The sequence below is a fragment of the Gordonia aurantiaca genome (assembly GCF_039939235.1).
In the GTDB taxonomy this organism is placed as follows: domain Bacteria; phylum Actinomycetota; class Actinomycetes; order Mycobacteriales; family Mycobacteriaceae; genus Gordonia.
Window position 1 is genome coordinate 1 of record NZ_JBDUUF010000004.1, and the last position, 57,671, is coordinate 57,671.

46 protein-coding genes, 1 tRNA gene and 1 pseudogene (1 of these 48 running past the window's edge) are annotated in these 57,671 nt (G+C 69.0%); 12 read left to right on the forward strand and 36 right to left on the reverse strand.

The features are described from left to right. Positions 1–220, reverse strand: a 220-nt coding sequence (locus tag ABFT43_RS09505; RefSeq protein WP_347960110.1) for a hypothetical protein, incomplete at its 3' end; no start/stop codon positions are given. 548 nt (positions 221–768) lie between these two features. Here ABFT43_RS09505 and mftM point away from each other — a divergent pair. Beyond that, positions 769–1,653: a mycofactocin oligosaccharide methyltransferase MftM gene (gene mftM / locus ABFT43_RS09510; RefSeq protein WP_347960111.1), complete on the forward strand. Its 885-nt coding sequence runs from the start codon at positions 769–771 to the stop codon at positions 1,651–1,653. Between the two features lie 3 nt (positions 1,654–1,656). Here the strand turns inward: mftM and ABFT43_RS09515 are convergent, their stop codons facing one another. The 7 genes from ABFT43_RS09515 to murA all read right to left on the reverse strand — a co-directional run bounded on the left by ABFT43_RS09515 (position 1,657) and on the right by murA (position 10,496). Continuing rightward, a complete protein-coding gene (locus ABFT43_RS09515) occupies positions 1,657–2,343 on the reverse strand; it encodes a MadR family response regulator transcription factor (protein ID WP_347960112.1) in 687 nt (228 codons plus the stop codon). Next, positions 2,340–3,689 (reverse strand): MadS family sensor histidine kinase, encoded by a 1,350-nt coding sequence (locus tag ABFT43_RS09520; protein WP_347960439.1) that lies wholly within the window; start codon positions 3,687–3,689, stop codon positions 2,340–2,342. The genes ABFT43_RS09515 and ABFT43_RS09520 overlap by 4 nt, the downstream gene beginning before the upstream one ends. Continuing rightward, a complete protein-coding gene (locus tag ABFT43_RS09525) occupies positions 3,689–4,864 on the reverse strand; it encodes an iron-containing alcohol dehydrogenase (RefSeq protein WP_347960113.1) in 1,176 nt (391 codons plus the stop codon). The genes ABFT43_RS09520 and ABFT43_RS09525 overlap by 1 nt, the downstream gene beginning before the upstream one ends. A 93-nt stretch (positions 4,865–4,957) precedes the next feature. Continuing rightward, positions 4,958–6,541, reverse strand: coding sequence for a MadC family VWA domain-containing protein (madC, locus tag ABFT43_RS09530; protein ID WP_347960114.1), 1,584 nt, complete (start codon positions 6,539–6,541; stop codon positions 4,958–4,960). Next, entirely contained in the window at positions 6,538–7,653 is a 1,116-nt protein-coding gene (locus tag ABFT43_RS09535; protein WP_347960115.1) for a MadB family AAA-type ATPase, read from the reverse strand. The genes madC and ABFT43_RS09535 overlap by 4 nt, the downstream gene beginning before the upstream one ends. Positions 7,654–7,792: 139 nt before the next feature. Next, positions 7,793–9,064: an NDMA-dependent methanol dehydrogenase gene (mdo, locus tag ABFT43_RS09540; protein ID WP_109238902.1), complete on the reverse strand. Its 1,272-nt coding sequence runs from the start codon at positions 9,062–9,064 to the stop codon at positions 7,793–7,795. 175 nt (positions 9,065–9,239) lie between these two features. Beyond that, positions 9,240–10,496 carry a UDP-N-acetylglucosamine 1-carboxyvinyltransferase gene (murA, locus tag ABFT43_RS09545; protein WP_347960116.1) on the reverse strand — a complete coding sequence of 419 codons (1,257 nt, stop codon included), beginning with the start codon at positions 10,494–10,496 and terminating at the stop codon, positions 9,240–9,242. A gap of 56 nt (positions 10,497–10,552) precedes the next feature. Between murA and ABFT43_RS09550 the strand changes: the two genes are divergently transcribed. Then, positions 10,553–11,161: a cob(I)yrinic acid a,c-diamide adenosyltransferase gene (locus tag ABFT43_RS09550; protein WP_347960117.1), complete on the forward strand. Its 609-nt coding sequence runs from the start codon at positions 10,553–10,555 to the stop codon at positions 11,159–11,161. An 81-nt stretch (positions 11,162–11,242) separates the two neighbouring features. Here the strand turns inward: ABFT43_RS09550 and ABFT43_RS09555 are convergent, their stop codons facing one another. The 16 genes from ABFT43_RS09555 to rpmE form a co-directional block, all read right to left on the reverse strand. Then, on the reverse strand, positions 11,243–11,683 hold the full coding sequence (locus ABFT43_RS09555; protein WP_347960118.1) for a DUF2550 domain-containing protein: 441 nt from the start codon (positions 11,681–11,683) through the stop codon (positions 11,243–11,245). 237 nt (positions 11,684–11,920) lie between these two features. Then, positions 11,921–12,301, reverse strand: a complete 381-nt coding sequence (locus ABFT43_RS09560) for a F0F1 ATP synthase subunit epsilon (RefSeq protein WP_347960119.1) — start codon at positions 12,299–12,301, stop codon at positions 11,921–11,923. A gap of 9 nt (positions 12,302–12,310) precedes the next feature. Continuing rightward, positions 12,311–13,759 (reverse strand): F0F1 ATP synthase subunit beta, encoded by a 1,449-nt coding sequence (gene atpD / locus ABFT43_RS09565; RefSeq protein ID WP_347960120.1) that lies wholly within the window; start codon positions 13,757–13,759, stop codon positions 12,311–12,313. Positions 13,760–13,822: 63 nt separating this feature from the next. Next, complete coding sequence (locus tag ABFT43_RS09570; RefSeq protein WP_347960121.1) at positions 13,823–14,743, reverse strand: F0F1 ATP synthase subunit gamma; 921 nt, start codon at positions 14,741–14,743, stop codon at positions 13,823–13,825. A 45-nt stretch (positions 14,744–14,788) separates the two neighbouring features. Continuing rightward, a complete protein-coding gene (gene atpA / locus ABFT43_RS09575; RefSeq protein ID WP_347960122.1) occupies positions 14,789–16,417 on the reverse strand; it encodes a F0F1 ATP synthase subunit alpha in 1,629 nt (542 codons plus the stop codon). A 66-nt stretch (positions 16,418–16,483) separates the two neighbouring features. Beyond that, on the reverse strand, positions 16,484–17,833 hold the full coding sequence (locus tag ABFT43_RS09580) for a F0F1 ATP synthase subunit B/delta (RefSeq protein WP_347960123.1): 1,350 nt from the start codon (positions 17,831–17,833) through the stop codon (positions 16,484–16,486). Continuing rightward, on the reverse strand, positions 17,834–18,325 hold the full coding sequence (locus ABFT43_RS09585) for a F0F1 ATP synthase subunit B (protein ID WP_347960124.1): 492 nt from the start codon (positions 18,323–18,325) through the stop codon (positions 17,834–17,836). A gap of 45 nt (positions 18,326–18,370) precedes the next feature. Beyond that, positions 18,371–18,628: a F0F1 ATP synthase subunit C gene (locus ABFT43_RS09590; RefSeq protein ID WP_161059527.1), complete on the reverse strand. Its 258-nt coding sequence runs from the start codon at positions 18,626–18,628 to the stop codon at positions 18,371–18,373. 81 nt (positions 18,629–18,709) lie between these two features. Then, positions 18,710–19,486 (reverse strand): F0F1 ATP synthase subunit A, encoded by a 777-nt coding sequence (gene atpB / locus ABFT43_RS09595; RefSeq protein WP_347960125.1) that lies wholly within the window; start codon positions 19,484–19,486, stop codon positions 18,710–18,712. Next, positions 19,483–19,896 carry a hypothetical protein gene (locus ABFT43_RS09600; protein ID WP_347960126.1) on the reverse strand — a complete coding sequence of 138 codons (414 nt, stop codon included), beginning with the start codon at positions 19,894–19,896 and terminating at the stop codon, positions 19,483–19,485. Before ABFT43_RS09600 ends, atpB begins: the two co-directional genes overlap by 4 nt. A gap of 330 nt (positions 19,897–20,226) precedes the next feature. Further along, positions 20,227–21,429, reverse strand: coding sequence for an MraY family glycosyltransferase (locus ABFT43_RS09605; RefSeq protein ID WP_347960127.1), 1,203 nt, complete (start codon positions 21,427–21,429; stop codon positions 20,227–20,229). A 60-nt stretch (positions 21,430–21,489) separates the two neighbouring features. Then, on the reverse strand, positions 21,490–22,722 hold the full coding sequence (locus tag ABFT43_RS09610; RefSeq protein ID WP_347960128.1) for a serine hydroxymethyltransferase: 1,233 nt from the start codon (positions 22,720–22,722) through the stop codon (positions 21,490–21,492). Next, a complete protein-coding gene (locus ABFT43_RS09615) occupies positions 22,719–23,378 on the reverse strand; it encodes an L-threonylcarbamoyladenylate synthase (RefSeq protein ID WP_347960129.1) in 660 nt (219 codons plus the stop codon). Before ABFT43_RS09615 ends, ABFT43_RS09610 begins: the two co-directional genes overlap by 4 nt. Positions 23,379–23,424: 46 nt before the next feature. After that, on the reverse strand, positions 23,425–24,303 hold the full coding sequence (gene prmC, locus ABFT43_RS09620; RefSeq protein WP_347960130.1) for a peptide chain release factor N(5)-glutamine methyltransferase: 879 nt from the start codon (positions 24,301–24,303) through the stop codon (positions 23,425–23,427). Positions 24,304–24,308: 5 nt separating this feature from the next. After that, positions 24,309–25,385, reverse strand: coding sequence for a peptide chain release factor 1 (gene prfA, locus ABFT43_RS09625; protein ID WP_347960131.1), 1,077 nt, complete (start codon positions 25,383–25,385; stop codon positions 24,309–24,311). A 138-nt stretch (positions 25,386–25,523) separates the two neighbouring features. Then, positions 25,524–25,736 (reverse strand): 50S ribosomal protein L31, encoded by a 213-nt coding sequence (gene rpmE / locus ABFT43_RS09630; protein ID WP_347960132.1) that lies wholly within the window; start codon positions 25,734–25,736, stop codon positions 25,524–25,526. A gap of 301 nt (positions 25,737–26,037) precedes the next feature. On the opposite strand from rpmE, the gene ABFT43_RS09635 reads away from it, so the two are divergent. Continuing rightward, positions 26,038–27,267, forward strand: coding sequence for a sulfite reductase subunit alpha (locus tag ABFT43_RS09635; RefSeq protein ID WP_347960133.1), 1,230 nt, complete (start codon positions 26,038–26,040; stop codon positions 27,265–27,267). A 22-nt stretch (positions 27,268–27,289) separates the two neighbouring features. Then, positions 27,290–28,273 (forward strand): ChuX/HutX family heme-like substrate-binding protein, encoded by a 984-nt coding sequence (locus ABFT43_RS09640; RefSeq protein ID WP_347960134.1) that lies wholly within the window; start codon positions 27,290–27,292, stop codon positions 28,271–28,273. A gap of 172 nt (positions 28,274–28,445) precedes the next feature. On the opposite strand, the gene rho is transcribed toward ABFT43_RS09640, so the two are convergent. The 6 genes from rho to argS all read right to left on the reverse strand — a co-directional run bounded on the left by rho (position 28,446) and on the right by argS (position 37,396). Next, positions 28,446–30,368 carry a transcription termination factor Rho gene (rho, locus tag ABFT43_RS09645; RefSeq protein WP_347960135.1) on the reverse strand — a complete coding sequence of 641 codons (1,923 nt, stop codon included), beginning with the start codon at positions 30,366–30,368 and terminating at the stop codon, positions 28,446–28,448. Between the two features lie 506 nt (positions 30,369–30,874). Further along, on the reverse strand, positions 30,875–31,840 hold the full coding sequence (gene thrB / locus ABFT43_RS09650; protein ID WP_347960136.1) for a homoserine kinase: 966 nt from the start codon (positions 31,838–31,840) through the stop codon (positions 30,875–30,877). 67 nt (positions 31,841–31,907) lie between these two features. Further along, on the reverse strand, positions 31,908–32,993 hold the full coding sequence (thrC, locus tag ABFT43_RS09655) for a threonine synthase (protein ID WP_347960137.1): 1,086 nt from the start codon (positions 32,991–32,993) through the stop codon (positions 31,908–31,910). Continuing rightward, entirely contained in the window at positions 32,986–34,329 is a 1,344-nt protein-coding gene (locus tag ABFT43_RS09660; protein ID WP_347960138.1) for a homoserine dehydrogenase, read from the reverse strand. The genes thrC and ABFT43_RS09660 overlap by 8 nt, the downstream gene beginning before the upstream one ends. Then, complete coding sequence (gene lysA, locus ABFT43_RS09665; protein ID WP_347960139.1) at positions 34,326–35,747, reverse strand: diaminopimelate decarboxylase; 1,422 nt, start codon at positions 35,745–35,747, stop codon at positions 34,326–34,328. The genes ABFT43_RS09660 and lysA overlap by 4 nt, the downstream gene beginning before the upstream one ends. Next, a complete protein-coding gene (gene argS / locus ABFT43_RS09670) occupies positions 35,744–37,396 on the reverse strand; it encodes an arginine--tRNA ligase (RefSeq protein ID WP_347960140.1) in 1,653 nt (550 codons plus the stop codon). The genes lysA and argS overlap by 4 nt, the downstream gene beginning before the upstream one ends. 188 nt (positions 37,397–37,584) lie before the next feature. Between argS and ABFT43_RS09675 the strand changes: the two genes are divergently transcribed. Together ABFT43_RS09675 and ABFT43_RS09680 are read left to right on the forward strand one after the other, a co-directional pair. After that, a complete protein-coding gene (locus tag ABFT43_RS09675) occupies positions 37,585–38,406 on the forward strand; it encodes a DUF3105 domain-containing protein (RefSeq protein WP_347960141.1) in 822 nt (273 codons plus the stop codon). A 20-nt stretch (positions 38,407–38,426) separates the two neighbouring features. Beyond that, positions 38,427–39,236 carry a DUF305 domain-containing protein gene (locus ABFT43_RS09680; protein WP_347960142.1) on the forward strand — a complete coding sequence of 270 codons (810 nt, stop codon included), beginning with the start codon at positions 38,427–38,429 and terminating at the stop codon, positions 39,234–39,236. A gap of 200 nt (positions 39,237–39,436) precedes the next feature. Here ABFT43_RS09680 and ABFT43_RS09685 read toward each other — a convergent pair. The 5 genes and pseudogenes from ABFT43_RS09685 to ABFT43_RS09705 all read right to left on the reverse strand — a co-directional run. Next, positions 39,437–39,509: transfer RNA gene (locus ABFT43_RS09685), tRNA-Arg, on the reverse strand. A gap of 56 nt (positions 39,510–39,565) precedes the next feature. Then, entirely contained in the window at positions 39,566–42,535 is a 2,970-nt protein-coding gene (locus ABFT43_RS09690; RefSeq protein WP_347960143.1) for an SMC family ATPase, read from the reverse strand. Further along, positions 42,532–43,731: an exonuclease SbcCD subunit D gene (locus ABFT43_RS09695; protein ID WP_347960144.1), complete on the reverse strand. Its 1,200-nt coding sequence runs from the start codon at positions 43,729–43,731 to the stop codon at positions 42,532–42,534. Before ABFT43_RS09695 ends, ABFT43_RS09690 begins: the two co-directional genes overlap by 4 nt. Positions 43,732–43,778: 47 nt before the next feature. After that, complete coding sequence (locus tag ABFT43_RS09700) at positions 43,779–45,326, reverse strand: MFS transporter (protein WP_347960145.1); 1,548 nt, start codon at positions 45,324–45,326, stop codon at positions 43,779–43,781. A 206-nt stretch (positions 45,327–45,532) separates the two neighbouring features. Beyond that, positions 45,533–46,126, reverse strand: a pseudogene (locus ABFT43_RS09705) (PadR family transcriptional regulator); the annotation flags it as partial. A gap of 287 nt (positions 46,127–46,413) precedes the next feature. On the opposite strand from ABFT43_RS09705, the gene ABFT43_RS09710 reads away from it, so the two are divergent. From ABFT43_RS09710 to ABFT43_RS09730, 5 genes are all read left to right on the forward strand, one after another. Next, positions 46,414–47,472: a glutathione S-transferase family protein gene (locus ABFT43_RS09710; RefSeq protein WP_347960146.1), complete on the forward strand. Its 1,059-nt coding sequence runs from the start codon at positions 46,414–46,416 to the stop codon at positions 47,470–47,472. Further along, complete coding sequence (locus tag ABFT43_RS09715; protein ID WP_347960147.1) at positions 47,469–48,197, forward strand: hypothetical protein; 729 nt, start codon at positions 47,469–47,471, stop codon at positions 48,195–48,197. The genes ABFT43_RS09710 and ABFT43_RS09715 overlap by 4 nt, the downstream gene beginning before the upstream one ends. Further along, the gene (locus ABFT43_RS09720; protein WP_347960148.1) at positions 48,194–52,162 is read left to right on the forward strand and encodes an ABC transporter ATP-binding protein; all 3,969 of its coding nucleotides are present in this window, start codon (positions 48,194–48,196) and stop codon (positions 52,160–52,162) included. Before ABFT43_RS09715 ends, ABFT43_RS09720 begins: the two co-directional genes overlap by 4 nt. Before the next feature lie 214 nt (positions 52,163–52,376). Beyond that, positions 52,377–56,186 carry a multifunctional oxoglutarate decarboxylase/oxoglutarate dehydrogenase thiamine pyrophosphate-binding subunit/dihydrolipoyllysine-residue succinyltransferase subunit gene (locus ABFT43_RS09725; protein ID WP_347960149.1) on the forward strand — a complete coding sequence of 1,270 codons (3,810 nt, stop codon included), beginning with the start codon at positions 52,377–52,379 and terminating at the stop codon, positions 56,184–56,186. A 191-nt stretch (positions 56,187–56,377) separates the two neighbouring features. Then, the gene (locus ABFT43_RS09730) at positions 56,378–56,857 is read left to right on the forward strand and encodes a DUF4383 domain-containing protein (protein ID WP_347960150.1); all 480 of its coding nucleotides are present in this window, start codon (positions 56,378–56,380) and stop codon (positions 56,855–56,857) included. A gap of 34 nt (positions 56,858–56,891) precedes the next feature. Here the strand turns inward: ABFT43_RS09730 and ABFT43_RS09735 are convergent, their stop codons facing one another. Continuing rightward, positions 56,892–57,545 carry a TetR/AcrR family transcriptional regulator gene (locus ABFT43_RS09735; RefSeq protein ID WP_347960151.1) on the reverse strand — a complete coding sequence of 218 codons (654 nt, stop codon included), beginning with the start codon at positions 57,543–57,545 and terminating at the stop codon, positions 56,892–56,894. 75 nt (positions 57,546–57,620) lie between these two features. Between ABFT43_RS09735 and ABFT43_RS09740 the strand changes: the two genes are divergently transcribed. After that, on the forward strand, positions 57,621–57,671 hold the beginning of the coding sequence (locus ABFT43_RS09740; RefSeq protein ID WP_347960152.1) for a flavin-containing monooxygenase. The gene runs 1,503 nt beyond the window's last position; only the first 51 of its 1,554 coding nucleotides appear in the window; its start codon is at positions 57,621–57,623; its stop codon lies off the right edge, out of view.

Below are 57,671 nucleotides of genomic sequence, written 5' to 3' on the forward strand. Positions count from 1 at the left end.
CCAGCGTTCGTCCTGAGCCAGGATCAAACTCTCCATGAAAACCTAGCAAAACAACCAACCCACAACACAGGGCCAGCGTTTCAACACTAGAAGACCAGGAAAGAAAACCTGACCAATCCAAAAACCAGTCCATGACACCCAGACAGGGCCGAGCGCCACAAACCAAAAAAACATCCAAACATTCACAAGAATGCTCGACGCCAAAAATGGCATCAGACAATTCATCATCACACTATCGAGTTCTCAAAGAACACACACCCACCAGATACTCACCCACACAAGAGCTTTCACCAGCAAGCCGGCTCACACCTTCCAAGCCACCCCGTCTCCGGGGCAACTCTTCCAGCCTACCAGACCCTCACCACGCCCGCAAAACCGAAGAACCACGGCCGCGAAAGAATCTGGAACCCCAACCACCCTACCCGAGACACAAACAATCCCGAGCAGAAAGATCAGGGGCGGTCAGCTCGAACCCGGTCTCCACTCCCCTACCCCGAACCCCTCAGGCCCGGCAGGGCGGCGCCGTGGCGCGCTGACTCCGAATAAGTTACGCAGATCGACTGCAGGGGTCAAGTCCGCAGGTCGGCTCTCGACGCCTCGGTCATCGTTGCAGGTCACGGGCTCGAATCGACGTCCGAATTACGCTGCCGGACGCGGTTTCCCGGCGAATCGACCGATGTGACGTGCGACGCAAACCGTCCCTTCGGACAGGTCCGCATCCCCGCTCGGACAGTTATGCACAGGTCAGCGCGTTCCTACGGTCGAGGAATGACCGCCACCGACCTGTCCTCACCGGCTTCGCAGACGCCGGCCACATCAGTCCCCGCCGTATCTACGGCCCGTGACCGCAGGCGCACGCGGAATCCGGTGGTGCTCCGATTCCCCTTTGTGCCTGCGGGTTTCACACGATGCGGGCTCCTGTCGTGGCGCCGGGTGTCCGGCACGGCCCAGATCGTGCATCCCTTCGATGAGGACACCATCTCCGACGCGGTCGTCGTCGACGGTCTGGTCGCACTGGTCGAGGCCGGTGTGCTCAGCGGCCAGGAACAGTTCGAGTCGGCGGCGGTGGACATCATCCGCAGCTCGGCGGGCACCTCGGCGGATGCGTGGGCCGCCTTCTATGACAACTCGTTGCGCGAACTGTCGACCGGCGCTTCGGCTTTCGCTCCGGTCCACCTCCGTGCCCGGTCGCTGGTGCGCGGTGCGAGCGTGCTCGAGGTGGGATCGTGTTTCGGCTTCTTCGCGATCGCGTGCGCACGTGACGGCCTCGACGTGTCGGCATGCGACATCTCCGACGGCGCGATCTCGCTCCTCTCGCGCGCATCCCGCCGGCTGGGCCTGGCGGTGGACGCGAAGGTCGGTGATGCCACCGCTCTCCCCTACGACGACGACTCCGTGGACACCGTCTCGCTGATCCACCTCCTCGAGCACCTCGACGAGAAGGGCGCGACGACCGCGCTCGCCGAGGCCCTGCGGGTGGCGCGACAGCGCGTGATCGTGGCGGTTCCGTTCGAGGAGCACCCGAGCCCGCATTTCGGTCATCGACTCCGCCTGACCGAACTCGATCTGTATCGCTGGGCGGAGAGCGTCGAGCACCGCGGGGCGGAGGTGTTCGACCATCACGGCGGGTGGCTGGTGCTCACCCCTGCGTGATCGTCAGATCAGCCCGCGCTTGCTCGCGATGTACACCGCATCGGTGCGCTTGGAGACGCCCAGCTTCCGGATGATGTTGCGGATGTGGAACTTCACGGTCGACTCGGAGATGTAGAGCGTCTCCCCGATCCGCTTGTTCGACATCCCGTCGGCGAGCAATCGCAGCACCTCACGTTCCCGGTCGCTGAGGGTCTCCGTGGGCTCGCTCTCCCCCGACACCGTGCGGAGCACGACCGCCGCACTACGCGGATCGAACGCGCTGCCGCCGGTCGACACCGCCTGGATCGCCCGCACGAGCTCGGTGGTGTCCACGTCCTTGACCACATACCCGCGCGCCCCGGCGCGCACCGCTCGCACCACCAGGTCGTCGTCGAGGAAGGTGGTCAGCACCAGCGCGGCGACATCGGGGTGCCTGCGGGAGATCTCGCTGATCAGCCGCAGGCCCTCGTACTCGGTGCCGGCGGACAGCTTGAGGTCGACCACCACCACGTCGGGACGGCACGCGTTCACCTCGGCGAGCGCGGCGTCGTGCGACCCGGCCTCGCCGACCACCTCGACGACGTCCTCGCGTTCGAGCAGCGAACGCATGCCCTCGCGCAGCAGGGCGTGGTCGTCGACGAGCAGCGTGCGGATGGGCCTGCCCACCTGTGGCTCGCGGACCCGGCGCGGCGTCGTTGCTTCTGGACTCACGAGAACTCCCTCGTCGGTATCGGCAGGGTTGCGGCCACGCGGATGCCACCCGCGCGGGACCTCCGGATGCGCAGTTCTCCGCCGAGTTCGGCGGCGCGCGAGGCCATGTTGGCCAGGCCCCGGTGCCGGCCGGCGGCGAGGTCCCCCAGCATGGCCGTGCGCATGACGCGGCGCAGGTGTTCGGGATCGCCGACGCCGTCGTCGTCGACGGCCAACGACACCCGGTCCGACGCATAGGTGAGCGTCACGACGACCTGGGAGGCCCGGGCATGGATGGCCGCGTTGAACAGCGCCTCACCGGCGATCCGCAGCAGCGCATGCTGCACGTCATCGGCGAGTTCGCGGGATCGGCCACGGATGTGTACCTGTGCGGACAGGTCGGGCGGCATGTGCAGGGAACACAGCTCGGTGAGGACCTCGCGGACGCTCGGCGAGGGTGCCCTCGACGCGTTGTTGAGTGCGTAGATGAACGTCCGCAGCTGCTCGACCGCCTCCTTGGTCAGGCGTCCCGCCATCTCCAGACGGTCGAGCGCAGGGCCCTCGACGAGGTCGCGGCAGAGTTCGATCTGCACTCCGGCCGACAGCACCGACTGGGTCACCGAGTCGTGCAGTTCGCGGGCGATGCGCGAGCGCTCCTCGTTGAGGAGCGTGGCCCGCATGGCCGCGGACAGTTCACGCTGGGTGCGTTCGAGTTCCTCGTTGCGCGCGGCGAGTTCGGCGGCGTGGCGATGTGTCTCGGAGAACAGCTCGGCGTTGAGCAGCGCGACGATGGCCTGGCTCGCCAGGATGCGCAGGACCACGACATCGGTGGGATCGACCTCGCGGTCCGACGGTGTCCACGCGGACAGTCCGCCGACGACCCGGCCGTCGAGTTCGACGGGAACGTGCACGTGGTCCTCGGACAGGATCGGCCGGTGCAGCAACGGTTCGTGGTCGCGCAGGATGTCGTTGAGCCGGTTGAGCACCGCGTCGGGCAGTCCGATCGGCGGTTCGGCGGTGGACGCACCCTCGAAGGCGTACAACCGGCCCCTCCCCGAGCTGATGAGATGCCGGGGCGCGGACCGTTCGAGCTGTCCGTCGGCGAGTGCGAAGACCACCCACTCGGCGCCGAGGTGATCCCGCGCGGCCCGGACGACCGAGACGACCAGCGCCTCGGGTCCTTCGGCGGTGCGCACCAGCGCGCGCGAGATCCGTTCGAGTGCGCCGACGACGCGTCCGAGGCGGGCCTCGACGCCGCGATACTGGGCGTAGTGGCGTCCCTTGACGCTGCGCAGGCCGACCAGGCTGTCGAGCTCCGCCCGGTCGGGCCGGTCACCGGGCGTGGGCCGGGGCAGGGGCCCGGTCATCATAGTGCCACCGCGTAGAGATCGCGGATCGCGGCGGCCTCGGGCCGGCGCGGGTTGGTCGTCATGCACGAGTCGGCCAGGGCGTGGGTCGTCAACCGGTCGAGATCGTCGGCACGCACCCCCAGGGGACGCAACGACTCCGGCATGCCCACCCGCGCGCCGAGTCCGGCGACGGCGTCCGCGAGCCGATCGGCGACCGAGCGCGCGTCGCCGTCGGTGGGCAACCCGATTGCCTCGGCGAGGTCGACGAAGCCGTCGGCGCAGACCACCGCGTTGTAGCGGATGACGTGCGGGAGCAGTACCGCGTTGATCGCCCCGTGCGGGGCGTCGCAGTGGCCGCCCACGGGGTGGCTCATGGCGTGTGTCGCGCCGAGGATCGCGTTGGTGAACGCCATACCGGCACGCAGGGAGGCCAACGACATCTCCCCGGCGGCGACCTCGTCGGCCGGGTCGTCGACCAGCCGCTCGAGGTGGGTCCAGACGCCGCGGATCGATTCCAGCGCAAGCGAATCGGTCATCCGACCGTGGGCCAGCGACACATACGCCTCGACACAGTGCGTCAGCACGTCCATGCCGACCTGCGCGGTGACCTCCGGCGGGACCGTGGACAGCAACGTCGGATCGCTCACCGACAGGTCGGGCACCAGCGAGCGACCGATGATGGTGACCTTCGTGCGCCGCGCGGCGTCGTTGATGATGCAGAACTGGGAGACGTCGGCGCCGCTGCCCGCGGTCGTCGGCACCGCGACCAGCGGCGGCAGCGGGAGCTGCGCGCGGTCGATGCCCTCGTACTCGAGGATGTGGCCGCCATTGGATGCGAGCACCGCGACCCCCTTGGCCGCATCGATGACCGATCCGCCGCCGAGTGCGACGAGACCGTCGGCGTCGTGGGCCTGGTAGGCGTCGAAGGCCGCGGTGACCTCGCCGGCTCGCGGATTGGGCGACACGTCGACGTGGGACGCGGCGTCGAGACCCGCGGCGGCCAACCGCTTGAGGAGCATGTCGAACCACGGCGTCTCCTGCAGGCAGCGGTCGCTCACGACCAGTGGCCGGCGCATGCCGAGCCCCGCGGTCGCCGGACCCACCTCGTCGAAGGCGCCCGGGCCCAACACGATCTCGGGCGCGTGGAACTTGGCGACGTGCCCGCTCCCGCGCCGGCGCGTGCCTGTCTGCATCGTCGTCCTCCATCACACCGTCACCGGCCCGGCCGGCGCCGTCGAATCCGCCGGTGAGGTCGTGATCCGCCAGCGATCCCGACGCTACTCACCTCACCGCAGCGCCGCACCGAGTTCGTCGCAGCGCGCCAGCATCTCCGCTCCGTCGCGAACGCTGACCACGCCGGAGCAGTGCCGGGCGTAGTCGGCCATCGCACAACCGGCCTGCGACCAGTACCGAGCGGGTTCGGGCGTCACCCACGCGACGCGGTGCGCGCGCCGGGCGACCTCGGCGATCAGATCGGCGCGGGGGTCGAACCCGTTACTGCGCGCGTCCCCGACGACGAGGACGGAGGTGCGCGACGAGACCAGATCGCCGAACTCGCCGAGCAGTCCGCCGAGCATCCGGCCGTAGTCGCTGCTGGCCGCGAGGTCCAGACCGTCGGCGGCCAGTACGGCCGCCAGCGCCGCGTCCGCGGAGGCCGCGCGCAGCGCGGTGGTCACCCGCACCGGCCGGTCCACGAAGGCGATCACCTCGCACCGGTCGCCGTATCGGTGCAGCGTCTGGGCCAGTCGCAGGATGAACCCGGTGACCGGGCGCACGGACAGCGAGACGTCGACGAGCACCAGCAACCGGACCGGGCCGGGCCGCGGCCGGCGCCGCCACAGCTCCGCGGGCACCCCGTCGGTGGCGACCGCCGCACGCATCGTGGAGCGGATGTCGAGCGTGCCGTGATCGCCCGGCCGGATCACCCGTCGTGGTGCTCCCCGCATCCGCTGGATCAGGCGGTGGCAGGCGCGGTCGATGTCGGCCTGGTCGGTCGTGACCTGTGTGTTCCGCTCGGGGACCGCCCCGTCTGCGGGACCCGCTGCCTCGAGCCGTTCGGTGAGGGCGTCGACGAACGCGGCCAGCGCCGACTCGAGTTCGCGCCGGCGGACGTCGTCGAGGTCGGCGTTGCCGTCGGCGCCGTAGGCACGACGCGGGTCGTAGGCGTCGAGGGCGGCCAGGATCGCCGCGGCGCCCGACAGTCCGAGCGGTGTGCCCTCCACGCGCATCGTGGCGCCGGTCAGTTCGCCGACCGTCGCCGAATCCGCCGCGTCGATCTCGACGGTGTAGGTCACTCCCCCGCTGACGGCGCCGCTGTCGGGGTCGACGCCGAGCTGCTCGGCCCCGGTGGAGACGGTGAAGTCGTTCTCCTCCCGGTGCGCGCTCTCACCGTGTCGTTCGCCGGCATCGGGGTCGGCGGCGATGAGGTCGCCGATCTCCTCGGTGTGTTCGTCGGCGCCGATCCGGCGTGCGGCGCCGGTGAACTCCTCGTCCCAGACGACGTCGTCGGGCAGGTCGGCGGCGACGCCGCGCGGCCGGGGCAGCTCCCCGTCGTCCGACGGGGACTCCCCGCCGCCGAAGAAGACCTCGAAGGCGTGATCGAAAGCCGGTGTCTCGTAACCGTATTTGACGCAGACACTGCGAAGTGCCGCCCGCAACAGGCCGAGGTCTGCGCCGCCGACGATCGACAGCGTGCGGCGGATCTCGATGACCTCGGCGGGCGAGGCCATGACACCCGCGGCCCGCAGCGTCCGGCCGAACAGGACGGCGAGCAGGTCGAGGATCTCGACGCGGCGGGTCTCCCCCACGCCGCCGGCTGCGCCGGCCGTCGGAGGCGTCGCGGCCGGCGACGGAACAGGCGAGGGCGTCATCGGCCCGCGCGGGTACCGGCGCTGCGGGCCCGTCCCGCGCCGAAGGCCCGCGCGGTGACCGAGCCCTGCGGTGTGGTGCCGTCCACCCCGACCTCGCCGCGGGTGGTCTCCGCCCCGGGCGACGTCGATCGGGTGAGGGCCTGCCGGGCGAGGTCGAGGTCGGTTCCGAACTTGACCAGCAGCGACAGCAGCGCGGTGTCCACCGGACCGGGCCGCTCGCCGTCGAGGCCGGCGCCCAGCGGACCGGCGCCGCTGTTCTTCAGATACGACGCGGCGCGAGCGGCGTCGATGACCTCGGCGATCGACGGGCTCTTGCGGAGCGGGAGGTCGCGCAGGCGACGCGCGAGATCGACGACGTCGGCGATCACCTGGTCCTCGACCTCCGGCGCCCGGACCGCGACGATCGCGCGCTCGGTCTCCGGATCGGGGTAGTCGACCTGGAAGTGCAGGCACCGGCGCTTGAGCGCGGGCGACAACTCCCGGGTGTCGTTGGAGGTGAGGATGACCCACGGCGACGATCGTGCGGTGAAGGTCCCGAGCTCGGGCACCGACACCTGCCGTTCGGCGAGCATCTCGAGCATCACCGCCTCCATTGCCTCGTCGGTGCGGTCGATCTCGTCGATGAGCAACACCGTCGGGGTCGTCGAGGTGATCGCGGCGAGTAGTGGGCGGGCCACCAGGAAGTCCTCGGTGTACACGCCGACATCGGTGCGGGCGAGTGCTGCCGACGCCGCGGAAAGCGTTGTCTCCGCGGCCAGTTCAGCGCTGATTCGGTCGCGCAGCATCTGCACGTGCAGTAGCTGGCGGGCGTAGTCCCACTCGTACAGCGCGCGCGAGTCGTCGAGCCCCTCGTAGCACTGCAGCCGGATGAGTTCGCGGCCCGACGCGGCGGCGAGCGCCTTGGCGAGTTCGGTCTTGCCGACGCCGGCCGGCCCCTCGAGCAGCAGCGGCCGGTCGAGCAGGGTCGCGAGGTGCACGACGACGGCGAGCTCCGGGCCGATGAGGTAGCCCTGGCCGGACAGCGCGGCCGACAGGCCCTCCACCGACTCGAAGCGGTGCGTCGGGTCGTCGGCCACGGGTGCCTGCTCGGTGGGGGTGTACGTCGTCGTCATCGGTGACCTTCCGGGAAGACTGTGCGGGAAGTACGTGGGAATGCTTGTGCGAGAGGCCGGATCCCGTGCCCGGGAAGGGGTGTGTCCCGGGCACGGGATCGGCTGCGGTGACCGGCAGCCGGCGATCTGGGGGGGCGGATCAGTAGCTGCCGGTGAAGGCGTGCGTGACCATCGGGATCAGCGACTCGACGGTGGACTCACGCGGGTTGCCCGGGGTGCACCAGTCGCCCATCATGTGCTCGGCGATCGCGCGGATCTGCTTCTCGGAGGTGTCGATTCCCTCGCCTCGACCCTCGTACTTGCCGGTGTTCATCCGGTTCTTCTCGTAGCTGTCGACCCGCAGCTGGCCGAAGTTGTCCGGGATGCCGAGGTCCTTGGACAGGCGAATGGCCTCCTCGACCGCGGCGTCGGCCGCCTGGACGGTGGTCATCTTCGAGGTGTCGACGCCCATCAGGGCGGCGATCTCGGCGTATCGCTCGAAGCGCGACGGCAGGTTGTACTCCCACACACGCGGCAGGGCGATGGCGTTGTTGAGGCCGTGGTGGCTGTCGTAGAACGCGCTGACCGCGTGCGAGAGGCTGTGGACCAGACCCAGGCCGCCGGAGTTGAACGCCTGCGCGGCGATGTACTGCGCGTACATCATCCCGGTGCGCGCCTCGAGGTTCCGCGGGTCGTACACCGCGGTCCGCAGGTGCTTGGCGATCAGCTCGATCGAGTACTTGGCGTTGCCGAGCGAGGGCGCGAAGTCGAGCCGGGACACGTACGGCTCACTCGCGTGGGCGAGCACGTCGAACCCGCAGAACGCGGTGAAGTGCTCGGGGCACGAGTAGTAGAGCAGCGGATCGTCCATGGCCAGGTCGACGAGACAGGTGTCGTCGAAGGCCACCCACTTGTGCGGGTTGTTCATGTCCGAGGTGTCGGTGATGACGTAGGCCCACGAGGTCTCCGAGCCGGTGCCGGCCGTGGTCGAGACCGCGATGTGCTTGGGGTTCTCCTTGTTGGTCGCCTTCGAGAAGCCCTCGAACTCGTTGATGTTGCGGCCGTCGTGCGCGATCACCATGCGCGCACCCTTGGCCGCGTCATGGCTGGAGCCGCCGCCGACCGAGATGATGCCGTCGCACTTCTCCGACTGGTAGAGCGCGGCGGCGTCCATGACGTTGTAGTCCTTGGGGTTGGACTCCACCTGGTCGTAGAGCACCACGTCGACGCCCTGGTACTCGATCTTTCCGACGAGCTCCTCGATGATGCCCGAGCCGCGCAGGCCGGTGGTCATCAGCAGGACTCGGGTCATGCCGAGTTCCTTGGCCTCGACGCCCAGCATGTCGTGCGCTCCGACGCCCAGCTTCGCCTTCGGGAACGGGTGGAACTCCTTGATGGGGAAGTCCCAGATCTGGTTCAGCTCAATGGCCATGGGGATGATCTCCTTGTGACGTTCGGGTCTGCCACAACGAGAATGTCGCCCAGATCACAACGGCCACAAGGGGTCCTGACCGTCGGCGGGCAACGTCGGCCCGACCGGACGGGGGTGGTGCCTGTCCGATCGGACAGGTATCCGTGGCCGACGACGCACCCGGCCGATGCGCGAATCAGTCGCTCACACGCTCGATCTCGCCGCCGAGGCTGCGCAGGATCTCCACGAAGTGCGGGTAGCCGCGATCGATGTGTTCGACGTCGTGCACCTCGGTGACGCCGTCGGCCACCAGGCCGGCGAGCACCAAACCCGCGCCGGCGCGGATGTCGGAGCACCACACCGGGGCACTCGACAGACGTTCGATGCCGCGGATCACCGCGTGGTGTCCGTCGGTGCGTGCGTCGGCGCCGAGCCGGACCATCTCCTCGACGAACCGGAACCGGGCCTCGAAGACGTTCTCGGTGACCAGCGACATGCCCTCGGAGATCGAGGCGAGCGCGATCGCCATCGGTTGCAGATCGGTGGGAAAGCCGGGGAACGGCAGCGTCGAGACGTTGACCGCCACGGGCCGGCCGTCGTGACGCACGCGGAAGCCGTCGTCGAAGGTGTCGACCTGCGCCCCGGTCGCGATCAGTTTGTTCAGGACGAGCTGGAGGTGCTCGGGTTTCACGCCCGTCACGGTGACGTCACCGCGGGTCATGGCGGCCGCGATGCCCCATGTCGCGCCGACGATGCGGTCGCCGACGACGCGGTGGGTCGTCGGGTGCAGGCGGTCGACGCCGGTGACGGTGAGTGTCGAGGTGCCCGCGCCGGAGATCTGTGCTCCCATCTGCCGCAGCATCTCGCAGAGGTCCACGATCTCGGGCTCGCGTGCGGCGTTGTCGATGGTGGTCTGCCCGTCGGCGAGGACCGCGGCCATGAGGATGTTCTCGGTCGCGCCGACGGACGGGAACTCGAGCGCGATGGGCGCGCCGACGAGCGCGTCCGCCTCCGCGACCACACAGCCGTGCTCGATGGAACTCGTCGCACCCAGCGCGCGCAGGCCGGCCTGATGCATGTCGAGCGGACGCGAACCGATCGCGTCGCCGCCGGGCAGCGCGACCACCGCGCGGTGGCAGCGCGCCATCAGGGGACCGAGCACGCATACCGAGGCGCGGAACTGCCGGACCGCGGCGAAGTCGGCGTGGAACTTCGGTTCGGCGGGCGCGGTGATGGTGACCGTGTCACCCTCCATCTCGACGACGGCGCCGAGTCCACGCAGCACCTCGGCCATCAGCGGCACGTCGGCGATCTCCGGCGCGTTCGTCAGGACCGTCGTCCCCTCGGCCAGCAATGCCGCCGCCATCAGCTTCAGCACGCTGTTCTTGGCGCCTCCGACCGAGACCTCACCGGACAGCCGGGCGCCACCCGTCACCAGAAACCGATCGCTCACGCTTGCCACCTTAGCCGCCGCCCCACCGTGGCCTGCCAACGCAGTACATTCGTCGCATGGCCGTTCACCTGACGAGGATCTACACCCGTACCGGAGACGACGGGTCCACCGGGCTCAGCGACTTCTCGCGCGTGCCGAAGACCGACCCGCGGGTCGTCGCGTACGCCGACTGCGACGAGGCCAACGCGGTCATCGGACTCGCGCTCGCCCTCGGCGGCGACGTGCCCGACGACATCCGCGGCGTGCTCTCGACGGTGCAGAACGACCTGTTCGACGCGGGCGCCGACCTGTCCTCCCCGATCGTCGAGAACCCCAAGTACCCCCCGCTGCGCATCCGGCAGGAATACATCGACGCGCTCGAACGCTGGTGCGACTCCTTCGGCGCGGACCTGCCGCCGCTGGACTCGTTCATCCTGCCCGGCGGTACGCCACTCGCGGCGTACCTGCATCAGGCGCGCACCGTGGTCCGCCGCGCCGAGCGATCCGCGTGGGCTGCGGTCGCCGCGTATCCCGACGACACCAGCGTGCTTCCGGCGAAGTACCTCAACCGCCTCTCGGACCTGCTGTTCATCCTGTCGCGCGTTGCCAACCGCGACTCCGAGGGGCGACTCGGCGACGTGAAGTGGGTGCCGGGCGGCAACCGGCCGCGGCCGGAGGACTCCTGACGCACGCCATCCACACCTCTCCGAAAAACATTGCAGCCGGGCCGTTTTCACGGTCCGGCTGACTGTCTTCGGTCCGGGTGGTCAGGCGGTGCGACGCCGCTGGGAACGTTCCGACTGTCGCGACTCGACCCACGACTGGAAAGCGGTGACGGCGCCCGGGCCCATCGCGAGCTCGTACCCGTCGTCATTGCGGCCCCGGGTGTGCACCTGCAGGATCAGCATGCCCTCGAGGATCTCCGTCTCGGTTCCCTCCGGGCGCCGGCGGCCGGTGATCTCGATGCCCTGGCGGGACAGCGTCACATTGGGACCCGGTCGAAGCGACGCCAGCCGGTAGTAGCGCAGCGAGTTGTCGCTGTAGTGCACCGTCCCGTGCCGCCAGCCGTGGTCGACGGCCGCCGGGATCGTGCGGAGCAGGATCGGGGTGCCGGCTCGCCGCAACTGCGCGAGACGGAAGGCCAGCATGATGCAGAGGATGACGGCCACGGCCAGCAGCACGCTCAGCAACACGACCGGCAGCAACATCACCAACTCCTTTGTGTGCGATCCCTGTGTGCGGTCCCGGGGTACACGAGGGCACGTCGACCCCGCGAGGCCGGTACGCCTGGGGAACCGACGACGAGAGGCCGCGTGGTCGACGCGGGACTCGAGCTGTGGGGTCAAGCATGCCAGATGACATCTTCGCGATGCGAAACGACCTCGGCCGGTCACCGGGTGATCCCGATGACCGGCCGAGGTCGTGGTCCGCCGAGAGGCGGGATGTTACTTCGAAAGGTACTGCGCCGCGGCCAGACGCGCCTGAGCACGGTGATACTCGGGCGAGTCCGCCTCGGCCTGCTCGAGGGCCTGCTTCTCCGCGTTGACGTCCACCTTGTCGGCCCACTCGGCCGACTCGGCGAGGATCGTCACGGCCTCGCCGGTGACAGACAGGAATCCGCCCTCGACGGCCGCCGCGCGACGCTTGCCGTTCTCCTCGTCGATGACCACGAAACCACCGGGGACCAACTGGCCCAGGAGCGGCTCGTGGTTGGCGAGGACACCGAGCTCGCCGACGGTCGTCTTCGCGATCACGAACGTCGCCTCACCGGAGTACAGGCGCGAGTCCGCGGAGACAACCTCCACGTGGAAGGACTTCTCAGCCATGGATTACCGCTACTTTCCGGCGATCTTGGCGGCGGCGGCCTCCACGTCATCGAGACCACCGCAGCTGTTGAACGCCTGCTCGGGCAGGTGGTCGAACTCGCCCTTGGCGACACGGTCGAAGGCCTCGATGGTGTCCGCGAGCGGGACGACCGAGCCCTTCTGACCGGTGAACTTCTCGGCGACGAGGAAGTTCTGGCCGAGGAACTTCTGGATTCGACGGGCGCGGGCGACCGTGACCTTGTCCTCTTCGGAGAGCTCGTCCATACCGAGGATGGCGATGATGTCCTGCAGCTCCTTGTACTTCTGCAGGATGCGCTTGACCTCGTTGGCGACGCGGAAGTGCTCCTCGCCGACGATCGAGGCCTCGAGGATGCGGGAGGTCGAGGTCAGCGGGTCCACGGCCGGGTAGATACCCAGCTGCGAGATCGGACGCGAGAGCTCGGTGGTCGCATCGAGGTGCGCGAAGGTGGTCGCCGGCGCCGGGTCGGTGTAGTCGTCGGCGGGGACGTAGATCGCCTGCAGCGAGGTGATCGAGCGGCCCTTGGTCGAGGTGATCCGCTCCTGGAGCTCACCCATCTCGTCCGCGAGGGTCGGCTGGTAACCCACCGCCGAAGGCATGCGACCGAGCAGGGTCGAGACCTCCGAGCCGGCCTGCGTGAAGCGGAAGATGTTGTCGATGAACAGCAGCACGTCCTGGTGCTTCACATCGCGGAAGTACTCCGCCATGGTCAGCGCCGAGAGGGCCACGCGCATACGGGTGCCCGGCGGCTCGTCCATCTGGCCGAAGACGAGGGCGGTGTCCTGGAGGACGCCCATCTCCTCCATCTCGAGCTTCAGGTCGGTGCCCTCACGGGTGCGCTCACCGACACCGGCGAACACCGACGTACCGGAGAACTCACGCGCGATACGGGTGATCATCTCCTGGATCAGAACGGTCTTGCCGACGCCTGCGCCACCGAACAGACCGATCTTGCCGCCCTTCACGTAGGGGGTCAGCAGGTCGATGACCTTGATGCCGGTCTCGAGGATCTCGGTCTTGCCCTCGAGCTCGTCGAAGGCCGGGGGCTTGCGGTGGATGCTCCACTGCTCGCCGTCACGGCCCAGGCCCGGGCTGTCGAGGCAGTCGCCGAGGGCGTTGAACACATGGCCCTTCACGACGTCGCCGACCGGCACGACGATCGACTTGCCGGTGTCGGTGACCGTGGCACCACGGACCAGGCCGTCGGTGGGCTGCATCGAGATGGTGCGCACCAGGTTGTCACCCAGGTGCTGCGCCACCTCGAGGGTCAGCGTCTTGGCAACCGAGGGAAGGGTGACCTCGGTGTGCAGGGCGTTGAACAGCTCGGGGATCGAGCCGCGCGGGAACTCCACATCGACCACGGGGCCGATGATGCGGACAACCCGCCCATCGGCGGAACCCGCCGACTTCGCGGAGGGGGTTTCTACTGCTGCGGTCATGGTGCTTGGGTCACTTCCTCTTATTTCGAAGTTTGGGTCTCGTCGTCGTGGTGGCGCATCCGGCTAGTTCGCCAGGGCGCTCGAGCCGCCGACGATCTCGCTGATTTCCTGGGTGATCTGGGCCTGGCGGAGCTGGTTGGCCTCGCGCGAGAGCGTCTTGGCCAGTTCCTCGGCGTTGTCGGTCGCCGCCTTCATGGCGGTACGGCGGGCCGCAGACTCAGACGCAGCCGAGTCCAGCAGCGCGGCGTAGACCCGCGTGGCCACGTACTTCGGCAGCAGAGCGTCGAGCAGGGTGTCGGCGCTCGGCTCGAAGCTGTAGTTCCGCGAGGGCTTCTCCTCGGGGGAGTCGTCCTCCGACACCACCAGCGGAGCCACCCGACGGACCTCGGGGACCTGCGACAGCATCGACTGGAACCGGGTGTAGACCAGGTGCAGTTCGTCGACGCCCTCCAGGGTTCCGTCACCACCCGGACGCTCGACCTCGGACCCCGAGCCGGCCACGAACAGGTTCACGAGGAACTCCGTCGCGGTCGCGGCGTCGGCGTACTTCGGCGACTCCGAGAAGCCCGTCCACGAGTCCGCGATCTCCTGACCGCGGAAGTTGAAGAACCCGACGCCCTTACGGCCCATCACGAAAAGGACGGCTTCCTTGCCCTCTTCGCGCAGCAGCGAGATGAGCTCGCGCGTCGCCTTGAGCACGTTGGCGTTGTAGCCGCCACACATGCCGCGGTCACTGGTGACCACGAGGATCGCCGCGCGCTTGGGGTTCTCACGCTCGGTCAGCAGCGGGTTGTCCAGTTGCCCCGCATGGCTCGCGAGCTCCGAGAGCACGGTCGTCATCTCTTCCGCGTACGGCTTCGCCGCGGCGACACGTGCCTGAGCCTTCGTGATTCGCGAGGTCGCGATCAGCTCCTGAGCCTTGGTGATCTTCTTGGTCGACTGGACCGACCGGATGCGTGAGCGCAGCTCACGAATGCTGGCCATGAGCCCTCACCCCTTCCTTATCGCAATGTCCGTTGACGTCTGAGATCACTTGCGGATCTTGATCTCTTCGTTCTCGACGTCCTCGGCATCCATTGCCTCGGCCTCGGCCTCGTTGACCACGCGCTTGCCGTCGTGGGTGAGGTAGCTCTTCTTGAACTTGTTGACCTCGGCGCCCAGGATCTCGGCCTGGTCGTCGGTCAGCACCTGACCGCCGGCGATCGAGTCGTAGACACCCTTGGCAGCGTGATGCAGGTGGCTGAGCAGCTGGGTCTCGAAGTTGCGAACGTCGTCCACCGGCACCGAGTCGTAGTAGCCCTCCGAGCAGAGGTAGATCGAGATGATCTCGTCCTCGACCGAGAAGGGGCTGTACTGGTCCTGCTTGAGCATCTCGACCCAGCGGGCGCCGCGCTCGAGCTGAGCCTTCGACGCGTCGTCGAGGTCGGAGGCGAAGGCCGAGAAGGCCTCCAGCTCGCGGAACTGGGCGAGCTCCAGACGCAGCGAACCCGAGACCTTCTTCAGGCCCTTGGTCTGCGCGGCGCCACCGACGCGGGACACCGAGGTGCCGACGTTGATGGCGGGGCGAACACCCTTGTTGAACAGGTCGGACTCGAGGAAGACCTGGCCGTCGGTGATCGAGATGACGTTGGTCGGGATGAACGCCGACACGTCATTGGCCTTGGTCTCGATGATCGGCAGACCGGTCATCGAGCCGCCGCCCATCTCGTCCGACAGCTTCGCGCAACGCTCCAGCAGACGGGAGTGCAGGTAGAAGACGTCACCCGGGTAGGCCTCGCGGCCCGGCGGACGACGCAGCAGCAGCGAGATCGCGCGGTAGGCCTCGGCCTGCTTGGTCAGGTCGTCGAACACGATCAGGACGTGCTTGCCCTGGTACATCCAGTGCTGGCCGATGGCCGAACCGGTGTAGGGGGCCAGCCACTTGAAACCGGCCGAGTCGGACGCCGGGGCCGCGACGATGGTCGTGTACTCCATCGCGCCGGCCTCGTCGAGGGCGGCCTTGACGCCGGCGATGGTCGAGCCCTTCTGGCCGATCGCGACGTAGATGCAGCGGACCTGCTTGGACGGGTCGCCGGTCTCCCAGTTCGCCTTCTGGTTCAGGATCGCGTCGATGCAGACCGCGGTCTTGCCGGTCTTGCGGTCGCCGATGATCAGCTGGCGCTGGCCGCGGCCGATGGCGGTCATCGCGTCGATGGCCTTGATACCGGTGGCGAGCGACTCCTCGACCGGCTGGCGCTCGAGCACGGTGGCGGCCTGCAGCTCGAGGACGCGACGCTCCTCGGCCTCGATGTCACCGAGGCCGTCGATCGGCTTGCCCAGCGGGTCCACCACGCGACCGAGGAAGGCATCGCCGACCGGGACCGAGAGCACGTCGCCGGTACGGCTGACCTGCTGGCCCTCTTCCAGGGTCTCGTAGTCACCGAGGATGACGGCGCCGATCTCGTCCTCTTCGAGGTTCAGGGCCACGCCGAGCACGCCGCCCTCGAACTGCAGGAGTTCGTTGGCCATCGCGCCGGGCAGACCGCTGACGTGGGCGATACCGTCCGATGTGTCGGTGACGATGCCCACCTCCTCGCGGGAGGCCTCGGCATCGAACGACGAGACATACTGCTCGATCGCTCCCTTAATCTCGTCTGGTGAGATCGTCAACTCCGCCATGGGTATTCGTCTTTCTTGCTCAGTCCGGCTGGTGTTTGGGGGTGTTCGCTTCGATGTGCGCTGGGGTCAGCGCGGCAGGCTCTCGGCCGCCTTCGCCAGGCGTGTTGCCACATCGGCTTCGATGACCTCGTCCCCGACGGCGATCCGGAGGCCGCCGAGGATGTCGGGATCGATCTCGGTCTGAACCGAGATGGTGCGTCCGTAGATGGTGCCGAGCACCGAGGCCAGGCGCGAGACCTGGTCCTGCGACAGCGGGGCGGCCGAGACCACATGGGCCACCGACTCTCCCCGGCGTGCTGCCGCCAGCTCGGCGAGCTGGTCGATCGCCACATCGGCCGGCTGGCCGTGCAGCAGAACGATGGTGTGCGCCAACAGAATCCAGGACAGATTCCCGACCTTGTCCCCCACCAACGACTTGAGGAGCTCAACGCGCTTCTCACCGTCGTGGCTGTCGTTGGAGAGCAGCGATGCCAGCTGCGGGTTCTGGTCGAGCAGGCGGGCCACCGAGAACAGCTCTTCCTCGGTCTTCTCGATCACGCCGTCGCGCTCGGCCGCAGCCAGCACGATCAGCGAGTTCTGGCGACGCAGGGCCGCCGTGAAGTCGTTGGCCGTGGACCAACGCTGCTTGACGGCCTCGGTCAGGACGTCGACCACGATCGGCGAGACCTTGCCGCCGAAGAGGTTCTCGACGAGCTTGACCTGGCCGGCGGTGTTGTCCTCGTCCTCGGTGAGCCGCTTGCGGAGCACCGGGTTGGAGTCGAGCAGCGAGATCACCTGGGTGAGTTCGTCACTCGCGGTGACCAGGGCACCGCTGTCGAGCGACGAAGCCTTCTGCTCGAAGGCCCGGGAGACGGCCAGGGCCGAATCCCGGCTGGCGGCGCGCATGGAATGCAGGCCGATCAGATCGGCGTTGCGGGCCACCAGGTCCGACGGACCACCGGCCGACATCGATTCGAGCTCGGTGATGACCCGATCGATGGCCTCCGACTGCGCGCTCGCGTCGGACAGCTGGGACCGGACGATCCTGGTCGCGCCGTCGATGGCGGCAAGACCCAGGTCGTTACGCAGCGAACGCACCAGGGAGGCCCGGTTGAGCTCGGTCTGCGAGCGTCCGTGCTCGGTGATGCGCTTGACCTCGGCCTCCGCCTGGGCGGCGAGGTCCTTCTTGATGTTCTCGGCATCCTCGAGCGCGGCCTTGTGCAGCTCTTCGGCCTCGGCCTTGGCCTCGGCGAGCGCACGATCGTGAGCGGCCTTCGCGTCGGCGACGCGAGCCTTGGCGGCCTCGCTCTCGGCGACCTGCGCGGCGATGGCCTCCTTCTGAGCGGTCACCGCCTTCGAGAGCACGGGTCGCACGTACTTCCAGAAGAGGAAGACGATGATCGCGAGCCCGATCAGGTTTCCAATGACGATGTCCACTTACTTCACCGTTCCTGTCGACTCGTACGCCGCCGACTTGTCGGACGACACCTCGGTACCGAGCACGCGGCTCGCGAGGACCGCCGACAGCCGGTCGACATCGCGGCGAGCAGCCTCGGCGGCACGCTCACCCTCCGCCTTCAACTGCTCGGTGGCCTGGGCGATCGCAGCGTCCGCTTCTGCCGTGGCACGTTGCTTGGCCTCGGACAACAACTCGTTGCCCTCGGCACGTGCCTGGTCCCGAATACCGGTCGCGTCGGCCCGGGCTGCCTTGAGCGCAGCCCGGTATTCGGTGTCGGCATCCTCGTAGCTCGCCGCAGCGGCCCGGTTGTCCTCGGCCGTCTTCGCGACCATGGCTTCACGCTCGTCGAGCACCTTGAGGATCGGCGGCACGACCATCGTCCGGATCACGAGGAAGACGATGACGAAGATGGCCAGGCACACGAAAAAGGTGCCATTGGGGATGAGGAAGTTTCCTGCGGCGAGGTTCATGTTGCGGATGTTCCCTTGATCCTTGGGACCCGGTCAGGGCCGGGATTAAGACTGGCCGGAGATCGGGGTGGCGAAGACGAAGAGCGCCATGAACGCCAGGTTGATGAAGTACGCAGCCTCGACCAGACCCACGGTGATGAAGAACGGGGTGAACAGACGGCCCTGAGCCTCGGGCTGACGTGCGATGCCCGCGATCAACTGAGCGCCGGCCAGGCCGTCACCGATACCGGCACCGATCGCGCCGCCACCCATGATGAGGCCGCCACCGATCAACGCACCCAGACCAATCAGATTGGGATCCATTGAGAACTTTCCTTTCGGGTGAAACTGACACTGAAGTGTCAGGTCTTTGCTCCGGACTCGGCAGTCGCCGGCCGGGTCGTACTAGTGGTGGTCTTCGTCCAGCTCCATCGCCTGGCTGAAGTACAGGATCGTCAGCAGCGCGAAGATGAACGCCTGGATCAGACCGACGAACAGGTCGAAGGACTTCCAGAGTGCATTCGGGGCCCACATGACGTAGACGGGCAGGAGCGCGATGAGCGCGACCATGATGCCGCCGGCGAACATGTTGCCGAAGAGTCGGAGGGACAGCGAGACGGGCTTGGCGATCTCCTCGATGATGTTCACCGGTGCGATCGCGACCGAGTGGCCCTTGAAGAGCTTCACCGGGTGGCCGATGATGCCGCGGCGCCTGAAGCCGGCCAGGTGGTACCAGCAGAAGACGAAGAGCGCGAGGGCGTAGACGAAGTTCACGTCGGAGGCCGGCGGCTTCAGCCATTCGTGGGCGCCGTCCTCGGTGCCGTACTGCGCCGGGATGATCGACAGCCAGTTCGCGACCAGGATGTAGGTGAACAGCGTGACCGCCAGCGGCAGGACGAAGCCTGCGACCTTCATGCCGATCGCGCTCTCGATCTGGTTGCGCATCTGGACGGTGATGACCTCCCAGTACAGCTGCACCGAGTTCGGCTTGCTGGAGGTCATCTTGAACCGCACGAAGAAGGCGAGCGCCAGGACGATGACCGCGGCCACGGCACTGCCGATGACGGTGTCGGTGTTCACGGTCATGCCGAACCACTCTGCGGTGGTGTGGTGGCCGACCTCGATCGCCGGCCCCTCCGACGACTCCTCCGCCTCGGAGGCCAGGTAAGTCAAAGCGCTCATAGCTGCTTACGAAGTCCTTTCATCACCGGAATCACCGTGTTGAGCACCAGGATCACCTGGCCCACGGCGAGCCCGAACATCGCGCCCAGCCCATCGGGCCGGACCAGGAAGGCTGCCACCAATGCGAGAAGCGTGATCGCCCCGAGGCGGTACGCCGAATTGAGAGCGAGCAGTTTCTTGCGGGGGTTCTCCGCGGTCGCCACGTTGTCGACCGCGCGGATGACCAGCTTGGTGTTGATGAACACCAACACCACACCGGCGAGGAAGAACACGGCGAACCACGGGTGACCCAGCACGACGGCGACCGCGCACACCGCGACGGACACGACCGCCGCGATGATGCCGGGCCGGACGAGTCCGGTCGGGGCAGCGGGATAATACACCGTCGAGTCAGGGGCAGATGTGGTCATTCGCCTCTCCTCAACTACGGACCTGTTGCCTTCAGGCACAGGACAACGCGCGTGCGATCGGCGGCATGTCGCCGTCAACCGTAAGCTTGCGGTTTTCTGTGACACTACCAACACCGTCGGGCGCACCGTTCAGGGGGTCGCACGCCGCGGGGAAGGTGATGCATCGAGGTCGATCGATCCGAACCGCCGAATCCGGCGGTCAGGCCGCTCTCGCGTCGCGTCGACCTACTACGGCAGATAGTACACGCTCTTATGCTTCCCTTACCAATGGGCCGGTTTTGCGTAGATTATCGTGCACGCGACGCTCTGACCAGCGGTGACACAATCCGGTCAGCGAGGTCGGCCGGCCAGCCCACGGGTGCGGAACTCGGCGAACCGCCGCGCCAGGCGCGGCGCCATCGTCGCGAGCAGTGCGACGACCAGGCCACCCGCGAAGACCGGGGTGACGACCGACAACGGGAAGAGCGTGCTCGCGGCCGCGGAGAACGCCAGCACCCCGACCCAGAGGTAGATGATCAGCGCCACCCTGCGCTGGGAGTGGCCCAGTTCCAACAGCCGGTGATGCAGGTGCATCTTGTCCGGCGTGTAGAAGCCCACGCCCGCCCTGGTGCGCCGGATCACCGCGAGCAGCATGTCGAGCATCGGTATGAAGACGACGGCGGCGACGAGGATCAACGGCGACAGGAGCGTGAACAGGTCGGCCGGCCCGTAGGCGTTGACCGCGATGCGTCCGGATGCACTCGTCGACGCGGCGGCGAGCATGAGTCCGATGAGCATCGCGCCCGAGTCGCCCATGAAGATGCGGGCCGGTGAGAAGTTGTGCGGCAGGAACCCGAGGCACGCGCCGGCGAGCGCCACCGAGATGAGAGCGGGCGGGTAGTAGCTGACGTCACCGCCCTGGTCCCGGAGCAGGCCGAGCGAGAACATGCAGATGGCCGACGCCGCGATGAGGCCGAGCCCCGCGGCGAGACCGTCGAGGCCGTCGACGAAGTTGATCGCGTTGATCGTGGCCACCGTGATCGCCACGGTGAGCAGGCCCGCCTGCAGCGGGTCGAGGACCACCGTGCCGATGTCGCCGAACGGCACCGGCAGTTGTATCCAGCTGATGCCGAGCAGGACGAGCACCCCGGCGGCGGTGAGCTGGCCCACGAACTTGGTGAGTGCATCGAGGCCCCAGCGATCGTCGACGACGCCGACCAGGACTATCACCGTCCCCGCGGCGATCACCGCGGTCATGTCGGTGGTGTAGGCGAAACCGCGGTTGAGCGCCGGCAGGTTCGCGGCCAGCGCGATACCGGCCACCACCCCGCCGAACATACCGAGACCGCCGAGACGCGGCGTCGGGATGACGTGGACGTCGCGGACGCGCGGCACGGCGACGGCGCCGGCCTTGATCGCGAACACGCGCACCGCCGAGGTCAGCAGATAGGTGATCGCGGTGGCGGTCAGCCCGACGAGCAGCAACTCGCGCAGCGGGACGCCGGCCCCTCCCCCGTCGGTAGCGGCCGCGAGCAACACCTGGGCGCTGTTCATCGGCTCACCACCTCGGGCGCTGCGGAGGACACTCCGGACGACTCGGACACCCCGACAACGCTACCGGGTTGCAGGACCGGTGATCTCACGGCGGATCCGATCGTGTTCGGAGTGATCGGCCGTCGACATCGCGGCCACCATCGCGTCGGCGACGACGGGTATCCGGTCGGCCGTCAGGCCGCGCGCGGCCGGCACCGCGGTCCCGATCCGGATGGCCGACCCCTCGGTGACGGGACGCGCGTCGAACGGCAACACGGCCTTGTCGACGACGATCCCGGCCCGGGCGAGCCGGTGCTGGGCGACGAGCCCGGAGATGTCGAGGGCGGAGACGTCGACGACGGCCTGGTGGGTGTCGGTTCCGCCGGAGACCACACGCAGGCCGCGGGCGGTCAGCTCGGCCGACAGCGCCCGCGCGAGCGCTACCGTCGTGCGCGCGTACGCGGCGAAGTCGCCGGTCGCGGTCTCGGCGAAGGCGACCGCCTTGGCGGCGACGGCGTGCATCGACGGACCACCCTGGGTGAAGGGATGAACGGCCTTGCGCAGCACCGGCTCGTGCTCGGCGCGCGCGAGGATGACCCCGCCGCGGGGGCCGCGGATGACCTTGTTGGTGGAGAAGGTGACGACGTCGGCGTGCGGCACCGGCGACGGCAGCGTCCCGGCCGCGGCGTGTCCGGCGAGGTGCGCGGCGTCGACGAGGAGGATGCACTCGGCCTCGTCCGCGATCTGCCGGAGCAGCGGATAGTCGAAGGACCGCGAGTACGTGGTGGCCCCGGCGACCAGGATGCGCGGTCGGTGTACGAGCGCGAGCTCGCGGACCTGGTCGTAATCGACCTGCTCGTCCTCGCTGCGCAGTCCGTAGTGCAACGGAGTGAACCAGCGGCCCGAGAAGTTCGCCCGAGAGCCGTGGGTCTGGTGTCCGCCGTGCTCGAGCCGGAGCGCGAGCACCGGGTCGCCGGGCTTGGCGAAGGCCGCGAAGACCGCGAGGTTCGCGGCGGTCCCCGACAGCGGCTGCACGTTCGCGTACTCGGCGCCGAACACCTCGCGGGCGCGGTCGACGGCGAGCTCCTCCAGCTCGTCGACCACCTCGCATCCGCCGTGGAATCGCGAACCCGGTTGCCCCTCTGCATATTTCACGTCGAAGACAGAGGCCATCGCAGCCCGGACACCCGGGGTGGGTTCGATCTCGCCGGCGATCAGCTGCAACGACGAATCACGGCGCGCGACCTCACGGGCGATCAGCGCGTCGACCTGGCGGTCCCCCGTGACGGCGCCACCGGTGGCGGTCGGGCTCATGACCCCGACAGCAACGCGGCCACCTCGACGTCGAGCACCTCGGCGACCTGGGCGGCCGTGATCGCACCCTCGCGCAGGATCCTCGGCTCGCCGGCCGACACGTCGACGATGGTCGAGGCCTGCGCGATCGGGGCGGGCCCGCCGTCGAGATAGACCGCGACCTCGTCGCCGAGCTGTTCCTGCGCCTCGGCGACCGTGGTGGCCGGCGAGCGGCCGGAGACGTTCGCACTCGACACCGCCATGGGACCGACCTCGCGGAGTACCTCGATGGCCACCGGGTGCAGCGGCATGCGCAGCATCACGGTGCCGTCGGTGTCGCCGAGATCCCAGGCCAGCGACGGGGCCTGCCGGACGACGAGACTCAGCCCACCAGGCCAGAACGCCTCGATGAGGTCGCGGGCGGCCTGCGGCACCGACAGCACCAGACCGTCGATAGTGTGCCAGGACCCGACGAGCACGGGCACCGGCATGTCCCGGCCGCGGTGCTTGGCCGCGAGCAACGCGCCGACGGCGTCGGAATCGAAGGCGTCGCAACCGATGCCGTACAGGGTGTCGGTGGGGATCACCACCAGACGTCCGCCCTTCGCCGCCCCGACGGCCGCCCGGATTCCCGCCGAACGGCTCTGCGGATCGTTGCAGTCGAAAACTGTGCTCACCCGTCCATACTTTCATGCCTGCGGCGGGGCCCACGGCACAGTGCGCTCAGCGCGCCCGTCGTGCGGTCACGAACCGCGGGCGGCCCGCGAGGTCGCGACGGGCGACGACCTCGTCGAACGCCCCGTGCGCCAGCAGGCAGTCGACCACGGCCTGCGCGGTGGTGTCGTCGTGCTCGATGCCCACGCGTCCGCCGATCTCGAGCATGGACGCGATCACCGGGACCATGGCCACGATCACGTCCATGCCGTCTGCGCCGCCGTAGACCGCGCGGGCAGGGTCGTGCGCGACCTCGGCGGACACCTCAGAACCCAGCGGCACATACGGCGGGTTGGTGACCACCAGCGAGACGCTGCCGTCCGGGATGGCCGGACCGATCTGGGCGGGGTCGGTGACGTCGGCGGCGACCACCCGAACCCGGTCGCGCACCCCGTCCGGCGCGTCGGAGACGTTGCGTCGCAACCAGATCAGCGCCTCGTCGTCGATCTCGACGGCGGTCACGCGCACGGACGGGACCAGGGTCGCGACACCGAGCGCGAGTGCGCCGCTACCGCTGCACAGGTCGACGACGGAGGCATCCGGCGGCAGGGAGCCCGCGATCCCGGCCGCCCATTCCAGTAGGTACTCGGTCTCCGGACGCGGGATGAACACGCCCGGCCCGACGGCCAGTTCCAGCGGACCGAAGGCGGCGGTCCCGACGATGTGTTGCAGCGGGATCCGCTGCGCGCGTTTCCCGACCGCCTCACGGAATGCCCGGGCATGCGGTTCGTCGAGGGTGTCGACGATCACCAGGCGCCCGGGATCGCAGCGCAGAACGTGGGACATCAGCCACTCGGCGTCACGCCGCGCCGAATCGATCCCGGCGGCGGCGAGCCGTGCGGCGGCGGTCCGGATCTCGTCGGCGACCCGCACCGGATCACCCTGCATGCGCCTTATTCGGCTTCCATGCGGGCCTGGCGGTCGGCCGCGGCCAGCGCGTCGAGCAGGGCGTCCATGTCGCCGGCCAGCACCGCGTCGAGGTTGTTGGCCTTGTAGCCGATGCGGTGGTCGGTGATGCGGTTCTCGGGGAAGTTGTAGGTGCGGATGCGCTCCGACCGGTCGACGGTGCGGATCTGCGCGTGCCGACCCTCGGCGGCCGCGGCCTCCGCCTCCTCCTCGGCGGCGGCCTGCAGTCGCGCGGCGAGCACCTGCATGGCACGGGCCTTGTTCTGCAGTTGCGACCGCTCGTTCTGGCAGGTCACGACGATGCCCGTGGGCAGGTGCGTGATGCGGACCGCCGAGTCGGTGGTGTTGACGCCCTGACCGCCCTTGCCGGAGGACCGATAGACGTCGATGCGCAGGTCGGACTCGTCGATCGTGACCTCGGCGACCTCTTCGGGTTCGGGGTAGATCAGCACACCCGCGGCCGAGGTGTGGATGCGGCCCTGAGACTCGGTGACCGGCACGCGCTGGACGCGGTGCACCCCGCCCTCGAACTTCAATCGCGACCACACGCCGTCGCGGGAGGGTTCGCGGGCCTTGATGGAGATCGTCGCCTCCTTGTACCCGCCGAGATCGGACTCGGTGACACCGAGGATCTCGGTCCTCCAGCCGCGGCGTTCGCAGTACTTGAGGTACATGCGCGCCAGATCGGAGGCGAACAGCGCGGACTCCTCGCCGCCGGCGCCGGACTTGATCTCCAGCACGACGTCGTCGGCGTCGTGCGGATCACGCGGGGCGAGCAGGTCGGTCAGCGCGGTGTCGAGCTCGTCGACCTTCTCCTCGAGCGCCGGGATCTCCGCGGCGAACGACGGGTCGTCGGCCGCGAGCTCACGAGCCGCCTCGAGGTCCTCGCGGGCCGCTTTGAGCTTGTGGTAGGTCGCCATGATCGGCGCCAGTTCGGCGAACCGCTTCCCCACCCGGCGCGCGGCGGCCGGGTCGTCGTGCAGCGACGGGTCGGCGAGCTGACGTTCGAGACCGGAATGCTCGGCCAGGATGTCATCGATGGCCGACGGACTCTGCGTACTCACTGCGAACCTCACTTGCGAAAGACGAATCCGGCGGGAGTTGCACTTCCACTGTGCACCCCTCCCGGACAGGGTGGGAAAGCCCGGCCAAACACAAACGACGCCCGACCCGACTCTGTCGGGCGGGCGTCGCTCGGTGGCCTACTTGGCGCGCTTGCCGTAGCGCTTCTCGAACCGGGCGACACGACCGCCGGTGTCGAGGATCTTCTGCTTGCCCGTGTAGAACGGGTGGCACTGCGAGCAGACTTCGACGTTGATCCGACCGTTGGCAGCGGTGCTGCGGGTCTCGAAGGTGTTGCCGCAGCCGCACACGACGGTGGTCGGCAAGTACTCGGGATGGATTCCCTGCTTCATGACTGGCTGTCCCTTTCTGATGGTCGCCGGGTCACCGTCGCCTCTCGACGGTGTGAACCGGAACCGGACTCGACCGCTCAGTATGCCACGTGGGATGTTCGGCACGGAAATCGCACCCCATCGCCCACGCCGCGGTCGCAGAGGTCTCAACACCGCGGCGCCCGCCCGCATTCCCTCCACCGCCGGGAGCACGCTGTCCTGGGAAAACAGCGGAGAAGATCACACCCGGAAGACCTGTTAAGGGTCACCTAACGTGTAGTACCGTGGCGTCGCTCCCCCACAGATCACGAAGGGTATCTGCATGTACGACGCCTCGACCGGCTCCGGACTGTCCCTGGACACCTCCCCGATCGAACCGTCTGGCAGCAGCACCGCCGCACCGGAACGGCGCAGAACCCGGCCCGCGCGGTCCCCGTGGAACCGCCGCAATCCGTACCCGGCGACCATCGTGGCCAACCATGTCCTGTCGGGCCCGGGATCGGCCAAGGAGGTCCGGCACATCGAGATCTCGCTCGGCGACAGCGGGATCACCTACGAACCCGGCGACGGCATCGGTATCACCCCGGTCAACAACCCGGAGCTCGTGCAGGCGATCATCGAGCGCCTCGGCGCCACCGGGGAGGAGATCATCGCCGACCGCAAGGCCAGCTACACCCTCCGCGAGGCCCTGACCAGCCGGTACGAGATCGGCACTCCGTCGAAGTTCCTCGCCAGGGCCGTGGCCGAGCGCACCGGACACCCCGAACTGTCGCGTCTGATCGAGGCCGGTGACGCGCAGGCACTCGACGCCTGGTTGTCCGCCCGCGACGTCCTCGACCTGCTCGACCTCGACTCCGGCCCGACGTTCACCCCGGAGGAACTGCTCGAGGAGCTCAGCCCGCTCGCCCACCGCGAGTACTCCATCTCGTCGAGCCCGACGGTGCACGAGGGCTCCGTCCACATCACGATGGCCACCGTGCGCTACAGCTTCGACGGGCGTGACCGCGGCGGCGTGTGCTCGACCCATCTGGCCGACCGCTGTGCGCCCGGCGACACCGTCAACGTCTTCATCACGCCCAACAAGTCGTTCCGTCTCCCCGACGACGACGTGGCGATCATCATGGTCGGCCCGGGCACCGGCATCGCGCCGTTCCGCGGCTTCCTGCATCACCGCGCGGCCTCCGGATCGACCGGCCAGAACTGGCTGTTCTTCGGCGACCAGCACCGCGACACCGACTACCTCTACGCCGAGGAGCTCGACCGCTTCGTCACCGACGGCCTGCTCGATCGCCTCGACCTCGCCTTCTCCCGCGACCAGGAGCACAAGATCTACGTGCAGGACCGGATGCGCGAGAACGGCGCCGACCTGTTCGACTGGCTCGAGGCCGGCGCGCACGTCTACGTGTGCGGCGACGCAGACACGATGGCCGGCGACGTCGACGCCGCGCTGCACGAGATCGTCGCCGAGCACGGCGACCTCGGCGCCGACGGCGCCCGCGATTACGTCGAGGCGCTCCGCTCGGCCGGTCGCTATCAGCGCGACGTCTACTGATCGCCACCGATCCGGTGACGCCGTGACCGACCCCGCCGAGCACCCGAACCCGCCGAGTGACCTCGAAACCCTGCTCCGCACGCCGGGTTTCGACGAGTCGACGGTGATCGACGACATCGCTGCGATCGCGACTCGGCTGCCCACGCTCGGTCAGGTCGTGGGCGTGACGGTGGCCGGACCGGTGATCATGAACGCGGTGGGCGTCCACGCGACGCCCGTCCGCGTCGGCGATCCGCTGCGTATCGGCACCGACGAGATCGTGTTGCGGCTCAACCCTTCTCGGTTGTCATCGACACTGCTCACCGATCCGTCGGCACAGGTCCCACCCACTCTGCGGCTGTTCGACCTACACGGGAACACTTCGCACGCCACGTATCTCACGGACGACTCCGACCGGATGGCGTTCGAGTCGCTCGCGGCGACCGCACGCCCCTTCGACGACACCACCGGCCTCCGCCCCGTTCCCGACGAACTCGACGTTCTCCCAACGTTTTCACGGATGGTCGGGGTCGAGCAGCACACCTGGTTCGGCGCGGACAGCCGCCACGACGCGGACTGCGGCGACCAGGTCGGCATGTTCGACTCCATCCTCACCGACGGCGGGGTGTCGCGCCGGATGGCGCTGGCCGCGGGCCGGGCACGCGGCGTGCGCGTCGATGCGCGTCGGGTCGTCGCCGCACTCGAACACGCCGCGCTGCTCGGCATGATCGCCACCGCCGCCACCGCCGCACCCGGCTGCATACAGATGCGCCAGGGCCGTCTCCACGGCGCACGGGAACATCGCGGGCAGATGGTGCTGGCTTCGGGCGAATCGCGCGTGATGATCAACTTCAACCACGTCACCGAATGCTGGGTCACATGGTCGCAGGGCCCGTGGGGCGAGACCGCGGCCATCGAACTCTACGATCGCGCTTCACGGTGCTGCCTGGTCCTCACCCATGCCGGCGCGGTCGCCCGCGCCACATTCGACGCGTGGGATCACCTGACGGGCGATCTGGTGGGCTGAAGCCCTCTGGGCGATCGGGCTCTCCGGGGCCGGGCGATCACGGCACTCCCCCATCGGGTTTCGGTTACCCGAGCGACTTCGATGCCCGGGACCCATCGACCATCTCGACAAACCACACGGCCCCGTCCCGCGCGAAGCGGAACGGGGCCGTGTCGTTCACGACATGTGCGGCTCAGTCGTCCCCGCCGGCTCCCGGAGCGGTCTTCTGGACCGACATCAGGAACTCGACGTTCGTCTTGGTCTTGCGCAGCTGGCTGATGAGCAGGTCGATCGCCTGCTGCGAGTCCAGGCCGGACAGCAGCCGCCGCAGCTTGTGGACGATGGCGAACTCGTCCGGCGACAGCAGGAGCTCGTCCTTGCGGGTGCCCGACGGGTTGACGTCGACCGCCGGGAACACGCGACGCTCGGCGATCTTGCGATCGAGCTTGAGCTCGGCGTTGCCGGTGCCCTTGAACTCCTCGAAGATCACGGTGTCGCCGGTCGAGCCGGTCTCGACCATCGCGGTCGCGATGATGGTGAGCGAACCGCCGTTCTCGATGTTGCGCGCTGCACCGAGGAAACGCTTCGGCGGGTACAGCGCGGTGGAATCGACACCGCCGGAGAGGATTCGGCCCGACGCCGGCGAGGCGTTGTTGTAGGCGCGGCCCAGGCGGGTGATCGAGTCGAGCAGCACCACGACGTCCTTGCCGGTCTCAACGAGACGCTTCGCGCGCTCGATGGCGAGCTCGGCGACCGAGGTGTGATCGGACGGCGGGCGGTCGAAGGTCGAGGCGATGACCTCGCCCTTCACCGAGCGCTGCATGTCGGTGACCTCTTCCGGACGCTCGTCGACAAGGACGACCATCAGGTGGCACTCGGGGTTGTTGACGGCGATCGCATTGGCGATGTCCTGCAGGATCGTCGTCTTGCCGGCCTTCGGCGGCGAGACGATCAGGGCGCGCTGACCCTTTCCTATCGGCATGATCAGGTCGATCACGCGGGTCGACAGACGGTCCGGCGTGGTCTCGAGGCGCAGGCGCTCGTTCGGGTACAGCGGTGTGAGCTTGTTGAACTCGGGACGACGCTTGGCCGCCTCGACGTCGCCGCCGTTGACGGTGTCGATGCGCACCAGCGGATTGAACTTCTGCCGCTGGTTCTGCTGCTCGCCCTCGCGCGGCACCTTGACCGCGCCGGTGATGGCGTCACCACGACGCAGGCCGTACTTGCGGACCATGTTCATGGACACGTAGACGTCGTTCGGGCCGGCCAGATAGCCGGAGGTCCGCACGAACGCGTAGTTGTCGAGCACGTCCAGGATGCCGGCGACGGGCTGCAACACGTCGTCCTCGGACACCTGCGGCTCGTTCTGGGTGTCGCGGTCACGTCCGCGGCGGCGCTCGCGGAAGCGTCGTCCGCGGCGGCGGCCACCGCCGCCCTCGCCGTCGTCATCGCGATTCTGGGAATCGCCGCGGTTCTGGCCACCCTCGCGGTTCTGGTTGTCGCGGTTCTGGTTGTCGCGGTTCTGGTTCCGGTTGCGGCGATTGCGCTGCTCACCGGTCTCATCGCCCCGGACCTCGCCCTTGTCCTCACCGGACTTCTCGGTGCCGGACCTCTCGGTGCCGGGCTTCTCGGCGCCCTTGTCGCCGGCGGGCTTCTCGGCCCCCGTGTCGTCGGCGGCCCTGGTCTCGGCCTTGTCGTCGGCCTTCTCGGCCGTCTTGGCGTCCTCGGTCGTCGCGGCACCGTTGCGTCGACGCGAGCCACCGCCGGTCTCGGCGGGCTCAGCGGTCTCGGTGATCGTCAGCTGGGCGTCGTCGTCTGCCGCGGCCTTCGGGCTGCGACGGCGCGTCTCGGCCTTCTCTGCCTTCGCCTCGGCCTTCGGTGCGTCACCGGCGGCCTGGCGCTCCTTGATGGCGGCGATGAGATCGCCCTTGCGCATCCCGGACGTGCCCTTGATGCCGAGTTCACCGGCGACGGTCCGCAGTTCGCTGAGCACCATGCCCGAGAGTCCGGTGCGGGCGCGCGAGCGTGTCTTGGTGGCCGTCTGCCCCGACTCGGGGCCGGCCGAGCCCGCGTTTTCCTGCTCGGAAGGTGCGGTGATCAGGTCCGTATCGGTCACGGAAGTCCTTTCGTTCCTCCCACAGACGAGAGCCGTGTGAGGTCTACATTTCCCTGCGGCGTACGCGAGGGAGTCCGTCCGCGTTGGACGGCTAGGGGTGAACGGTCAGAAATGATGTTCAGGTCCCGCAGCGAGCGTGCTCGGGAACCACCCGCGCTTCGGCACCGTCGACAGAGACCACGACCCCGGCCGGATGCGACCGGTTCCCCGATCGGTGATGGATGAGAAGCACGGCAGGACAAGCCCGCGCGGCTAGACCAGAATATGTTAACCCCGTTCGCATGATAGGGGCAACACGCCGAAAGTGCCAAATGAGGGCACGAATCGGAGGTCGTTCCGGTCAGGTGCGGGCCTCGAGCCCCACTCGGGTGCGGCCACCGCTGAACACACAGGCCTCAACGCGTGTCACCACGGTGGGTATTCCCAGCGCGCCTCCCGGCGAAACCTCACCGGCCGCGGCCCGCCCCGACGTGTATCGGGTGTACGCGGCCGACGCCCACGAACCGTCAGCCGATGCTGATGTCGACGCCGCCGGCGATCGCCACCGAATGCGTCGTGAAGCCGTGCCGCTGCGCGAGCATCCGGACCTCGCTCGGCACCGGCGCGGTGCCGAGCACGAGAACCGTCGGACCTGCACCGGAGACGGTTGCCGCGTGCCCGCGGGCACGCAGCTCGGCGACCAGTACGGCGGTGGGGGCCATCGCCGACGCCCGGTAGGGCTGGTGCAAGCGGTCGGCGGAGGCCGCCATCAGGTTGCGCGGATCCGAGGTGAGCGCCACCACGGCCAGGGCGGCCCGGCTCAGGTTGAAGATCGCATCCTCGCGGGGCACCGAGTCCGGGAGCAGGCCACGGGTGAACGAGGTCGACGACTCGGTGTCCGGGACGAACACGGTGGCGCAGACGTCGGGATGCACGGTCAACCGGTGCGCATGGTAGGAGTTCACACCGTCCGCGGACTCGGTCCACGTGACGACGGCCGAGCCCAGCACGCTCGCGGCGGCGTTGTCGGGATGGCCCTCGAACTCGCTGGACAGCTGTACCAGTTCGTCCTCGGACAGACCGTCGCCGAACCCGGCGGCGGTGATCAGGCCGGAGGCGGCGGCGAGTCCCGACACCGCCGCGGCGGCCGAGGACCCCAGGCCTCGCGAGTGCGGGATCGCGTTCACGCAGCGCAGCTTCAGCCCCGGCGCCGACACACCCACGTGGGCGAGACCGCGCTCGAGCGCACGCACGACGAGATGGGATTCGTCGCGCGGCACGTCCGCGGCGCCCTCTCCCTCGACGTCGAGTTCCACCCCGGCGTCGACCGTCTCGACGATGACCTCGTCGTAGATGCCCAGCGCGATGCCCAGGCAGTCGAAGCCCGGTCCCAGATTCGCACTCGACGCCGGGACCCGGACGCGCGCGGAGACGCCGACGGGGAGCTGTCGAGGGGCGACCTCGGGCTGCGTCATCTCATCGGGCTGCGTCATCTCAGCGGTTCTCGTCATCTCGCCGGGTTGGGTCATCTCACCTGCGGTCATCTCGCCGGGCACCTCCTCAGCCGACCCCGAGTGCCCTGGCGACCGCCACCGGATCCACCGGGACGGCCTCGACCTCGGGGATGCCCGCCAGCGCGGTGTCCGGATCCTTCAGCCCGTTGCCCGTCACGGTACAGACGACCGTCGACCCGGCCTCGATCCAGCCGTCGGCCCGTGCGGCGAGCAGGCCCGCGACGCTCGCGGCGGACGCGGGCTCGACGAAGACGCCCTCCCGGCCGGCGACCAGACGGTAGGCCTCGAGCAGCTTCTCGTCGGTGGCCGCGCGGAACTGGCCGCTCGACTCCTCCTTGGCGGCGACGGCCTGGTTCCAGCTGGCCGGCGAGCCGATTCGGATGGCGGTCGCGATGGTCTCCGGGTCCTTCACCGGGGCACCGTTGACCAGCGGCGCGGCGCCTGCGGCCTGGACGCCCAGCATGCGCGGGCGCGACGTCGAGACGCCGTCCTCGAAGTACTCGGTGTAGCCCTTCCAGTACGCGGTGATGTTGCCCGCGTTGCCGACCGGCAGCGCGTGCACGTCGGGGGCGCGTCCGAGGACGTCGACGATCTCGAAGGCGGCGGTCTTCTGGCCCTCGATGCGGGCCGGGTTGACCGAGTTCACCAGCTCGATCTCACCGAACTCCGCCGTCGCCTTGCGGGCGAGCTCGAGGCAGTCGTCGAAGTTGCCCTGGACCTGGATGATCTTGGCGCCGTGCATGACCGCCTGGGCGAGCTTGCCCATCGCGATCTTGCCCTGCGGGATCAGCACCGCACAGGTGATGCCGGCGCGGGTCGCATAGGCGGCGGCCGAGGCCGAGGTGTTGCCGGTCGACGCGCACAGCACCGCGGTCTTGCCGTTGTTCACCGCGTTGCTGACGGCCATGGTCATGCCGCGGTCCTTGAACGAACCGGTCGGGTTGAGACCCTCGACCTTCAGGTAGACCTCGCAGTCGGTCAGCGACGACAGATACGGCGCGCTGATCAGCGGGGTGCCACCCTCGAGAAGGGTGACCACCTTCCAGTCATCGGCGACGGGCAGCCGCGAACGGTATGCCTCGATCAGGCCGGGCCACGCGCGGTGCACGGGCGCAGAAGTCGCTTCAGTCATCGGTACCTTCCAATCGCAACACACTCGACACCTTGATGACGGCGTCCATGTCCTCCAGCGCCGCAACGCAATCCGACTGCGCCCGGTCCGGGGCGCGGTGCGTCACGACGATCAGGCGGGCGTCGTCGCCCGCGCCTTCCTGGCGCACGGCGGCGATGCTCACCGACCGCTTCGTGAACTCACCGGCCACCTGTGCGAGCACTCCCGGCCGGTCGGAGACGCGCATCGAGATGTAGTAGCGGGTGGGTACGTCGTCGATCGGGGCGATCGGCAACGAGGCGTAGGTGGACTCCAGCGGCCCGCGTCCGCCGTGGACGCGGTTGCGCGCGGCCATCACCAGGTCGCCGAGCACGGCCGACGCGGTCGGGGCACCGCCGGCGCCCTGTCCGTAGAACATCAGGCGGCCGGCGTTCTCGGCCTCCACGACGACGGCGTTGAAGGCGCCGTTCACGCTCGCCAGTGGGTGGCTCAGCGGGATCAGCGCGGGGTACACCCGCGCCGAGATGCGTTGTCCCCCATCGGCATCGTGGACGCGCTCGCAGATCGACAGCAGTTTGATGGTGCAGTCGAACTTCTTCGCGGCGATCAGGTCGTCAGCGGTCACCGAGGTGATGCCCTCGCGGTAGACGTCGGCGGCGGTGACGCGCGAGTGGAACGCGATCGAGGCGAGGATCGCGGCCTTCGCGGCGGCGTCGTAGCCCTCCACGTCGGCGGTCGGATCGGCCTCCGCGTAACCGAGACGGCCCGCCTCGGCGAGCGTCTCGGCGTATCCGGCGCCCGTCTCGTCCATCGCCGAGAGGATGAAGTTCGTCGTGCCGTTGACGATTCCGGCGACGCGCTCGACGGTGTCGCCGGCCAACGACTGCATCAGCGGCCGGATCACCGGGATCGCGCCGGCGACGGCGGCCTCGAAGTACAGGTCGACCTTCGCCTCGGCGGCCGCGGTCGCGAGCTCACCGGTGTACTCCGCGAGCAGCGCCTTGTTGGCGGTCACCACCGACTTCCCGTGCTCGAGCGCGGTGCGGATCAGCGCACGCGCCGGGTCGATGCCGCCCATGAGTTCGACGACGATGTCGACGTCGTCGCGGGCCACGAGCGCCGCCGGGTCGTCGGTCAGCAGGTCCTGGCCGATCTTGCGCGGCCGGTTCAGATCCCGCACGGCGACGCCGCGCAGTTCCACCGGCGCGCCGACGCGCGAGCGCAGGTCGTCGGCGCTCTCGGTGATGATGCGCACCACCTCGGCGCCGACGTTCCCCATCCCGAGTACCGCCACCCCGATGGGTCGCACGGCGTTCACCTCGCTTGTGTCGCTTTTCTTCTGATCAGTTCCGGTCACGAGCCCACCTCCAGGCCGAGGAAGTCGTCGATGGTCTCACGACGCAGCAGCAGACGGGCCTGCCCGTCCTTGACCGCCACGACCGGCGGCCGCATGGTCATGTTGTACCGGCTCGACATCGAGTAGCAGTAGGCGCCGGTCGCCGCCACCGCGATGAGGTCACCGGGGCTCAGATCCTCCGGCAGCCAGCAGTCCTTGATGACGATGTCGCCGCTCTCGCAGTGCTTTCCGACGACGCGACAGACGACTGCCGAGGCGGTCGAGACCCGGGAGACGAGCCGCACGTCGTATTCGGCCTGATAAAGCACCGTGCGGATGTTGTCGCTCATCCCGCCGTCGACGGAGACGTAGCGGCGCACCGCACCGCCGCCGAGCTCCACGTCCTTGATGGTGCCGACGCGGTACAGCGTGATGGTGCCGGGTCCGGCGATCGCGCGGCCGGGCTCGACCGCGATGGTGGGCATCGGCAGGCCGACGGCGTCCGACTCGCGCCGCACGATGTCGGCCAGCGTCTCGGCGACCTTGCCCACGGGCAGCGGGTCCTCTTCGGGGAGATACGAGATGCCAAGTCCCCCACCGAGATCCACAATCGACATCTGCGAGGTCTTCTCGATGCCGAACTCGGCGACCACATCGTGGAGCAGGCCCAGCACACGGTGCGCGGCGAGTTCGAAGCCGTCCATGTCGAAGATCTGGGAGCCGATGTGGCTGTGCAGGCCGACCAGACGCAGGTTGTCGGTGGCGAACACGCGACGGATGGCGTTCATCGCCACCCCGCCGGCAAGGGCGAAGCCGAACTTCTGGTCCTCGTGCGCGGTCGAGATGAACTCGTGGGTGTGGGCCTCGACACCGACCGTCACCCGGATCAGCACGTCGGTGACGACGCCGCGGTCCCGGGAGATCGCGTCGAGCCGGTCGATCTCGATCATGGAGTCGAGGACCACATGGCCGATCTTCGCGTCGACCGCGGCGGCCAACTCCTCGACACTCTTGTTGTTGCCGTGCATGGCGATCCGCTCGGGCGGGAAGCCGGCGCGCAGCGCGACCGCGAGTTCGCCGCCGGTGCACACGTCGAGCGAGAGTCCCTCTTCGGCGACCCAGCGCGCGACCTCGCTGCACAGGAATGCCTTGGAGGCGTAGTGCACGCGGCCATACGGGCCGAAAGCGGCCATCATGTCGCGGCACCGCGATCGGAAATCGGCCTCGTCGAGGATGAACGCCGGCGTCCCGAACTCCTCGGCGAGTTGTCCGACGCCGACGCCGGCGATGCGGAGTTCACCAGCGTCGTCGCGGGCGGCATTGCGCGGCCAGACCTGTGCCGGGATCTCGGCGAGGACCGCCGGGTCGTTGGGCCGCTGCGCCAGGTGCGGCGCGGCGAGCAGTTCGGCGTGACGCGGGCCGGCCGGGTGCGCGCTCACATCTGCTCCGGAGCGCTGACGCCGACGAGTGCCAGACCGTTGGCCAGCACCTGACGGGTGGCCTCACACAGCGCGAGACGCGCGCGGTGGATGTCGGCGACCTGTTCGTCACCCTGCGGCAGCACCCGGCACTTCGCGTAGAAGCGGTGGTAGGTGCCGGCGAGGACCTCGAGGTAGCGGCACACGCGATGCGGTTCGCGCAGCGACGCCGCGGTGGCGACGACCTCGTCGAAGTCGCCGATGGTGCGGATGAGCTCCCCCTCGGCCGGGTCGTCGAGCAGGTCGAGGTGATCCAGCGAGGACACCACGCCCAGATCGGCGGCGTTGCGGGCCAGTGCCGACATGCGGGCATGCGCGTACTGCACGTAGTAGACCGGGTTGTCGTTGGACTGCTTGGTGAGCAGGTCCAGGTCGATGTCGATGTTGATGTCGACCGACGAGCGGATCAGCGAGTAGCGAGCCGCGTCGACACCGACCGCGTCGACCAGGTCGTCGAGCGTGACGACGTTGCCCGCGCGCTTGGACATGCGCACCGGCTTGCCGTCCTTGACGAGGTTGACCATCTGGCCGATCAGCACCTCGACGCTGTCCGGGTCGTCGCCGAGCGCGGCCGCGGCGGCCTTGAGGCGGCTGATGTAGCCGTGGTGGTCGGCGCCGAGCATGTAGATGCACAGGTTGAAGCCGCGGTTGCGCTTGTCGCGGTAGTAGGCGATGTCGCCGGCGATATAGGCGGCGTTGCCGTCGCTCTTGATGACGACGCGGTCCTTGTCGTCACCGAAGTTGGTGGAGCGCAGCCACCAGGCGCCGTCCTTCTCGTAGAGGTTGCCGTTGGCCTTGAGCTCGGCGATGCACTCGTCGACGAGCCCGGTCTCGAACATCTTGTTCTCGTGGGTGTAGACGTCGAAGTCGGTGCCGAACTCGTGCAGGCTCGACTTGATGTGGTCGAACATCAGCTCCACGCCGACGGCGCGGAAGGTCTCGACCCGTTCCTCCTCGGGCTTGTCGAGCACATCGGGGACCTGCTCGACGACCTTCGCGGCGATGTCGGTGATGTAGGTGCCGGCGTAGCCGTCCTCGGGCACCGGCTTGCCGAGCGCGGCGGCCTCCAGCGAACGCGCGAAGCGGTTGATCTGCTCGCCGTGGTCGTTGAAGTAGTACTCGCGGGTGACATCGGCGCCCCGGGCGGCCAGGACGCGGCCCAGCGCGTCGCCGACGGCGGCCCAGCGGGTGCCGCCGAGGTGGATCGGGCCGGTCGGGTTGGCCGAGACGAACTCGAGGTTGATGATCGAGCCGGACAGCTCCTCGCCCCGGCCATAGCGCTCGCCCTGTTCCAGGACGGTCGAGACGACGGTGTTCTGGGCGGCGGCGCCGAGCCAGATGTTGACGAACCCGGGACCGGCGACGTCGGTCTTCGCGATGCCCTCGGCTGCGGCGAAGGCCTCGGCGAGCCAACCGGCGAGCTCACGGGGAGCCACGCCGAGCCGCTTGCCGAGCTGTAGGGCGATGTTGGTGGAGTAATCGCCGTGGTCGGCGTGACGCGGGCGCTCGACGGTGATGGAGTCGGGCACCAGGGTCTCGTCCAGTCCGTGGTCGCGGACCACGGTGAGGGTCACGGCGCGCAGCAGCGCAGCGAGGTCGGCGGGAGTCACGGGACACCATCCTATTGGCCGAGGCCCGTCCATCGATAATCGCACCCTCCCAGACCCGGCGCGAACGGACCCGGGAGCGCACCGGAGTGATCTGGACCTCTCATCAGTAGACTCGTCTCGGCCGCGCGTGGGGGGAACGATCCGCGCGTAAGTGCACTGCATGACCCGTCGCATGAGGAAAGAAGTCAATGGCGCGCAAAACCGGGGCCAACGTCCCCAAGGCTGGTAAGAAGTCCGGGTCCGTCCCCAGGTCGGGTGGCATCGACTGGATGGTCATCGGGGCCGTCGTCGTCGTGATCGGGCTGATCGCCGGGCTCGCGGTGTACCTCGTCCCGAAGTTCAACGAGAAGCGGGAGAACGAGAAGGACGACGTCGCGGTGGAGTCGGTGTCGGAGTTCGTCCCGACGTCGCAGAACCCGGATCCGTCGGACAACATCCCCGGCGTGACCAAGATCTACTACGAGGCGGGCAAGCATGTGAACGCCTCGCAGCGCGTCGCCTACGACCAGACGCCGCCCTTCGGCGGTCCGCACGACGAGATCTGGGCGACCTGCACCGGCGTCGTCTACCCGAACCCCCTGCGTTCGGAGAACGCGGTGCACGCCCTCGAACACGGTTCGGTGTGGATCACCTACAACCCGGACACCATCTCGCCGGAGGATCTCGACTACCTCAAGCGCCTCGTCCGCGGCGAGCAGTACCTCTTCCTGTCGCCGTACCCGGGCCAGGACTCGCCGATCTCGCTGCAGAGCTGGGGTCATCAGCTGAAGCTGGACTCGGCCGACGACCCGCGGATCAGCCAGTTCATCACCGCGCTGCGCCGCAACACGATGCCGGGCGTCTACAAGGAGAACCCGCAGACCGCGGCCTACCCGGAGACCCAGGCGACCTGCACCGCCATCCCGGGCTTCGATCCGTCGAACCCGCCCCCGGCCGACGAGGGCGAGCCGGGACCCGACGCGGTCCCGATGGACGGTGGCGGCGACAACCCGATGCCCGCCGGCAACTGACGCGCGCGAGGGAGTTTTCGATGAGTGAGACACCCGAGGGCAACAGCGCCGGTCCCACCTCCACCGCACCGCGACGCCGGACGGCGCTGCTCGCCCTGGCCGGCGTCGCGATCCTGCTGGTCGGCGTGGGCCTGGGCCTGTTGATCCAGGCAAGCCTGGCCGACAACGCCTCCGACGCCGACTCCCCCGCTCCGAATTCGGCGGCCGTCGGCTTCGCGCAGGACATGATCCGGCACCACGAGCAGGGTGTGGAGATGGCGGCCATCGAGCTCGAACACGGCACCGACCCGCAGGTGCGCAGCATGGCCTTCGACATCCTCACCACGCAGTCCAACGAGATCGGGCAGATGCAGTCCTGGCTGGTCCGTTGGGGACAGCCGGTCACCAATCCCGGTGAGCCGATGGCGTGGATGGGACATGCCTCCATGCAGTCGTCGGGAGCAGCCGGCGAGGAGCACGGCGCCCACACCGATCACGGGTCCGGTGAGCACGGGTCCGGCGAGCACGGTTCTGCCGACCAAGCCGCCCCCTCCACCGGTTCCGCGGCCGACGACGAGCAGCCCGCGATGCCGGGTATGGCGACCTCGGCCGAGATGGAGCGGTTCCGCGCGATGCGCGGGCCGGAGGTCGACACGACCTTCCTGCAGCTCATGCTGCGCCACCACGAGGGCGGGCTGCACATGATGGAGTACGCCGCGAACCCGGCGAACGTCTCCCAGCCCTACGTCCGCGAGATGGCAGCCGGGATGGAACGCACCCAGGTCAAGGAAATCGGCATCATCAAGGCGATGCTCGCCGAACGAAAGGCCGAGCCGTTGCCGATGAACTGAGCCGAACACCAGGCACCCCCGAGACCACCAGAATCGCCACTTCCGGTGCAGACTCGCAGGCTCCAACCCGCGAACCTGCACCGGAAGTGGCGATTCTTCGTTGTGGCACATCCGAACTCGGGGCCCGAGCCGGCCACCCCGGACCCCGCCCGGAAACGACGAAACCCACCACCGCGACGCGGTGATGGGTTTCGATCCGGTGCCCCCGGCAGGATTCGAACCTGCGACCTTCTGCTCCGGAGGCAGACGCTCTATCCCCTGAGCTACGGGGGCTCAACGGGCGGACACAAGACTAGCGCACGCCCACCGCCACATCACAATCGGCCTGCTCACGACACGCCGAGAGGGCTCTGCATCCGCAGCGTCGAGCCGTGTTCACCTCGCACGACGTGCAGTTGCGCCGGGATCCGGGCCCGGAGTTCGTCCACGTGGCTGACGACGCCGACGACCCGGCCACCGGACCGGAGGTCGTCGAGGACGCCCATGACGAGATCCAGCGCCTCGGGATCCAGGGTCCCGAAGCCCTCGTCGATGAAGATCGTGTCGAGGACGCGTCCGCCCGACTCGGCGGAGACCACATCAGCGAGGCCCAGCGCCAGCGCCAGGGACGCGAAGAACGTCTCGCCGCCCGACAGCGTGCTCGTGGGACGCACGACGCCGGTGTACTCGTCACGGACCTCGATGCCCAGTCCTCCACGACGCCCGCGCGCGCCTGCGGCATCGGAGTGGACGAATTCGTAGCGGCCCGATGACATCTCACGGAGCCGGCCCGACGCCGCGACCAGCACCTCGTCGAGGCGGGCGGCGAGCACGTACGAGCGCAACGACATGCGGCGCGAGTTCTGACCGCGTCCGCCGACGAGGTCCGCGAGTCCCGACAACTCGGCGTGACGCTCCCTCATCGGCGCCAGCGCGTCGAGGGCGTTCCAGAAGTCGGCGACGTACCGTTCGAGGTCGGTACGGCGTTGAGCCGCCACCGCGTTGCGCTCCGCCGCCTCGTCACGACGTGCACGAGCCGTGGCCAGGTCCGCCGCGAGACACTCGACGTCGACGGCAGGCGCCTCGAGTGCCGCACGCACCTCCGGATCGCCGAGGGTCTCCTCCGCTGCGGCGCGCAGCGTGGCCGCCTCCTCGAGCATCCGCTCCCAGTCCTGGATCTGCTCCGGCGGGACCAGCGCGGCCCGGACGTCCTCGACGGTGGCGAATCCGGCTCCTGCACACGCCGTCGCGAGCCGCTCGACGACCTCGTCGAGGCGCCGGCGGGCCTGGTCCGCGTCTCGTCGCGCCTCCCGCAGTCGTTTGGCCCGCGCGCACAGCTCGGCGAGTTCGCGGCGACGCTCGTCGATGCCGATCCGGCCGCCGGTCGCCTCGGCCACCTCGGCGTCGAGGGCGGCCAGGGATTCCCGCAGGGCAGCGAGGCGTTCCCGGCGGGCGGCCTGCGCGGAGTCGAGGTCGGCGAGGGCGGTGCGCAGGCCGTCGATCTCGGCGTCGATGCGTTCGACCGCCGCCCGCAACGTGGGCATGCGCGATGCAGCGCGTTCGGCGGCCGCGAGGTCGGCGGCCAGTCGGTTCTGTTCGGCCTGCGTGGCCGCACGGTCGGCGTCGCCGATGACGGCGTCGTGATTCGCGCGACGTTCCCGCAGTGCGACGACCTCGGTCTCGGCGATCGACCGGATGGCGTTCGCGGCGTCCACGGCGGCCTCGGCCTGTTTCTCGTCGGCCTCGCTCACCGACGTCTCGTCACCGGTGGCCGGTGCCGGATGGTCGTGCGACCCACACACGACGCAGGGCTCGCCGTCGACGAGTCGGCGGGCGAGTTCGCCCGCCATCCCCGCGAGGCGCCGATCACGGAGGTCGAGCTGGTGTTCCTTTGCCGCCGTTAGCTTTTCGCGGGCGTCGAGCAGGTCGCGTTCGGCCTTTTCGAGCTTGCCGAGCACCAGGTCGCGGTCGATGAAGGCCTGCAGGATGCGGCGCGCGTCGTCGCGTTCGGCGCGCAGCCTGGGCGCCTGGGCGCGCAGGTCCTCGGCCTCCCGCAGCGCGGTGCGGGTCTCCTCGCGCCGGGCCGGAGCCGCGTCGAGCAGCTCACGCATCTGCGCTCCCTGCTCCTCCGCGTCGGCGATGGCCTTCTCGACGGCGCCGATCTCGGCGTCGAGTCGCGGGCGGTCCGCGACCCGCTTCGCGAGCGGCTCCCAGCGGCCGGATTCCGCGGTCCAGCGGTCGATGGCGGCGGCGAGACCGGCGTCGTCACAGTCGGATTCACACAGCGGTCGGCCCTCGTCGAGTTCGGCGAGCGCCTCTCGCGCGCGGCCGACCGCAGCGGCCTTCTCGGCGACCTCCGCGGTCAGCCGGTCGTGGTCGTCGGCGAGATGGGCGATCGGCGCCGCACGCAACGCCCCCCGCCGTGCCCGATCGACCTCGGCGAGGGTCTCCGCACCTTCGTCGAGTTGCGCCAGGCGATCTCGCGCCAGCGTCCCCCGGCGGCGCAGCTCCTCGACGCGCAGCCCGTCGCGATGAGCGGCCTCGGCCTGTTCGGCCGCCGCCTGCGCGGCCATCATCTCCGTCTGGGTGCGATCGGCGACCTCCCGCGCGGAGTCGAGGCATGCCTGCGCCCACTCGAAGTCGGGGTCCGCGGGCGCCTGGGAACCGCTGATCGCCACGATCTGTCCGGCGATCCGGTCGACGGTGCCGGCGTGTTCGGCGAGCCTGGCCGCGCTCTCCCTCGCCCGGTCCCGCAGCCAGACCTCGAGGTCACCGAAACGCTCGGTGTCGAAGAGCTTCTCCAGCAATGCCTCTCGCTCGTCGGGGTGGGCACGCAGGAACCGGGCGAAGTCGCCCTGCGGCAGCAGCACCACCTGGAAGAACTGGTCGGCGTTCATGCCGAGGAGGTGAAGGACCGCATCACCCACGTCGGGGATGCGGGTCAGGTCGGCGCCGGAGCCGTCGAGCCACGACAACGATGCGGTCGCGTTGATCTTCCGCATGCCCTCGCCGCGCTTCTTCGGCCGCTCGTGTTCGGGTGTTCGTTTGATCCGCAGCCGACGAGAGCCGATCGTCGCCTCCAGCTCGACCTCCGGGACCACCTCGGGCGCAGCGTGATCGGAGTGGAGGCGGCTGGTGTCACGGGCGCCCGGCACCTTTCCGTACAGCGCGAACGCCACCGCGTCGAGCACCGTGGTCTTGCCCGCGCCGGTCTGGCCGTGCAGCAGGAACAGTCCGTCGGCACCGAGCTCGTCGAAGTCGACGGTCACCTCGTCGGCGAACGGCCCGAAGGCCTTCATGCGCAGGCGATGCAGTCTCATGCGGTCTCCGCGACGAACGCGTCCAGCGCGAAGAGGGCGAGTTCGCCATCGGCGGCGGCGTCGACCTCCGGCTCGCCGACGACCGCGCGCAGGGCACGCTCGATGATGACCCGCTCCCCCTTCGTCGGTTCGTCGCGGACGTCCTCGATGAAGGAGTGGATGATCTCCGCGTCGCTGCGGCCACGGACACGGGACCGGTAGTCGACCCCGGAACCGGTGTGCGGTCGGTCCCACTGGACGTGGACGGCGTGCGGGAACCGTTCGCGCAGACGGCGCATCGCATCCAGCGGACGAACCGCATCGATGAGCGACGCCTCGACGTAGTGGTCCTCGGCGTCGGCGTACCGCTCGTCGGTGAGCAGTTCCTCGAGCGTACCGCGCAGCGAACTCAGTTCGCGCACGACGGGCAGCTCGCGCTTGCGGACCTCCGCGACGCCGCCGGCGTCGAGATCGATGATCCACACGGCCTTGCGGTGGGTGCGCTCTGCGAACGAGTAAGGCAGCAGCGAGCCGCTGTAGCGCACGGTCTCGGTGACCCGCTGCGGGGAGTGCAGGTGACCCAGGGCGACGTAGTCGACGCCCGAGAACACATCGGCGCCAACGGTTTCCACCCCACCGACGCTGATCGAGCGCTCCGATCCGGCCGCCTCGGCACCGCTGACGAAGGCGTGCGCGGCGACGACCGATCGGGCATCGCGGCCGGCGAGGTCCGCGCGGACGCGGTCCATCGCAGCCCCCAGGACGACGTTGTGACCGCAGACCTCCTCGATCCCGAGATGGCGCCGGGCGGTGTCGGGTTCGAGGTACGGGATGCCGTAGATCGCGACCTCGCCGTGCTCGTCGGTGAGGACGACCGGCTCGGCGATGGAGTCCACGGAAGTCCGCAGGTGCAGACCTCCGGCCGCGGCGAAGGTCGAGCCGGCGCCGAGTCGCGTGGCCGAGTCGTGGTTGCCCGACGTCACCACGATCTGGACACCGGCGGCGGCGATCTCGGCCAGCCCCTGGTCGTACACCCGCACCGCGTCGGCGGACGGAACGGAACGGTCGTAGACGTCACCGGCGACGATCACCGCGTCGGCATCCTCCTCGTCGACCAGCGTCGCGAGATGGCTCAGCGCCCGGCGCTGGTCGTCGAGGAGGTCGACGCCGTGGAACGTCCGGCCCAGGTGCCAGTCGGAGGTGTGGACGATCCGCATGGACACAAACGATACGGTCGGGTCCCGACAGATCGTGGGACGCGCGCTCAGGCCCCGGCCGGCCCGCCGATGTGAGTCGCGCTACCCACCGCGCCGGGCGCCATCCCACCGGGCGTTGCCGGCGCGGCCGGCAACTGGTGCGCGGGACGCTCGAAGAAGAACGTGGCGATCACGCCGATCAGCAGCGCCGCGGCGGGCAGGTACAGCGAATGTCCCATCGCAGTGGCGAATCCGTCGCGCAGGAACTCGGGCAGTTGCGCGGCGCCCGTGTCGTCCTGCGCCGCAGCGGCGTCGACCCCCGGCAGCTCGGCGGCCAGGCGGGACTGCACCAGCGCGCCGATCATCGCCGAACCGAGCACCGAACCGATCACGCGCAGCGTGTTGTACACGCCGGCGCCGGCGCCGGCCTGGTGCCACGGCAGGTTGCGGGTCGCGGTGGCGGCGAGCGGCGCCCAGATGCCGGCCGAGGCGATACCCATCAGGCACAGCGGCGCGACGATCTCCCAGACCGGCGTCTCCGGGCGGCAGACATATCCCAGCCAGGCGATGGAGACGGCACTGGCCGCCAGCGCGGTCGAGACGATGATGCGCGGGTGCACGCGGTCGACGACGCGGCCGACGATGGGCGCGAGGATGCCGGTCAGGATCGCCATCGGGACCATGACGACCGCCGACTGCGTGGGCGACATCCCACCCACGAGCTGCAGGAAGAAGGTCAGCGGGATCATCATCGCCGACATGGCGAATCCCATGGTGGCGATGCCGACGGTGGCCAGGGAGAAGTTGCGGTCGCGGAACAGCGACAGCGGCAGCAGCGGTTCGGTCCGGATGCGCGACTGCCACCAGACGAAGACCGCGCAGAAGGCGACGCCGGCCGCGATGAGCGCCCAGATCCATGCCGCCCAGTGGAAGCTCTCGCCCTCCTGGATGCCGAAGACGAGCGCGGACAGCCCGATCGCCGACAGCGCGACGCCGATCCAGTCGAACTGGTGATCGTCGGTCTCGACCTGGGGCACGAGGACCGCGGCGAGCACCAGGCCGGCGATGCCGACCGGCAGGTTGATGAAGAAGATCCACTCCCAGCCCAGGCCGTCGGTGAGGACGCCGCCGAGCAGCGGGCCGACCAGCGTGGCCACACCGGCGACGGTGCCCCAGACACCCATTGCCGCGCCGCGCTTCTCGGGCGGGAAGATGCGCGTGATGAGCGACATCGTCTGCGGGGTGATCAGCGCGGCGCCGACACCCTGCAGGGCGCGGGCCACGATGAGCTCACCGATGGACGACGACAGGCCGCACCACACGCTCGCGACGGTGAAGACGACCAGACCGATCTGGTAGAGCGTCTTCGGACCGTATCTGTCGCCGAGGCGTCCGGTGATGAGCAGCGGCACCGCATACGTCAGCAGATAGGCGCTGGTGACCCATACGACGCCGTTGACATCGGTGTGGAGGTCGGCCTGGATGCGCGGCTGGGCGACCGCGACGATCGTCATGTCGACGAGGATCATGAAGAAGCCGACGCACAGGGCCATCAGCGCGGCCCACGGCCGCATGGTCACCTGGTGGTCGCCGGTCTCGGCATCGGATGTGGTCATCAATCACTCGGCCTTCTGTCTCGCTCGGTTTCGGTGTTCTTCGATGTCTGCGTCTCCCCCGGCACCGTTGTCCCGTTCGCGGTGGCGTTGTTCGGCGCCCGGTAGGGCGAATCCGGACCGCCCGCCCGGTAGGGCGAATCCGGACCGCCCGCCCGGTAGGGCGAATCCACGTCGTCGGCCCGGTAGGGCGAATCCGGATCGTCGGCCCGGTAGGGCGAATCCGGATCGTCGAGCCAGGCGAGGCGGTTCCCGCGAAGCCGGTCGACGAGGTCCTCGAGCCAGCCGATCTGGGCGGCCAGCGTCGTGGTCCGGCAGCCGAGGTCGAGGTAGAACATCTCGGGCTTGTCCCGGGAGCGCATCTCGTCCGCCGCCGCGGTCACGTCGTCGAGTTCGGCACGCATGGCGGCGATCCGGCGCTCGAGGAGCTCGATCACCCGGCGCCGCGGGAGGCCGTGCGCCTCGGACAGCGCGAGATACAACTGGGGATACTCCTCGGCCGGCGTCTCGAGGATCCGCTCGAGGTTGCGCGTGAGCGCCGTGCGACCCATCTCGGTGATCGTGTAGACCGTGCGTTCAGGGCGGTTGCCCTCCCGGCGGACCTCGCAGACCTCGATGAATCCCTGGTCGGCGAGCCGGTCGACCGCGTGGTAGAGCGTGCCGGCCCGGAACTTCGCCAGGCGGTCCTCCTGCCGGGCGATCGTCGTCTGAACCATCTCGTACGGGTGCATCGGCCGTTCGTGGAGGAGTCCGAGCACCAGGATCGCGACGGGTCCGAGCACGGGCCCGGATGGACGCGGCATGACCGACCCCCTTCGACATGGACTACCGGTGAGGACATGGACAGGTGACGACGCCACGGACCACTGTCGACATCGACCACTGCCGGCGATGACCTGGCGGTGGCGACCGGCGGTGGCGACAACCGACGGGACTGACCACCGGTGGCGCGCCACCGGTGACGTCGGCGTGAGCAGGTGGTGACGTGGCGGCACCACCGTCGGCCCGCCCGTGCCGAATATTCCAGCTGGAATATTCGGCGGTGTCAAGGTTGCGCCACCTGTCGCCCGGCATCACTACTGTGGTGATCATGACCCCATCGCCGGCCGATTCCGCGCCCACCAGCGACAGCGAACAGGGCGCCTACGTGCAGACCGGACAGGAGTTCGTCCGGGACACCGAATACATCGAGACGCGCATCACCGCCGACGGGCGCGACGGCTATCCGGTCGAGGCCGGCCGGTACCGGCTCATCGCGGCGCGGGCGTGCCCGTGGGCCAACCGCACCCTGATCGTCCGGCGACTGCTCGGCCTCGAGGACGCGATCTCACTGGGCCTGTGCGGCCCGACCCATGACAAGAACTCGTGGACCTTCGACCTCGATCCCGGCGGAGTCGACCCGGTCCTGAAGATCCCCCGCCTCAAGGACGCCTACGAGAAGCGCTTCCCCGGCTACCCCAAGGGCATCACGGTGCCCGCGATCGTCGACACCACGACCGGCGAGGTGGTCACGAACGACTTCCCCCAGATCACCATCGACTTCTCGCTCGAGTGGAAGCAGTTCCACCGCGAGGGCGCCCCCGACCTCTACCCCGAGCACTTGCGGGACGAGATCGACGAGGTGAGTCACGGGATCTACACAGAGGTCAACAACGGCGTCTACCGTTGCGGGTTCGCGGGCAGCCAGGAGGCGTACGAGTCGGCCTACGACCGGTTGTTCACCAAGCTCGACGAACTGTCCGAGCGACTGTCGACGCAACGGTATCTGGTGGGCGACACCATCACCGAGGCCGACATCCGGCTGTTCACCACACTCGCCCGGTTCGACGCCGTCTACCACGGCCACTTCAAGTGCAACCGGAACAAACTCAGCGAGATGCCCGTTCTGTGGGCGTACGCCCGTGATCTGTTCCAGACCCCGGGCTTCGGCGACACCACCGACTTCACCCAGATCAAGCAGCACTATTACATCGTCCACGCCGACATCAACCCGACGCAGATCGTGCCCAAGGGACCGGATCTGCGCGGGTGGCTCACCCCGCACCACCGCGAGGAACTCGGGGGCCGCCCCTTCGGCGACGGCACCCCGCCCGGCCCGCCACGACCCGACGAGGTCGTGCCCGAAGAGAACTGGGTACCGCGCTCATGACCGATACCACCCGCAAGCAGCCCCCGGGCAAGGCCGTCGAGGTCACCGGGGGACTCCTCGACCGCGCACAGCGCCTGCAGGCGCCGGCGGTCAAGAAGTACGTGGACTCGTTACGGCGCAAGTACCCCGACGACACGCCCGCGCAGATCATCGAGCGTCTCGAGAAGCGCTACCTGAACGCGGTCACCAGTTCGGGCGGCGCGGTCGGCGCCGCGGCCGCGATCCCGGGCGTCGGCACGATGACCGCGTTCGGTGCGATGACCGGTGACACCGCGTTCTTCCTCGAGGCGTCCGCGCTGCTCGCCTTGTCGATCGCCGAGGTCCACGGCATCGCCCTGCACGAGAACGAACGCCGCAAGGCCCTCGTCCTGACGGTGGCGCTCGGCGAGGAGGGTGTCCTCGCGCTCGGCCGGGTCGTGGGAACCCGCGGCGGCCCGCTGCGTCGCCTCGGCGGTGCGGCACTGCCGTCCGGCGCGATCACCAAGCTGAACAAGACCCTGGTCAACAGGCTGGTGAAGAAGTACGCACTCCGGCGCGCCCCGCTGATCTTCGGCAAGCTGATGCCCGCCGGGATCGGCGCGGTCATCGGCGGCGCGGGCAGCAGGGCGTTGGGCCGCAAGGTGGTCCAGAACGCGCGTGAGGCGTTCGGACCGCCGCCGCCGTTCTGGATCCTCGACGCCGAGGTGGTCGGCGACTCCGACGGGTTGCCGCGCGGCTCACGGTGAGATCGGAGCCCGCCACGAGCTCCACCACCACGTCACCCGCCACCGCGGCCCCCGACTCCCCGACCGGGCGGCGGCCCGGATGGATTCGCAAACTCCTCGCCGAGGCCTGGCGCCACCCCCGGATCGTGGTGGTGACCATGGTGGTGACCCTGATCGCGGTGGGGGCCGACGCGCTCATGCCGCTGCTGGCCAAGGGCGCGATGGACCGGGCGACCGGCGTGGTCGACGACCACCTCGCCCTGTCGACCTTCGTCATCGGTCTCGTGGTGGCCGCGTTCGTGCGCTACGCCTGCCATTTCGGTCGACGCCTCTTCGCCGGACGGCTGGCGGTCGATGTGCAGAACGCGCTGCGCCTGCGCCTGCTCGACACCCTGCTGCACCTCGACGGCCGCAGCCAGCACCGCATCCGCACCGGGCAGGTCGTGTCCCGGTCGATCTCCGACGTCCAGGTGGTGCAGGGGCTGCTGGCGATGACGCCGCTGTCGCTCGGCGCACTCGTCCAGCTCGTGGTCGCGCTCGGGATCATGGCCTACCTGTCGCCGCTGCTGACCGTCGTCGCACTGGCGATCGCGCCACTGATCGCGGTCGAGGTGTTCCGCACCCGCCGCAGGTTGTTCGCGGCGACCTGGTCGGCGCAGCAGGCGGCCGCCGACGTCGCCCAGCACGTGGAGGAAACCGTCACCGGGGTCCGCGTGGTCAAGGGCTTCGGCCAGGAGGACCGCGCGGTGGACACCCTCGTCGACCGGTGCCGCACGCTCTTCTCGCGGCGGATGCGCTCGGCGAGCATCAACTCCCGGTTCTCACCCACGCTCTCGGCGATCCCGCAGCTCGGCATGGTCGGGGTGATCGTCCTCGGCGGTCACCTGACGATGACCGGCGCGATCACCGTCGGCACCTTCCTCGCGTTCACCACCTACGTCACGACGATGACGGGCATCGCGCGGCTGCTCACCAACCTCGTCGTCAACGCCCAGCTCGCGCGGGCCGCGGTCGAACGCGTCTACGACGTCATCGACCATCCGCGCGACCCCGGCTTTGCGGCCACCGGAAGGCTGCCGGTCGGCACCCCGCTCGGCGTCGAGCTGCGCGACGTGTCGTTCACCCACCACACGCACGACGCCGACGATCCCCCGGCCGTCCTGCGCCGCATCGACCTGCGCGTCGAGCCGGGCGAGTGCGTGGCGATCGTCGGGCCGCCCGGGTCGGGCAAGTCCACCATCGCCGACCTCGTCAGCCGCTTCGAACGCCCCGACGCCGGCACGATCGCGCTCGTCTCCGCCGGCTCCCGCCACCCCATCGAGGACCTCGCGCCGGAGGCACTGCACGGCGCGCTCGCGGTGGTGTTCGACGAGCCTTTCCTGTTCTCCGACACCATCACCGCGAACATCGCGATGGGTGCGGGCATCGACCCAGACGCCCTCGACCCCGACGCCCGCGCGGTGCTCGACGCGAAGGTGGCCACCGCCGCGGCCGCAGCCGATGCCGCCGAGTTCATCGAGGCGCTGCCGCAGGGCTATGACACCGTCGTCGGCGAGCGCGGCCTGACACTGTCCGGTGGGCAACGCCAGCGCATCGCGCTCGCCCGCGCCCTCTTCGCCGACCCGCACATCCTGGTCCTCGACGACGCCACATCGGCCGTCGACGCGTCCACCGAGTCCCGCATCCTCGGCAGGCTGCGCGCGGAGCGCCGCACGATGCTCGTGCTCGCCCACCGCCGCTCGACGCTGATCCTCGCCGACCGCGTCGCGGTGCTCGACGACGGCCGGATCACCGCCGTCGGCACCGTCGCCGAACTCGAGGCCAGCAGTCCGCGATTCCGCGAACTCATGTCGGCAGCCGCCCCCGAGCCCGACGCCGAGCTCCCACCATCACCCGATCTGACCGACGAGCGCATCGAAAGTCTCTGGCCTGCAACGACTCTCACCGCTGATGACGCCGCTTCCGCGCCGGTGAGCCGCCCGGCGAGCCCGCGCCCCGGCACACGGGGCGGCGGTATGGGCAGTGCGCTCGGTTCGATGCCCGCGACCCCCGAACTCCGCAAGCAGGTCGATATGTTGCCTCCGGCCGTCGAGGATCCACGGGTCGATGTGGCGGAGGTACGGCGCGAGAACCCGGTCTTCACCCTCCGTGGGCTGCTGCGGCCGGTGGCCTGGCTGCTCGCCGTGGCACTGGTCGCGATCGGGATCGACACCCTGTCCAACCTGGCCTTCCCCGGCATCGCCCGTGCGGTCATCGACGCCTCCGGACGGGACGACGCGGTGACACTCTGGGGGGCGGCGGCCGCCGGTCTCGCACTCGTCGCGGTCGGCTGGGTTGCCGGCGCCGTGCTCACCGTGACGTCCTCGCGGGCCGGCGAGCGGGTCCTGTTCGGCCTGCGCATCCGCAGTTACGCGCACATCCAGCGCCTCGGCCTCGACTACTACGAGCGAGAGCTGTCCGGCCGGATCATGACCCGGATGACCACGGACATCGATGCACTGTCGTCGTTCCTGCAGACGGGGCTGACCTCGGCGGTGATCGCGGTGCTGACCCTCGTCGGCGTGATGGCGGCCCTGCTCGTCACCGGCCCGTCGCTCGGCCTGCTCGTCCTGCCCGTCTTCCCGTTCCTGATCGCGGCGACGGTCGTGTTCCGCCGCGTGGCGAGCCGGGCCTACACGCGCGCCCGCGAACTGATCAGCACAGTCAACGCCGACTTCCAGGAGAACATCGCCGGGATCAAGACCACGCAGTCCTACCTGCGGACCGCGGCGGCACAGCGCCGGTTCGCGCAGCGGTCGGCGGCGTGGGTGGCGGCCCGGATGGTCTCCCAGCGTGCGATCGCGTCGTACTTCCCGCTGATCATGCTGATGTCCGATCTGGCCACCGCGGTCGCGCTCGGCGTCGGCGCCGGGCTGGTGGCCGACGGATCGCTGTCGACGGGCACGCTCGTCGCGTTCGTCCTCTATCTCACGATGCTGTTCGGCCCGGTGCAGCAGTTGTCGCAGATCTTCGACGGCTACCAGCAGGCGGCGGTCGGCCTGCGGCGCATCGGCAACCTGCTGCGCACCCGCAGTTCGCTGCGCCAGAACCCGGATGCCCGGCACGCGCCCCCGGAGGGCTTCGCCGGCGAGGTCGACTTCGACCGCGTCGGGTTCCGGTACGACGGTGCCGAGTCCGACGCCCTGCACGACGTGGACCTGCACATCCCGCCCGGCACCTCGCTGGCGCTGGTCGGCCGGACCGGCGCGGGGAAGTCGACGATCGTCAAGCTCCTCGCCCGCTTCTACGACCCCACCTCGGGTCGGGTGCTCGTCGACGGCACCGACATCGGCGACATCGTCCTCTCCGACTACCGCCGGCGCCTCGGGCTGGTGCCGCAGGAACCGCACCTGTTCACCGGGACCGTCGCGGAGAACATCGCCTACGGGCGTCCCGATGCCGACCGCGCAACGATCGCACGCGCCGCCGCGGCCGTCGGCGCGCTGCCCATGATCGAGGCGCTTCCCGGACGGATGAACCACCCCGTCGGGGAACGCGGCCAGGGGCTCAGTTCCGGTCAGCGTCAGCTCATCGCGCTGGCCCGCGCCGAGCTGGTCGACCCCGACATCCTGCTGCTCGACGAGGCGACCGCGACACTCGATCAGGCGACCGAGGCGCAGGTGCTCGCAGCCGGACGCGCGATGACCCGTCGGCGCACGTCGGTCATCGTGGCCCACCGTCTCGCCACCGCGGCACGCGCGGATAGGATCGCGGTGGTCGATTGTGGCCGGATCGTCGAACGCGGAACACATGAGGAGTTGCTCGCGTTGGACGAGTTGTACCGCGGATTCTGGGAGGCCGGTGTCGCCCCCGACGAAGAACCCGACGCCGGAGTCCGAGAGAACGCGGTGCCACAGCCCGGTGCGACGGAGTCCACCACCCCGACGGCGAGGTCGGGTACCAGCACGAGACCGCTGGTGGACACCGACCCGCACGCGGGCCATTGACAGGACGCGCAACGGCGCGCGTCGCCCCACCACGCACCGAACCATCCGCCGCGATTCACCCGACATCACGATCTGACTGCGTAGTAGCAGGTCGGTGGGTGTGACGGAGACGACGCCGCGTAGCATCGTCAGATGGTTCACCGATAGTCTCCACAAGAGACGACAGCGTGGCAGAGAACCCGGCACCTTCAGGGAATTGAGGCGAGATACCGCTGTGAGCAGCAGTTCGATTTCTGACTTCGGACAGAACACCTGGCTGGTCGAGGAAATGTACCAGCAATTCAAGGAAGACCCGAGCTCGGTGGACCCGAGTTGGCACGAGCTCCTCGAGAACTACCAACCCGGCGGCGAGGGAGGTGCCGGCCGAACCGCCCCGTCCGCCAAGTCCCAGACCGCCTCCGCGAACGGAACCGCCACCTCGTCGAGTGCCACGGCGACACGCCCCGCCGAAGCGCCTCAGCGCAAGCAGGTCACCCTGGACCAGACCCCCACACGGACCGCCTCGCCCCGCAAGCCCGCCCCCGCCAAGGAGTCGACCGCGACAAAGGCCGCGTCCGGTCACAGCGTCGCCAGCCGCGACGGTTCCGCTCGATCCACCGCCAAGCCCGCCGCCAAGGCCGACACCAAGTCCGCAGCCGCCGAACCCACCGAGACCAACAAGGCCCTCCGTGGGCCGGCTGCCGCCATCGCCAAGAACATGGCCGTCTCGTTGGAGATCCCGACGGCGACCAGTGTTCGCGCAGTGCCCGCTAAGGCGATGATCGACAACCGCATCGTCCTCAACAACCACCTCGCCCGCACCCGCGGCGGCAAGGTGAGCTTCACCCACATCCTGGGTTACGCGATCGTCCAGGCCATCAAGGCCTTCCCGAACATGAATCGGCACTACGCCGAGATCGACGGCAAGCCGCACGTCGTCACCCCCGCCCACACCAACCTCGGCCTGGCCATCGACCTGGTCGGCAAGGACGGCAACCGCACTCTCGTCGTCGCGGCGATCAAAGAGTGCGAGAAGATGGGCTTCGCCGAGTTCTACAACGCATACCAGGACATCGTCCGGCGCGCGCGTGACGGCAAGCTGACCAACGACGACTTCTCCGGCGTCACCATCTCGCTCACCAACCCGGGCACCATCGGCACCGTGCACTCCGTGCCGCGCCTGATGAAGGGCCAGGGCGCGATCATCGGCGCCGGCGCGATGGAGTACCCGGCCGAGTTCCAGGGCGCCAGCGAGGAGCAGATCGCCGAACTCGGCGTCGGCAAGCTGATGACGCTGACCTCGACCTACGACCACCGGATCATCCAGGGTGCGGAGTCGGGCGACTTCCTGCGCACCATCCACGAACTGCTGATCGACGACGCCTTCTACGACGAGATCTTCACCGCGTTCCACGTCCCGTACGAGCCGGTCCGCTGGCGCCGGGACATCCCCGCGGGCCTCGTCGACAAGAGCACCCGCGTGCTCGAGCTGATCGCGGCCTACCGCAGCCGCGGCCACCTGATGGCCGACATCGATCCGCTGATGATGAACAGCGACGCCCGCAGCGCTCATCCGGATCTGGACATCGCCACCTACGGCCTGACCCTCTGGGACCTGGACCGCACCTTCAAGGTCGGCGGCTTCCACGGCCAGGAGAAGATGAAGCTGCGCGACGTGCTCGCGATCCTGCGCGACGCATACTGCCGCCACGTCGGCGTCGAGTACACCCACATCCTCGAGCCCGAGCAGCAGAAGTGGCTGCAGGAGCGCGTCGAGGTCAAGCACGTCAAGCCGCCGGTGGCCGAGCAGAAGTACATCCTCAGCAAGCTCAACGCCGCCGAGGCCTTCGAGACCTTCCTGCAGACCAAGTACGTCGGCCAGAAGCGCTTCTCGCTCGAGGGTGCCGAGTCGGTCATCCCGATGATGGACGCGGTCATCGACCAGAGCGCCGAGCACGGCCTCGACGAGGTCGTCATCGGCATGCCGCACCGCGGTCGCCTGAACGTGCTCGCCAACATCGTCGGCAAGCCGTACTCGAAGATCTTCACCGAGTTCGAGGGCAACCTGAACCCGGCGCAGGCGCACGGCTCCGGCGACGTCAAGTACCACCTCGGCGCCGAGGGCAAGTACTACCAGATGTTCGGCGACAACGAGATCAACGTCTCGCTCACCGCCAACCCCAGCCACCTCGAGGCGGTCGATCCGGTTCTCGAGGGCCTGGTCCGCGCCAAGCAGGATCTCCTGGGCGACGATGACGAGAGCTTCCCGGTGCTGCCGCTGATGCTGCACGGCGACGCCGCGTTCGCCGGTCAGGGCGTGGTCGCCGAGACGCTGAACATGGCGATGCTGCCCGGTTACCGCACCGGCGGCACCGTGCACATCGTGGTCAACAACCAGGTCGGCTTCACCACCGCGCCCGAGCACTCCCGCTCGACCGAGTACTGCACCGACGTCGCGAAGATGATCGGCGCGCCGATCTTCCACGTCAACGGTGACGATCCCGAGGCGTGTGTCTGGGTCGCCAAGCTCGCCGTCGACTACCGCCAGAAGTTCCACAAGGACGTCGTCATCGACCTCGTGTGCTTCCGCCGCCGCGGCCACAACGAGGGCGACGACCCGTCGATGACGCAGCCGGCGATGTACGAGGTCATCGACACCAAGCGCGGTGTCCGCAAGAGCTACACCGAGGCCCTGATCGGCCGCGGTGACATCTCGACCAAGGAGGCCGAGGACGCCCTGCGCGACTACCAGGGCCAGCTGGAGCGGGTCTTCAACGAGGTCAAGGAACTCGAGAAGTACCGTCCGGAGCCCTCACCGTCCGTCGAGGCCGACCAGACCCTCCCGACCAAGCTGGTGACGGCGGTCGACAAGGAGGTCCTGGAGACCATCGGCAACGCGTTCATCAACGTGCCCGAGGGCTTCACGCCGCACCCGCGCGTCAAGCCGGTTCTCGAGCGTCGTGCCGAGGCCGCGCGCAACGGCAACATCGACTGGGCCTTCGCCGAGCTCCTCGCCTTCGGTTCGCTGGTCCTCGAGGGACGCACCGTCCGCCTGTCCGGCCAGGACTCACGCCGCGGCACGTTCACGCAGCGCCACTCGGTGCTCATCGACCGCGAGAACGGTTCGGAGTACACCCCGCTCAACCACCTGCAGCCCGCCGCGGGCACCGACGACCTCGGCCGCTTCATGGTGTACGACTCCCCGCTGTCGGAGTTCGCGGTCGTCGGCTTCGAGTACGGCTACTCCGTGGGCAACCCGGACGCGCTGGTCCTCTGGGAGGCGCAGTTCGGCGACTTCGTCAACGGCGCGCAGTCGATCATCGACGAGTTCATCTCGTCCGGTGAGGCGAAGTGGGGTCAGCTCTCCGACGTCGTGCTGCTGCTTCCGCACGGCCACGAGGGCCAGGGTCCCGACCACACCTCGGGCCGCATCGAGCGCTTCCTGCAGCTGTGTGCCGAGGGTTCGATGACGGTCGCACTGCCGTCGACGCCGGCCAACTACTTCCACCTGCTGCGCCGCCACGTCCTCGACGGCATCCGCCGCCCGCTCATCGTCTTCACCCCGAAGTCGATGCTGCGCAACAAGGCCGCGGTCAGCGCGGTCGAGGAGTTCACCGACGACAAGTTCCGCTCGGTGATCGACGACCCGCGCTTCGCCAAGGACGGCGCCGACCGCAGCAAGGTCAAGCGCGTGCTGCTGGTCAGCGGCAAGCTCTTCTACGAGCTCGCCGCCCGCCGCGACAAAGAGGGCCGCGACGACATCGCGATCGTCCGGATCGAGCAGCTCTACCCGGTGCCGCACCGCCGCCTGCGCAAGACGCTGGAGCAGTACGGCAACGCCGACGAGTTCCGCTGGGTCCAGGAGGAGCCGGCCAACCAGGGTCCGTGGCCGTTCCTCGGCCTGTGGCTGCCGGAGGTCCTGCCGGACATCCTCGGCGGGCTGCGCCGCATCTCGCGTCGTGCGATGTCGGCCCCGTCGTCGGGTTCCAGCAAGGTCCACGCCGTCGAGCAGCAGGAGATCCTCGACGAGGCGTTCGCCGAGTGATCTGCCCGTCTTCACAGACGACAACCCCGAAGGCCCCCGCCAGACTGTCCGGCGGGGGCCTTCGGGCGTTTCGGGGATAACCGTGCGCGCACGGGTTTGAGCGGCCGCGTCACGGTCAACTCCGAAGGTGACGATGCGGCGGCGGAACCGACGCCGCCCATCTCTCCCATCCCCGATTCCGGAGGTTCGGCATGACATCGGCACACGCACGACCCGCCCGCACCTGGATCCAGACGGCCGCCCTCGTCGTCGGCGCGGTGTTCCTACTGGTCGGCGTCCTGGGGTTCATCCCGGGGATCACCACCGACTACGACTCGCTGACCTTCGCCGGTCATCACTCCGACGCGGCCCTGCTCGGGATCTTCGAGGTGTCGGTCCTGCACAACATCGTCCATCTGCTCTTCGGCGTGGCCGGCATCCTGCTGGCTCGTGCACCGTCGACCGCATTCCTCTATCTGGTCGCCGGTGGCGCGATCTACCTGGTGCTCTGGATCTACGGGTTGGTCATCGACCAGGACAGCGGCGCCAACTTCATCCCCGTGAACACCGCCGACAACTGGCTGCACTTCGTACTGGGCGTCGGCATGATCGGGCTCGGCCTGGCACTGCGCCGTCGCGGCGACCGAGTCGGGATCGACGACGTGAATCCGGCGGGCGGACCGGCGGTCTGACCACTCGGTCCGCGTCGTCGGCCGGGACGGGTCGCTACTCGGACCGGGTTGCCGTGGCCGCCGCGGTGGCCAGCGCGGGCAACGAGGAGGTGATCAGCGCGAGGAGCTCCTCGCGACCGACCGTCGTCGGCTCGGTCAGCCAGCGGATCGCGGTCTCCTCGACGAACGCGATCCAGCCGTGCACGGTCATCACGATGGCCGGGTTGACCTCGACCCCGAACGAGGGCGCGTGATCGAGCACGCGCTGCACCATGACCTCTCGGGTGCGGTCGAAGACGTCGCGCATCGCGGGATCGGAGCTCGACGCACCGCGGATGAGTGCGGTGTAGGCCGTGCGGTTCTCGCTGACGAAGTCGACGAAGGCCTCCATCGACGCCGTGAGAATCGCGATCGGGTCGCCGAGCGACACGTCGGGTTCCGTGCAGGCGAGCAGCCGGTCGGCCTGGGCCTGGGCGATCGCGACGTGATAGTCCTGCTTGGAGGCGAAATAGTGGAACAGCAGCGCCCGCGACACCCCCGCCGCATCGGCGATGGCGTCGATGGTGATCTCTTCGAGCGGACGCTCCTTGACCATCTCCAGACCGAATTCGAGGAGCTGGTCACGCCGGGCCTCGGGACTCATCCGGGTGCGCTTGCCCGCACTCTTCTTGTCCATCACCGGGGCCGAAGGCGTTCCTCTATTGGTCACACTCCGAGATTACCTCTATTGAGTCTTGTTCAATAACTATTGACACGTGTTCAGTATCACCCCTATGGTGGCACCATGACAACGAACGATGTAGAGATCGCCATCATCGGGGCCGGGTTCTCGGGG

Excerpts from the sequence above, each read along its gene's own strand:
- mftM (WP_347960111.1), top strand. The coding sequence starts at position 769 with ATGACCGCCACCGACCTGTCCTCACCGGCTTCGCAGACGCCGGCCACA.
- ABFT43_RS09520 (WP_347960439.1), bottom strand. The coding sequence starts at position 3,689 with ATGACCGGGCCCCTGCCCCGGCCCACGCCCGGTGACCGGCCCGACCGG.
- ABFT43_RS09525 (WP_347960113.1), bottom strand. The coding sequence starts at position 4,864 with ATGCAGACAGGCACGCGCCGGCGCGGGAGCGGGCACGTCGCCAAGTTC.
- madC (WP_347960114.1), bottom strand. The coding sequence starts at position 6,541 with ATGACGCCCTCGCCTGTTCCGTCGCCGGCCGCGACGCCTCCGACGGCC.
- ABFT43_RS09535 (WP_347960115.1), bottom strand. The coding sequence starts at position 7,653 with ATGACGACGACGTACACCCCCACCGAGCAGGCACCCGTGGCCGACGAC.
- mdo (WP_109238902.1), bottom strand. The coding sequence starts at position 9,064 with ATGGCCATTGAGCTGAACCAGATCTGGGACTTCCCCATCAAGGAGTTC.
- ABFT43_RS09550 (WP_347960117.1), top strand. The coding sequence starts at position 10,553 with ATGGCCGTTCACCTGACGAGGATCTACACCCGTACCGGAGACGACGGG.
- ABFT43_RS09555 (WP_347960118.1), bottom strand. The coding sequence starts at position 11,683 with ATGTTGCTGCCGGTCGTGTTGCTGAGCGTGCTGCTGGCCGTGGCCGTC.
- ABFT43_RS09560 (WP_347960119.1), bottom strand. The coding sequence starts at position 12,301 with ATGGCTGAGAAGTCCTTCCACGTGGAGGTTGTCTCCGCGGACTCGCGC.
- atpD (WP_347960120.1), bottom strand. The coding sequence starts at position 13,759 with ATGACCGCAGCAGTAGAAACCCCCTCCGCGAAGTCGGCGGGTTCCGCC.
- ABFT43_RS09570 (WP_347960121.1), bottom strand. The coding sequence starts at position 14,743 with ATGGCCAGCATTCGTGAGCTGCGCTCACGCATCCGGTCGGTCCAGTCG.
- atpA (WP_347960122.1), bottom strand. The coding sequence starts at position 16,417 with ATGGCGGAGTTGACGATCTCACCAGACGAGATTAAGGGAGCGATCGAG.
- ABFT43_RS09585 (WP_347960124.1), bottom strand. The coding sequence starts at position 18,325 with ATGAACCTCGCCGCAGGAAACTTCCTCATCCCCAATGGCACCTTTTTC.
- ABFT43_RS09590 (WP_161059527.1), bottom strand. The coding sequence starts at position 18,628 with ATGGATCCCAATCTGATTGGTCTGGGTGCGTTGATCGGTGGCGGCCTC.
- atpB (WP_347960125.1), bottom strand. The coding sequence starts at position 19,486 with ATGAGCGCTTTGACTTACCTGGCCTCCGAGGCGGAGGAGTCGTCGGAG.
- ABFT43_RS09600 (WP_347960126.1), bottom strand. The coding sequence starts at position 19,896 with ATGACCACATCTGCCCCTGACTCGACGGTGTATTATCCCGCTGCCCCG.
- ABFT43_RS09605 (WP_347960127.1), bottom strand. The coding sequence starts at position 21,429 with ATGAACAGCGCCCAGGTGTTGCTCGCGGCCGCTACCGACGGGGGAGGG.
- ABFT43_RS09610 (WP_347960128.1), bottom strand. The coding sequence starts at position 22,722 with ATGAGCCCGACCGCCACCGGTGGCGCCGTCACGGGGGACCGCCAGGTC.
- prmC (WP_347960130.1), bottom strand. The coding sequence starts at position 24,303 with ATGCAGGGTGATCCGGTGCGGGTCGCCGACGAGATCCGGACCGCCGCC.
- rpmE (WP_347960132.1), bottom strand. The coding sequence starts at position 25,736 with ATGAAGCAGGGAATCCATCCCGAGTACTTGCCGACCACCGTCGTGTGC.
- ABFT43_RS09635 (WP_347960133.1), top strand. The coding sequence starts at position 26,038 with ATGTACGACGCCTCGACCGGCTCCGGACTGTCCCTGGACACCTCCCCG.
- thrB (WP_347960136.1), bottom strand. The coding sequence starts at position 31,840 with ATGACGCAGCCCGATGAGATGACGCAGCCCGAGGTCGCCCCTCGACAG.
- thrC (WP_347960137.1), bottom strand. The coding sequence starts at position 32,993 with ATGACTGAAGCGACTTCTGCGCCCGTGCACCGCGCGTGGCCCGGCCTG.
- ABFT43_RS09675 (WP_347960141.1), top strand. The coding sequence starts at position 37,585 with ATGGCGCGCAAAACCGGGGCCAACGTCCCCAAGGCTGGTAAGAAGTCC.
- ABFT43_RS09680 (WP_347960142.1), top strand. The coding sequence starts at position 38,427 with ATGAGTGAGACACCCGAGGGCAACAGCGCCGGTCCCACCTCCACCGCA.
- ABFT43_RS09690 (WP_347960143.1), bottom strand. The coding sequence starts at position 42,535 with ATGAGACTGCATCGCCTGCGCATGAAGGCCTTCGGGCCGTTCGCCGAC.
- ABFT43_RS09695 (WP_347960144.1), bottom strand. The coding sequence starts at position 43,731 with ATGCGGATCGTCCACACCTCCGACTGGCACCTGGGCCGGACGTTCCAC.
- ABFT43_RS09700 (WP_347960145.1), bottom strand. The coding sequence starts at position 45,326 with ATGACCACATCCGATGCCGAGACCGGCGACCACCAGGTGACCATGCGG.
- ABFT43_RS09710 (WP_347960146.1), top strand. The coding sequence starts at position 46,414 with ATGACCCCATCGCCGGCCGATTCCGCGCCCACCAGCGACAGCGAACAG.
- ABFT43_RS09715 (WP_347960147.1), top strand. The coding sequence starts at position 47,469 with ATGACCGATACCACCCGCAAGCAGCCCCCGGGCAAGGCCGTCGAGGTC.
- ABFT43_RS09730 (WP_347960150.1), top strand. The coding sequence starts at position 56,378 with ATGACATCGGCACACGCACGACCCGCCCGCACCTGGATCCAGACGGCC.